56 protein-coding genes, 1 tRNA gene, 1 pseudogene and 1 riboswitch (2 of these 59 only partly in view) are annotated in these 55508 nt (G+C 57.4%); of the genes and pseudogenes, 21 read left to right on the top strand and 37 right to left on the bottom strand.

What is annotated here, in order from left to right; all coding sequences use genetic code 11:
• Positions 1-847, bottom strand: partial view of an ATP-binding protein gene (locus tag PFAS1_RS16175; RefSeq protein WP_076029789.1) — the beginning only. Its footprint begins 941 nt before the window's first position; only the first 847 of its 1788 coding nucleotides appear in the window; it begins with the start codon at positions 845-847; its stop codon lies beyond the left edge, outside the window.
• An 852-nt stretch (positions 848-1699) separates the two neighbouring features.
• Between PFAS1_RS16175 and PFAS1_RS16180 the strand changes: the two genes are divergently transcribed.
• Entirely contained in the window at positions 1700-2926 is a 1227-nt protein-coding gene (locus tag PFAS1_RS16180; protein WP_076031544.1) for a hypothetical protein, read from the top strand.
• 97 nt (positions 2927-3023) lie between these two features.
• On the opposite strand, the gene PFAS1_RS16185 is transcribed toward PFAS1_RS16180, so the two are convergent.
• From PFAS1_RS16185 to PFAS1_RS16270, 18 genes are all read right to left on the bottom strand, one after another.
• Positions 3024-3959: a replication protein RepA gene (locus PFAS1_RS16185; RefSeq protein WP_076029790.1), complete on the bottom strand. Its 936-nt coding sequence runs from the start codon at positions 3957-3959 to the stop codon at positions 3024-3026.
• A gap of 7 nt (positions 3960-3966) precedes the next feature.
• Positions 3967-4188: an AlpA family phage regulatory protein gene (locus PFAS1_RS16190; RefSeq protein ID WP_076029791.1), complete on the bottom strand. Its 222-nt coding sequence runs from the start codon at positions 4186-4188 to the stop codon at positions 3967-3969.
• 619 nt (positions 4189-4807) lie between these two features.
• Positions 4808-5131 carry a hypothetical protein gene (locus PFAS1_RS16195; protein ID WP_156886724.1) on the bottom strand — a complete coding sequence of 108 codons (324 nt, stop codon included), beginning with the start codon at positions 5129-5131 and terminating at the stop codon, positions 4808-4810.
• A 494-nt stretch (positions 5132-5625) separates the two neighbouring features.
• The gene (locus PFAS1_RS16200) at positions 5626-6135 is read right to left on the bottom strand and encodes a GNAT family N-acetyltransferase (RefSeq protein WP_076028324.1); all 510 of its coding nucleotides are present in this window, start codon (positions 6133-6135) and stop codon (positions 5626-5628) included.
• Positions 6136-6354: 219 nt separating this feature from the next.
• The gene (gene tnpC / locus PFAS1_RS16205) at positions 6355-7932 is read right to left on the bottom strand and encodes an IS66 family transposase (RefSeq protein ID WP_076028325.1); all 1578 of its coding nucleotides are present in this window, start codon (positions 7930-7932) and stop codon (positions 6355-6357) included.
• A 61-nt stretch (positions 7933-7993) separates the two neighbouring features.
• Positions 7994-8329: an IS66 family insertion sequence element accessory protein TnpB gene (gene tnpB / locus PFAS1_RS29930; RefSeq protein ID WP_076028326.1), complete on the bottom strand. Its 336-nt coding sequence runs from the start codon at positions 8327-8329 to the stop codon at positions 7994-7996.
• The gene (gene tnpA, locus PFAS1_RS16215; protein WP_076028327.1) at positions 8326-8658 is read right to left on the bottom strand and encodes an IS66-like element accessory protein TnpA; all 333 of its coding nucleotides are present in this window, start codon (positions 8656-8658) and stop codon (positions 8326-8328) included. Before tnpA ends, tnpB begins: the two co-directional genes overlap by 4 nt.
• 11 nt (positions 8659-8669) lie before the next feature.
• A complete protein-coding gene (locus PFAS1_RS29530) occupies positions 8670-9461 on the bottom strand; it encodes a hypothetical protein (protein ID WP_156886725.1) in 792 nt (263 codons plus the stop codon).
• A 669-nt stretch (positions 9462-10130) separates the two neighbouring features.
• Positions 10131-10889: a hypothetical protein gene (locus tag PFAS1_RS16225; RefSeq protein ID WP_076029793.1), complete on the bottom strand. Its 759-nt coding sequence runs from the start codon at positions 10887-10889 to the stop codon at positions 10131-10133.
• Positions 10882-12102 carry a tyrosine-type recombinase/integrase gene (locus PFAS1_RS16230; protein ID WP_076029794.1) on the bottom strand — a complete coding sequence of 407 codons (1221 nt, stop codon included), beginning with the start codon at positions 12100-12102 and terminating at the stop codon, positions 10882-10884. Before PFAS1_RS16230 ends, PFAS1_RS16225 begins: the two co-directional genes overlap by 8 nt.
• Before the next feature lie 198 nt (positions 12103-12300).
• Positions 12301-13401, bottom strand: coding sequence for a redox-regulated ATPase YchF (gene ychF, locus PFAS1_RS16235; protein WP_008011955.1), 1101 nt, complete (start codon positions 13399-13401; stop codon positions 12301-12303).
• Between the two features lie 22 nt (positions 13402-13423).
• The gene (gene pth, locus PFAS1_RS16240; protein ID WP_008153430.1) at positions 13424-14008 is read right to left on the bottom strand and encodes an aminoacyl-tRNA hydrolase; all 585 of its coding nucleotides are present in this window, start codon (positions 14006-14008) and stop codon (positions 13424-13426) included.
• 169 nt (positions 14009-14177) lie between these two features.
• Positions 14178-14780: a 50S ribosomal protein L25/general stress protein Ctc gene (locus PFAS1_RS16245; RefSeq protein ID WP_076029795.1), complete on the bottom strand. Its 603-nt coding sequence runs from the start codon at positions 14778-14780 to the stop codon at positions 14178-14180.
• A 141-nt stretch (positions 14781-14921) separates the two neighbouring features.
• Positions 14922-15863, bottom strand: a complete 942-nt coding sequence (locus tag PFAS1_RS16250; protein WP_003208392.1) for a ribose-phosphate pyrophosphokinase — start codon at positions 15861-15863, stop codon at positions 14922-14924.
• A gap of 45 nt (positions 15864-15908) precedes the next feature.
• Positions 15909-15983, bottom strand: a tRNA-Gln gene (locus PFAS1_RS16255).
• A gap of 37 nt (positions 15984-16020) precedes the next feature.
• Positions 16021-16872 (bottom strand): 4-(cytidine 5'-diphospho)-2-C-methyl-D-erythritol kinase, encoded by an 852-nt coding sequence (gene ispE / locus PFAS1_RS16260; protein ID WP_076029796.1) that lies wholly within the window; start codon positions 16870-16872, stop codon positions 16021-16023.
• Between the two features lie 2 nt (positions 16873-16874).
• Positions 16875-17492, bottom strand: a complete 618-nt coding sequence (lolB, locus tag PFAS1_RS16265) for a lipoprotein insertase outer membrane protein LolB (RefSeq protein ID WP_074880254.1) — start codon at positions 17490-17492, stop codon at positions 16875-16877.
• Positions 17493-17496: 4 nt separating this feature from the next.
• On the bottom strand, positions 17497-19221 hold the full coding sequence (locus PFAS1_RS16270) for a tetratricopeptide repeat protein (protein ID WP_074880251.1): 1725 nt from the start codon (positions 19219-19221) through the stop codon (positions 17497-17499).
• A gap of 182 nt (positions 19222-19403) precedes the next feature.
• Here PFAS1_RS16270 and hemA point away from each other — a divergent pair, with 182 nt between their 5' ends.
• The 6 genes from hemA (at position 19404) to PFAS1_RS16300 (ending at position 24767) form a co-directional block, all read left to right on the top strand.
• Complete coding sequence (gene hemA / locus PFAS1_RS16275) at positions 19404-20693, top strand: glutamyl-tRNA reductase (protein ID WP_076029797.1); 1290 nt, start codon at positions 19404-19406, stop codon at positions 20691-20693.
• Positions 20690-21772, top strand: coding sequence for a peptide chain release factor 1 (prfA, locus tag PFAS1_RS16280; protein ID WP_046048306.1), 1083 nt, complete (start codon positions 20690-20692; stop codon positions 21770-21772). The genes hemA and prfA overlap by 4 nt, the downstream gene beginning before the upstream one ends.
• Positions 21773-22603: a peptide chain release factor N(5)-glutamine methyltransferase gene (prmC, locus tag PFAS1_RS16285; RefSeq protein WP_076029798.1), complete on the top strand. Its 831-nt coding sequence runs from the start codon at positions 21773-21775 to the stop codon at positions 22601-22603.
• Complete coding sequence (locus PFAS1_RS16290) at positions 22597-23352, top strand: molybdopterin-synthase adenylyltransferase MoeB (RefSeq protein WP_076029799.1); 756 nt, start codon at positions 22597-22599, stop codon at positions 23350-23352. Before prmC ends, PFAS1_RS16290 begins: the two co-directional genes overlap by 7 nt.
• Positions 23345-24136 (top strand): glutamate racemase, encoded by a 792-nt coding sequence (gene murI / locus PFAS1_RS16295; protein ID WP_076029800.1) that lies wholly within the window; start codon positions 23345-23347, stop codon positions 24134-24136. The genes PFAS1_RS16290 and murI overlap by 8 nt, the downstream gene beginning before the upstream one ends.
• Before the next feature lie 112 nt (positions 24137-24248).
• Positions 24249-24767 carry an acyloxyacyl hydrolase gene (locus tag PFAS1_RS16300; protein ID WP_074880232.1) on the top strand — a complete coding sequence of 173 codons (519 nt, stop codon included), beginning with the start codon at positions 24249-24251 and terminating at the stop codon, positions 24765-24767.
• A gap of 129 nt (positions 24768-24896) precedes the next feature.
• Here PFAS1_RS16300 and PFAS1_RS16305 read toward each other — a convergent pair whose 3' ends face one another.
• From PFAS1_RS16305 to PFAS1_RS16330, 6 genes are all read right to left on the bottom strand, one after another.
• Positions 24897-25202, bottom strand: coding sequence for a YkgJ family cysteine cluster protein (locus PFAS1_RS16305; protein WP_074880229.1), 306 nt, complete (start codon positions 25200-25202; stop codon positions 24897-24899).
• A gap of 112 nt (positions 25203-25314) precedes the next feature.
• On the bottom strand, positions 25315-26094 hold the full coding sequence (locus PFAS1_RS16310; protein ID WP_076029801.1) for an SDR family NAD(P)-dependent oxidoreductase: 780 nt from the start codon (positions 26092-26094) through the stop codon (positions 25315-25317).
• Between the two features lie 25 nt (positions 26095-26119).
• Positions 26120-27553 (bottom strand): deoxyribodipyrimidine photo-lyase, encoded by a 1434-nt coding sequence (phrB, locus tag PFAS1_RS16315; RefSeq protein ID WP_083671776.1) that lies wholly within the window; start codon positions 27551-27553, stop codon positions 26120-26122.
• A 35-nt stretch (positions 27554-27588) separates the two neighbouring features.
• On the bottom strand, positions 27589-28530 hold the full coding sequence (locus PFAS1_RS16320) for a MerR family transcriptional regulator (protein ID WP_076029803.1): 942 nt from the start codon (positions 28528-28530) through the stop codon (positions 27589-27591).
• 10 nt (positions 28531-28540) lie between these two features.
• Positions 28541-29497: a YbgA family protein gene (locus PFAS1_RS16325; protein WP_076029804.1), complete on the bottom strand. Its 957-nt coding sequence runs from the start codon at positions 29495-29497 to the stop codon at positions 28541-28543.
• A gap of 261 nt (positions 29498-29758) precedes the next feature.
• On the bottom strand, positions 29759-30745 hold the full coding sequence (locus PFAS1_RS16330) for an NAD(P)/FAD-dependent oxidoreductase (RefSeq protein WP_076029805.1): 987 nt from the start codon (positions 30743-30745) through the stop codon (positions 29759-29761).
• A gap of 196 nt (positions 30746-30941) precedes the next feature.
• Here PFAS1_RS16330 and PFAS1_RS16335 point away from each other — a divergent pair, with 196 nt between their 5' ends.
• Together PFAS1_RS16335 and hemH are read left to right on the top strand one after the other, a co-directional pair.
• A complete protein-coding gene (locus tag PFAS1_RS16335) occupies positions 30942-31844 on the top strand; it encodes a TIGR01777 family oxidoreductase (RefSeq protein ID WP_074880210.1) in 903 nt (300 codons plus the stop codon).
• A 13-nt stretch (positions 31845-31857) separates the two neighbouring features.
• Positions 31858-32883 carry a ferrochelatase gene (gene hemH / locus PFAS1_RS16340; protein WP_076029806.1) on the top strand — a complete coding sequence of 342 codons (1026 nt, stop codon included), beginning with the start codon at positions 31858-31860 and terminating at the stop codon, positions 32881-32883.
• A gap of 73 nt (positions 32884-32956) precedes the next feature.
• Here the strand turns inward: hemH and PFAS1_RS16345 are convergent, their stop codons facing one another.
• Positions 32957-34231, bottom strand: a complete 1275-nt coding sequence (locus PFAS1_RS16345; protein WP_076029807.1) for a uracil-xanthine permease family protein — start codon at positions 34229-34231, stop codon at positions 32957-32959.
• A 2-nt stretch (positions 34232-34233) separates the two neighbouring features.
• The gene (upp, locus tag PFAS1_RS16350) at positions 34234-34872 is read right to left on the bottom strand and encodes a uracil phosphoribosyltransferase (protein WP_008025893.1); all 639 of its coding nucleotides are present in this window, start codon (positions 34870-34872) and stop codon (positions 34234-34236) included.
• Positions 34873-35035: 163 nt separating this feature from the next.
• Between upp and PFAS1_RS16355 the strand changes: the two genes are divergently transcribed.
• Positions 35036-35593 (top strand): hypoxanthine-guanine phosphoribosyltransferase, encoded by a 558-nt coding sequence (locus tag PFAS1_RS16355; protein WP_074880200.1) that lies wholly within the window; start codon positions 35036-35038, stop codon positions 35591-35593.
• Between the two features lie 39 nt (positions 35594-35632).
• Here the strand turns inward: PFAS1_RS16355 and dauA are convergent, their stop codons facing one another.
• On the bottom strand, positions 35633-37354 hold the full coding sequence (gene dauA, locus PFAS1_RS16360) for a C4-dicarboxylic acid transporter DauA (RefSeq protein WP_076029808.1): 1722 nt from the start codon (positions 37352-37354) through the stop codon (positions 35633-35635).
• 151 nt (positions 37355-37505) lie between these two features.
• On the opposite strand from dauA, the pseudogene PFAS1_RS16365 reads away from it, so the two are divergent.
• Both PFAS1_RS16365 and PFAS1_RS16370 read left to right on the top strand, forming a co-directional pair.
• Positions 37506-37990, top strand: a pseudogene (locus tag PFAS1_RS16365) (hypothetical protein).
• A gap of 63 nt (positions 37991-38053) precedes the next feature.
• Complete coding sequence (locus PFAS1_RS16370; protein WP_076029809.1) at positions 38054-38341, top strand: PA4642 family protein; 288 nt, start codon at positions 38054-38056, stop codon at positions 38339-38341.
• 203 nt (positions 38342-38544) lie between these two features.
• Here the strand turns inward: PFAS1_RS16370 and mqo are convergent, their stop codons facing one another.
• Together mqo and PFAS1_RS16380 are read right to left on the bottom strand one after the other, a co-directional pair.
• Positions 38545-40053, bottom strand: a complete 1509-nt coding sequence (mqo, locus tag PFAS1_RS16375) for a malate dehydrogenase (quinone) (protein ID WP_076029810.1) — start codon at positions 40051-40053, stop codon at positions 38545-38547.
• Between the two features lie 740 nt (positions 40054-40793).
• Entirely contained in the window at positions 40794-41027 is a 234-nt protein-coding gene (locus PFAS1_RS16380) for a hypothetical protein (protein ID WP_074880185.1), read from the bottom strand.
• A gap of 205 nt (positions 41028-41232) precedes the next feature.
• On the opposite strand from PFAS1_RS16380, the gene PFAS1_RS16385 reads away from it, so the two are divergent.
• Positions 41233-41817, top strand: coding sequence for a YajG family lipoprotein (locus PFAS1_RS16385; protein WP_074880182.1), 585 nt, complete (start codon positions 41233-41235; stop codon positions 41815-41817).
• Between the two features lie 174 nt (positions 41818-41991).
• On the opposite strand, the gene PFAS1_RS16390 is transcribed toward PFAS1_RS16385, so the two are convergent.
• Entirely contained in the window at positions 41992-42198 is a 207-nt protein-coding gene (locus tag PFAS1_RS16390) for a hypothetical protein (protein WP_074880179.1), read from the bottom strand.
• 190 nt (positions 42199-42388) lie between these two features.
• Between PFAS1_RS16390 and PFAS1_RS16395 the strand changes: the two genes are divergently transcribed.
• Positions 42389-42673 carry a hypothetical protein gene (locus PFAS1_RS16395; protein ID WP_074880177.1) on the top strand — a complete coding sequence of 95 codons (285 nt, stop codon included), beginning with the start codon at positions 42389-42391 and terminating at the stop codon, positions 42671-42673.
• A gap of 218 nt (positions 42674-42891) precedes the next feature.
• Here the strand turns inward: PFAS1_RS16395 and PFAS1_RS16400 are convergent, their stop codons facing one another.
• A complete protein-coding gene (locus PFAS1_RS16400) occupies positions 42892-44055 on the bottom strand; it encodes a 1-acyl-sn-glycerol-3-phosphate acyltransferase (RefSeq protein WP_198044917.1) in 1164 nt (387 codons plus the stop codon).
• Between the two features lie 142 nt (positions 44056-44197).
• Between PFAS1_RS16400 and PFAS1_RS16405 the strand changes: the two genes are divergently transcribed.
• Genes PFAS1_RS16405 through PFAS1_RS16415 form a run of 3 tightly spaced genes read left to right on the top strand, consistent with a single transcriptional unit; the run spans position 44198 to position 45312 of the window.
• Positions 44198-44380 carry a CPXCG motif-containing cysteine-rich protein gene (locus PFAS1_RS16405; RefSeq protein WP_008153387.1) on the top strand — a complete coding sequence of 61 codons (183 nt, stop codon included), beginning with the start codon at positions 44198-44200 and terminating at the stop codon, positions 44378-44380.
• 12 nt (positions 44381-44392) lie between these two features.
• On the top strand, positions 44393-44653 hold the full coding sequence (locus PFAS1_RS16410) for a putative signal transducing protein (RefSeq protein WP_076029812.1): 261 nt from the start codon (positions 44393-44395) through the stop codon (positions 44651-44653).
• 35 nt (positions 44654-44688) lie between these two features.
• A complete protein-coding gene (locus tag PFAS1_RS16415; RefSeq protein ID WP_076029813.1) occupies positions 44689-45312 on the top strand; it encodes an SOS response-associated peptidase in 624 nt (207 codons plus the stop codon).
• Between the two features lie 122 nt (positions 45313-45434).
• Here the strand turns inward: PFAS1_RS16415 and PFAS1_RS16420 are convergent, their stop codons facing one another.
• Positions 45435-46382, bottom strand: a complete 948-nt coding sequence (locus PFAS1_RS16420; RefSeq protein WP_074871984.1) for an IS110 family RNA-guided transposase — start codon at positions 46380-46382, stop codon at positions 45435-45437.
• A 396-nt stretch (positions 46383-46778) separates the two neighbouring features.
• On the opposite strand from PFAS1_RS16420, the gene PFAS1_RS16425 reads away from it, so the two are divergent.
• A complete protein-coding gene (locus PFAS1_RS16425) occupies positions 46779-47597 on the top strand; it encodes a M48 family metallopeptidase (RefSeq protein ID WP_076029814.1) in 819 nt (272 codons plus the stop codon).
• Between the two features lie 127 nt (positions 47598-47724).
• Here the strand turns inward: PFAS1_RS16425 and PFAS1_RS16430 are convergent, their stop codons facing one another.
• The 3 genes from PFAS1_RS16430 to PFAS1_RS16440 all read right to left on the bottom strand — a co-directional run bounded on the left by PFAS1_RS16430 (position 47725) and on the right by PFAS1_RS16440 (position 50559).
• Complete coding sequence (locus tag PFAS1_RS16430; protein ID WP_074880165.1) at positions 47725-48309, bottom strand: TMEM165/GDT1 family protein; 585 nt, start codon at positions 48307-48309, stop codon at positions 47725-47727.
• 88 nt (positions 48310-48397) lie between these two features.
• Positions 48398-48522, bottom strand: a riboswitch (yybP-ykoY riboswitch).
• 40 nt (positions 48523-48562) lie between these two features.
• Positions 48563-49561 carry a class I SAM-dependent methyltransferase gene (locus tag PFAS1_RS16435; RefSeq protein WP_074880163.1) on the bottom strand — a complete coding sequence of 333 codons (999 nt, stop codon included), beginning with the start codon at positions 49559-49561 and terminating at the stop codon, positions 48563-48565.
• A 32-nt stretch (positions 49562-49593) separates the two neighbouring features.
• Positions 49594-50559 (bottom strand): 2-hydroxyacid dehydrogenase, encoded by a 966-nt coding sequence (locus tag PFAS1_RS16440; protein ID WP_076029815.1) that lies wholly within the window; start codon positions 50557-50559, stop codon positions 49594-49596.
• Between the two features lie 92 nt (positions 50560-50651).
• Here PFAS1_RS16440 and PFAS1_RS16445 point away from each other — a divergent pair, with 92 nt between their 5' ends.
• The gene (locus tag PFAS1_RS16445; protein WP_076029816.1) at positions 50652-51281 is read left to right on the top strand and encodes a LysE family translocator; all 630 of its coding nucleotides are present in this window, start codon (positions 50652-50654) and stop codon (positions 51279-51281) included.
• A gap of 7 nt (positions 51282-51288) precedes the next feature.
• Here the strand turns inward: PFAS1_RS16445 and PFAS1_RS16450 are convergent, their stop codons facing one another.
• A complete protein-coding gene (locus PFAS1_RS16450) occupies positions 51289-52182 on the bottom strand; it encodes a glycosyltransferase family 2 protein (RefSeq protein ID WP_074880154.1) in 894 nt (297 codons plus the stop codon).
• A gap of 351 nt (positions 52183-52533) precedes the next feature.
• Here PFAS1_RS16450 and PFAS1_RS16455 point away from each other — a divergent pair, with 351 nt between their 5' ends.
• Together PFAS1_RS16455 and PFAS1_RS16465 are read left to right on the top strand one after the other, a co-directional pair.
• The gene (locus PFAS1_RS16455; RefSeq protein WP_076029817.1) at positions 52534-54216 is read left to right on the top strand and encodes a fatty acid--CoA ligase; all 1683 of its coding nucleotides are present in this window, start codon (positions 52534-52536) and stop codon (positions 54214-54216) included.
• A 335-nt stretch (positions 54217-54551) separates the two neighbouring features.
• Positions 54552-55508, top strand: partial view of a DUF1302 domain-containing protein gene (locus PFAS1_RS16465; RefSeq protein ID WP_076029818.1) — the 5' end (the start) only. It continues 981 nt past the right edge of the window; 957 of the gene's 1938 nt are visible here — the first part of the coding sequence; it begins with the start codon at positions 54552-54554; its stop codon lies off the right edge, out of view.

Here is a 55508-nt window from a genome sequence, read left to right on the forward strand (position 1 = left end):
ATATTCCCTCCCACTTGGGGTCAGCTTTGAATTCAGGAGTTAACGATAGAGCCAGTTCAGGGTCGAGATCACTAAGGTGGCTGAGCGTGTTGTTGGCAACTGCTAGTGCTCTGTCTCTTACCTGATCTTTAACAGCTTCGAGCTGAGGTGCAATATCCTCAAGCGCCTGAGATATTGCTACTTTCATGGGGTCTTGAACTTCAGATTCTTCGTCAGTGCTAGGTCTGTCAGCTCTAAAAAGAGCGAAGTGAGGGAGGTGATTCTGGATTTTTTCTAATATTTCTTTCCCGTCTTCTTTGTTTAACGATACGTTTTGCTCTTTTAATTTGAGGTCGCCAGTTGCTATGTAAATTGCAGACCTCAGGCTGACATTGGATCTATTGTCTTCGGCTTGGATGTTCAGGGATTGCGCTAGGGATTTGAGTTCTTCATTTTTCTTAAGTAGAATTCCCTTCGCGTTTTTGGCTGACGGATGCAAGCATGTAGCTACAAAAGCCCCGGCACCTTTACCCTTGCTGAATACTCTCGATAGAGAAAGTGTGCCCTCTGCTGTCAGCAAGTACTCTCCTGCCAAGCTTGTAGTAGAAGTAGCATCTAATACAAGCTCGTCTGGCAGCTCGTCGAAGGTGCAGGTTATTGCAACATCTTCATTCTCGCCAGCATATACGCACTTGTCTCCAGGTTCATATTTGCATAACTTATGGCCGAAAAATATACCTAAGGCATCTAATATAGTTGTTTTTCCAACGTCGTTTCGACCAATTAGCGCGGTCATATCATTAAATGTTATTTCTTTTTGTTCTTGGTATGATCTGAAATTTTTGATTTTTAACGATTTTAATCTCATAACTATTCCATGTTTGTTGAGTAACTAATGATTGTAATAACGGGCTGGCCGGGCAGGTTTTGCTTAATGACGATAGCTAAAAGCCACTGATCTGTCGAAGGTACGAGCGTAGTCAGCACTTCAACGTAGGTAAGGGGGCGTGCTCAAGAGCAACAAGCATTTACGTACAAGATATTCGATTTTTTTTGGCCGTGAGGGGATCACTTTCAGTTAGCTCATCACCATCAGCGATTTGTAGGAGTCGCGACCTCGTTGTCACTGTGCGCACTGCGCAGCTGTCGCGACCCAGGTTACGCTCGGTTTAGTACGTATTCGGTAATGAGGGCGGAGCTCTGTGTCAGATCTTTCTGTCTCGTACTGCAGCTACTTGTTTTTTCTATCCGAAAAAAACTAAAAGAAAGTTACAAGAGGGGGAGGTGGGTGAGCTGAAGCCCTTGCAATCTAAGGGCTCCAGCGCCGTCGACGGAGATAGGGTGGGAGCGATTTCACGTCCTTCGGGACCGATATCACGCTCTGCCGGGATCGATTTCACGTTGTCCGTTGTGGATAAGTCCTGCTTTTCCCAGCAATTACTGGCTGCGGTCAGATACGTATTTTGGGAGCGATTTCACGCGCACGATTCTGGAGCGGGGGGCGTGTTTGGGCAGATCAACCAAAGTGCCTTTACAGACGCTCAAGTCTTGCATTCGTCCAAAAAAGTGAGCTACCGTCGTCGTTGCGCTAGTGCGGCGCATTGAAACCCGAGAGGGACGCACTGCTGTCCTGATGGCTCTGCATAGTTGAAATTCTTTTTCACTGCGAGCCGATTTTTACCACCGTAAGGTGCCCGTAGTGGGCGTCAAGGGGCGAAATATGGCGATTTCTTTGATTCGCAGTCTCACTGCTTCTGTCATTCGTAACGTATCGGCGTTAAAGCGCGATGCCAAACGTCTTCAAAAGCACTCCCAACTCGTATTTGGAACAGAGTACCCGCTCAAGGTTTGCCAGCATGCAGTGGCCGTTTCGCGCGGGTTCCGTTCGCTCGCTGATGTCGAAAACCTAGCTCACCGCCTTGGCATGGATAAAGAAGCGCCTTTCTGGACGATTCTTGGCCGCAACGATACGCACCAGGATGTACTAAATGCGCTGTATCGGTTGAACCTTGAATATACGGAGAACGGCCCCGTAGTGTTCACTGGCGGGCAGATACACTCGGTGCTTCCGGCTCTGGTTCTTTTTCTTGAGCAAATGAGCCTCAAAAAACTGCCAGGCCTAATCCTTGTGGAGACAGAGGCTCCCTCAATTCAGGACACGTTCATCTTCGATGGAATTAAGAAGCTTGGGGTTGAGGAGGTGCTTGAAGGGTTCCGTTCGTTAGACTTGCGCGACCGGAATCTTCCAGTATCGCTTAGCACCGAAGCCAGGTGGTGGGCCAAAGCGATCACCGATGTACTGCCGAAAGATCTACAGACCGCGCTGCAGCAGAGTGGGTGGGAAGCAGGGCTGGAAGTTAGCGCTTACGAGAACGCCAAATCGCGTAATCAGGTACATAACTCAAAAGATTTTGAGGTCATCCCGTTCTATTCGGTGAAAGAGGCTGCATTCCAACTCGCCTTAGGAAAATCATGGCCACTATGGATAAGCGAAGATGCTGCGCGGCAGACCTCTGCAATCGGTGCATGTCCGCCAGAACTTCATAAGGAATCAAAGGACATCGTACTTGACCTTATTAAGGCATTGGATAGTCGCAATTTCGGGCTCGGGGTGTCGAGCGAGCACGAAAGTCGGTGGCGCCCATACGTCGTTCTCTTCTCAAGAAACGATCCGGCCAGCGAGGTGCTTGCAGGCGTAGTCCGCTCGTACTTCTCTTGGCGACAGAGTCGAGACCAGCGCTCGCCCGTGCTTTACGTGTCCGACGGAGCTACACCCTATGCGCCTCGGTTCCTATGCTTCGGTGAGCATACCGCAGTGGTAAACGGCCTCGACTCTATTCCTGTGGGCGATGGTCCCGGGGAGTTTTTCGGATACAAAAATGCACTGAAGGTGGTGGGTACTCCGGATGGACTTCAGTACATGGGCAAGCGAGTCCCATTGGTGTAAGTGTCGTCCCGGTAGTCGGCGCAATGTGTCCATCTCATTGAGGTGGACACATTGATAGCTCCTGCAAGCGGATCGTCAGACGCCATCATCTGAACTGCTATTTCGTATGCGCTAGGGCTGCATTTTTATCCGGTGGTATATGTAGCTGGGCGGGAGTCAGTTTGACGTGCTCACGGTAGATCTCCACATGGGGGCGGGCCTCTGGGTAGAACAACAGGGCTTCGTCGAGACGCCTAATAAAAATTTTCTTGAAATCACGAGCGCCTTGCTTGTCCGTTGCGTAATTGGCACCAAATTGCCTACGCAAACTTGAGATCGGAATCTTGATTTCTGTTCTTTTAGATTTCCGTAACGTGTACATCCTGTAGACAAGCCAGACGTAGATATCCATAGCTAGCGGGGAATGTCTCAGGCTTTGCAACGCTTCCATTTTCAGCGGAACCGGGGCGCTCATGATTGCATCGAAGAAGTCTGTACTTAGTGTGAGAGTGCTCTCCCATTTCTCGCAGTCTAGTGCTCTAGCATCCCAAAAGAAAAACGCTTGCTTTGCTACAATCATATTTTCAATTGTGACTGCGCCGCTGTTGCTTCCAGTGACTGAAATCACCGATCTTACCAGCCTTAATGTCTGCTCTTTAAGTTTGCTGATGTATCGACCGTCGTTATGCAGTCCCAATTTTTTAAGGAAGGCCGACTGTGATTTACCCAGCCCTATCACGGGGCTTTGGGTTTTGACTGCTTCGGTACAAATCCAAGCCAGTAGCAATCTCGGTAAGCTTCCATACGGCACTCCGATATGTGGAGGTGCCGAAATCGACAACTTCAGCCATTCCGTACCGCGTTCAAAATAATGAATACCAGGATCGCTATGAGGAAACGTTGCTTGTACTAGAAAACGGGTCGTGAACGCTGTCGGGCCCGGTTTCGTTCTCTGAGTAGCTTCCATACGAGTTGCGTCATTCATCATGCGGAGCAAGCGGGGGTTAAGCTCCCAAGATATTTCATCCAGAGCATTGTCTTTGGCGAGGCTCATTGTTACCTCAGCGCACAGCTTGCGTTAGTCGTAGCTCACATTTACGGCTTAACCACGCTGACACCTCCGCCTCAATCCAACCGACGGCTCTCCTACCTAGTGGTACTGGTCTTGGAAAGCTTCCGTTGTTTATCAGGAAGTAGATCCCTGACTTAGTCAGACCGGTACGCTTTTCAACCTGTGGCCTACGGAGAATTACAATCGCGTTTGGATCGTTGCTCTGTTCCATGCTCAACCTCACTGAACTGCTATGAACTGTCGGATGACCATAAGCAGGTGGGTTGTTTTGAGAGAGAACGAGTTACCTAGGTTTCTTGTTTCTTGGAGAGGGTCGCACTGAGGGCGCGACCAGCCATGAGGACGCCATCGAGGTGACAGCTCAGCACCTTGGATTTATTGGCCCCGCGATCTTGTCCCTACCTGACCCTACAAACTTGGGAATGGCCTGTCGCCATGCTCGCAGGCAACCGATCTAGGCCCGAAATCTCTTGTGAACGCTTGTAGAACCTTATTGACGCTTGTGGAATCGTTATTTATGGTTGTCCTCAGTGACTGTATCTAGTGGAACCCGCAGGTTAGGTCTCTCAACCAGACCCGCAAAAGAAAACCGCCCCTCAGGCGGTTTTTTTTGCCTCGATTTGGAGTGGCTAGGCGAGCACAAGTACAGTAAGCGTCTAGCCAAGTCACCTACTTGATCCCAGCCGTAAGGGCGATGTTGTCCACCTAAAAAATAGGCGACATCATCGGCCTTAATGCTGGGATTTAGAAGATGTGTTCTCTTGTCCCTTACAATAGGCCTAGTTCGTCGTAAGCCATGAACCCCGTGGTGCCCATGCGAGCCATAGAACTCAATCACCTCGACGGAAAGCTTCCTCGGCTGGTAACAGGGGAATCTTCACAGGTCTGGACATGTCGACGCTAAAACTCTTGAGCTTGAGATTACGGCTGTTTGCTTTGGACACCTCGGGGTAGCTCTTTTGAGTCCAGGCATTCCACGCAGCCACGCCCATCGCCATTTGCAGCGAGTAATCGAGGGAGTTGAATCCGGGGATAAAGGGTTCGTCAGACTTGAGGTTGCGGTAATACAGCGCTACCGCCGCCTCGTTCACCCTGCATCCGGCCAATCGCTCGTAGGTTTCATTATTCACGTCGGAAAGTTTAACTGCTTTCAAGCAACTGTCTTGAGGACTTGGGTTGAAGCCCGGCCCGGGCTCTCCCCGAGTGTCCATGGCACGGCTATGACAGCTCATACAGCTGGAAAGCGGGCTGTCGACCGGCCCATTCATACGGCCTAAATAGCCCATCTGATCGTCTGGGGCACGGTTCGCGAAAATTGCCTTGGCTTCTGGGTTGATCCAGCTCTCCTCAGGGCGCTTGCCTGCCTGGTAGTCGGCGTAAGTTAGGTTTGGGGAATTTCCCCATTCTAGACCCACGGGAATCAGGTTATCCCAGTAACTGGCGGCGTTTCGATCGCCGTTGAATACGAATGTACCGAATACCCAGCCGCTGTGGGTGGCATCACCCTGTTCCTTTGTAAGCGTCCAGCGAAGTCACCTTCCTAACGCCTGCGCAGCGGGCATGAGTGCCTAGCTACATAAATGCGTCATCTGTCGACCGAAGGCGACTGGACTACCAATCGCCAAGGGTCGATTTTTCGCAGATGCAGCTAGCGAAGCGCACGACACTCAAGATCCTTGAGGTCGGTCAGATCTACCAACTGCTTGCGCATAGGCACGCATGCCAATTGGAGCCCGGAGGGGGAGTTGTAAACAGCTTGGGCGCTTCCGGTGAAGCCACAGCGCTGATAAAAATTTTCAGCATTCAGCGTGGCTTCAAGGTGGATCTCAGCAAGTCCCGCCTTTCGTGCTAAATGCTCAAGATGAGTGACCATCTTTTTACCTATGCCTTGGCCCATGAACTTGGGTAACACGAAGATTGCCTCCAGTTCCCCGCTCTGGAGATTTATCAGCCCTGTAGCCACAGGAAGTCCATTGACGCACGCCAAGTGATAATCTTCTTCCACCCAGGATCTGTATTTATCCGTGAGTGGAACGCAAGTCCAAGCCACCACTTGAGCATTCGTGTAAACGGTGCTGCATTGGTTCTGAATTGCCTGAAAGCGGATATCGAATGCTGCCTCAGCATCACAACGCTCGGCTCGACGAATCTGCAACATCTTCACTCTCCTGAGATAGGCCATTCTGAACGGAGAATGAAAAAGCCCCGTCCATTCCTGGCGGGGCTTTAGTCAATGCACCTAGTACCTACGCGCGCATCACCTTATGGCCCGCCAAAGGCGGTCATCAAGGTGTGCATCATGTTCAGTCGGTAGGTAATAGTCATTGATTTATAGTCGGGGGATTTATCTCGACTGTCAATATTGGCGCCTATAAACCTATGCATGCTGTCGAGCAGGCGTCCACCGGTGTGGCAGCAACTCTGTAATTTCACTCGCCCGATGCGTCGGCAGTCGCATCAGCACATCTTTGAGATAGGCATACGGATCATGCCCATTCATGCGTGCCGACTGGATCAGGCTCATGATGGCCGCCGCCCGTTTGCCGCTTCGTAGCGACCCTGCGAAGAGCCAGTTCTTGCGTCCAAGAGCCCATGGCCGAATCTGATTCTCGGCCCAATTGTTGTCAATGGGTACGGCCCCGTCATCGAGGTAGCGCGATAGCGCTGCCCAGCGTTTCAGGCTGTAATCCAGTGCTTTGCTGATAGCCGAACCTTCGGGCACAAGATCACGCTGGGCGATCATCCAGGCATGCAGCATATCCATCACCGGCACCGCCTTTTCTTGCCGTATTCGACGGCGTAAATCCGGTTTCTGGTATCGGACTTCACTTTCGATTTCGTAAAGCAACTGGATGTAGCGCAGCGCCTGTTCGGCGAGCATGCTCTTGTTGGTGGCATGCAATTCGAAGAACTTGCGCCGTGCATGGGCCATGCAGCCGATCTCGGTCACGCCGAGTTCAAAGCTGGCCTTGTAACCGCCAAAATCATCACACACCAGCTTGCCCTTCCAGTCTTGCAGGAAGTTGCGAGCATGCTCACCGGCGCGGCTGGGGCTGAAGTCGTAGACGACAGCTGCTGTTTCGCAGAATTGGCTGGTGGCGTAGGCCCAGACATAAGAACGGTGGGTTTTCTTCGAGCCTGGCGCGAGCATCTGCACCGGTGTTTCATCCGCGTGGACGACCTCCTGGCCGAGCACTACGTCGCGCAGCGCATCGAACAGAGGCTGCAACTGCACGCCAGTAACGCCAACCCATTGAGCCAACGTTGAACGTGGAATCGCCAAGCCAGCTCGACCAAAGATCGACTCCTGCCGGTAAAGCGGCAGATGGTCAGCAAACTTCGCGATCATGACGTGAGCAAGTAGCCCAGCAGTCGGGATGCCCTTGTCGATGACCTGCGCCGGAACCGGCGCCTGGATCAGCGTTTCGCAGTCATCGCAGACCCACTTGCCACGAACATGACGCTCGACGATGAATACGCCGGGCGTGTAGTCGAGTTTCTCGCTGACGTCCTCACCGATGCGCTTGAGTGCGCAGCCACATGGGCAGTGAGTATTGCCCGGTTCGTGATGGATCAATGTGCGTGGAAACTCTGCCGGCAACGCAGTGCGCTTAGGCTTCCGCTTTTGCTCGGTCGGCGACGGAGCGGCTTGCAAGGCTTGAAGCTCTGCTTCAATCGCCGCGATATCGGTATCGATCAGGTCATCGAGCAAGCTGGCCTGCTGCGGATTCAGCTGCTCGCTGCGCTTGGCAAACTTCAAACGCTTGAGTTGTGCGATCTCGTGGGTCAGCTTCTCGATCACCGTTTGGTCACGGTTGATCTTCTGGCCCATCGTATCAACCGTCTTACCCAGCGTGTCGACTTGATGATCGAGAGTCTCGACACGCTGCATCAACTGCGCCGCCAACGCGCGCAGTTGTTCAGGATTCAGGTGGTCGAGATAGGGGAAAATCATGGTGCCGATTTTGCCAGAGCAGACAATTCGCGGCGATAGAGCGATAGGCTAATGGCAGCCGTTAAAGCAGTGTGATCGCGCTGCCGGAACCCGCGCGCTGCCATGGCAGGCCCAATACCAGGGCATGTAGTTGCTCGGTATCCAACTCCATTTCAGAGCCATGGCGAATGCCTGGCCAGTGGAACTTACCTTGGTTCAACCGGCGAGCAGCCAGCCAGATACCGAAGCCGTCATGCACCAGAACTTTCATACGAGTGGCGCGGCGGTTGGCGAACAGATAAGCACAGTGCGGTTTCGCCGCACCGAACACCGCGATCACTCTGGCCAGCGCAGTCTCGGTGCCTGCGCGCATGTCCATCGGCTCGGTGGCAAGCCAAATGGAGTCAATGCGGATCATCGCAGCAGGTCTCGAAGAAAGTTTGCGCAGGCAGCAGCACTTTCGGTCGGCCAATTCACTTTGACGGCGCCGCGCGGGTGTGGAATTTCGAGACAGATCATGGCTGAGGTGACATCCAGTCGTGACGCCGACGACGGCAATGTCATCGGAATAAAGGCAGGTTGCACGACAACACTATTTTGCGATTGCAGCCGAATCCACTTATGGACGAGATTCGCGTTGAGGCTATGGCTCAGTGCGACATTGGCAATTGAAGCGCCAGGCTGGGCACACTCTTGAATGACCTGGGTCTTGAAGGACTTGGAGTAGGAACGGCGTTGTGGCTGCATGAAATACCCGCTTAAAAGGCTGGAACTGGTGCCCACTTAAATTTAAGTGCACACCATGTCCTGGCTTCGAGGGGCTGGGTAGATGACTTGGCCGGACGCATACGTTCCTTTACCGCAATATCCATTTGTAGAAGGCGTACTTTTTTCGGTTGGCCGTTGCCATCGATATCGGATTGCCACTCCAGGTTGTTACCCTTGAGGTATGGAGCTTCACTGTCGGTTGCGTCTGTGAACAATAGCTTGGCTGTGACAGTGCCTATTGGGAACGTTGCATTGGTGGTCATAGGGCGCTCTAGGTTTTTCCACACCTTTCCAAAGGTGCTGGCGCCTAGCTCGTTGTAGAAACCCACCGCCCAATTGTTGGCTCGCCGGGTCTGGTTAGGGCCTAGCTCATGCAACCGGCTGCCCCTCTCCATGGTTAGACCATGGATGGGTTCGCGCTTATCGTGCATCCAGGGGGCATGGTACCAGCGCCGCACGGAGTTCTTCTGTAACTCCCAATCGACTTCTGTATTACCTTCGACTACATAACTCAAGACTGCTGCCATGTACTTCTGAGAGTCGGTCTTGTAGTTGATACTGCTCCAGTTAAATGTAGGATTTGAGGCTGGCGGGTTGGTGGGGTATTGATTGCTGATGGTAAAGCAGGGGAAACCCGAGATACACGAGGCCCTGGCAGAGGTGTTGAATTGCTTGATTGCTGCCTCTGTGTAGCCGTCCTCTTTAGACAGCGCATAGGCGTTGATGCAATAGACGGCGGGCACCGCGATGACGGTGTAAAGCAGAAAAGACCTAATTAACATAGTACTCTCCTTGGTTATTGACCATTGCGATCACGTTTCCACTACAAAAGACTATTCAGCTCTATTCCTTCCGGTATCGACCACCATAATGGGTGGAGCATCACGTGCCAGTATTTACGCCCAAGCTCGAATGAACAGTAGCTGAAAATTTTTTTGCGGGCGGGGTATATGTTCCACAGACCAAGTTGGCCTATGCGGATCTTATGCATATGCTGACGGCGTTGAGGAGTAAGCGTGCGCTCAACTCACCTTGCGTAATTCAGGCCAGCACCAAGTACATTCTCATTCGCACAAGCTGAATGCTTAGCGTATGATTTTTTTCCGAATTCTGTAGTCACCCCTACAAGCGCTACACGCTTTTGTGAGGACAAAGAAAAAGGGCTACTGGTGACAGTAGCCCTTGAATTTGAAGCATGAAATATTTTTGCACACTCTCATGCGGGGGTGTGGAGGTCTCACCCTACGCCGATGTTCAGCCATCGCCGGGGTTCCTACGCCAGTTATAGCCGCTGGAGGCAACTGGTTTCGCGCTCAAGCACGATCCTATATAAGGTGACACTTGTGTCAACCAAATCTGATGAATGGCCGAGATTTTCCGGGGCTTCCGGTAACCCTCTACAGTCTCAACCTGATAGACCGAATGCTATGCGTACGATTTTGCCGTTTTCTCTATCGTCCCCTAGGCATGCCAGCATTGTGTGAATACGGATCGCGTTCCTGATCTCGTTTCTCCAGCCTTTGGAAGAGTTGAAAGAACTCAGTTTTAAAAACTGTCGATTCTGGGCTATCCGGCAAGGTCAAAAGCTCGTAAGCAGCTTCCCACGCATTCAGGGATGTCCTGATCGTCACCAGCGATGTGGTATGTCTAGACAGAGCTCGTTCAGCATCACTCGCGTTGTCGCAGCGCTGAGAGGTGGATTCGGCGAGATATCGTGCAACCACGGTTGTTGACCAGCGACGAATGACCTCGCGTAGTAAATGAAAGGTCATGGATCTGCCATCGTATGGCAGCGCCCGCATCAAGGGGCGAGGCGGCTCAGTTTCGAGCAGAGAGATTTCAACCTCTCCCTCATCCAGTTGTGGCAGGGGAGGGGGCTGTATCGCGAACGGATCTTCAGTCCTCTGTTCGCTGACGCTGTTTTTGCATCCGTGTCTGCCGTACCACGTCCGCCAGGCTTTTCGTTCTTCGGCATCACGGCGTGGGTGGGCAACGTATGCTCGCCATTGGGCTCCTAATTGGTTTGTGCCGAGAAGCATGTGCTCCAAGTCATACTGGGAACGACCAGCCATGGAGTTTTCAATGTAGCGGAGGATCTCTGCCACCAATTGCCCAGGCACTATTCTGTCGCATCGCGAGCGGCCCTGATCTCGATAGATTTTCAGGTAACGCAGGCCGTTCTGCAAAATCGCATCTTTGTCCTTATCCATTCGAGCTCATCCCTTCGCTCCGGGCCGACTCCAGATATTCAGCCCACGTCTGCATAATTTCCTTCCTTTCGTTCAGCAAGAGTGCCTTGTTGTAGGTAGCCCTTACCTTATTGTTTTCCACGTGGGCCAACTGACGCTCAATCGCATCCGGCCTACAGCCATGCTCGTTTGCCCAAGTCGAGAAAGTAGTACGCCAGCAATGTGGAGTGGTTCTCTCGCCTAGGTTCATATCCCTCATGGCGTAAGTGAGCCGATTGGGAGTAGTGAAACCTTCACCGCTGCGGTGGGGGAAGAGATAACGGCCACTACCGGAAATCAGTTGTAGCTCCGCCAGTACGGCAAGGGCACCGGTCGATAGAGGTGAAACGTGATCGCGGCGAGCCTTCATTTTCGCTGCTGGACGCCGCCACAGGTTCGCAGTGAAGTCGAACTCGTCCCACTCTGCGTCTGCTGCTTCGCCGGGACGACACGCTGTAAGCGCGATAAGACGAAGGCACAATGCAGTCTCTGGGTAACCCCTGTAGGATCGCAGCGCTTGATAAAACTGCTTGATCTGGCTAGTCGTCATGACAGCCTTGCTTTGGCAGGTTGGTATCCGGAGGAAGCCTTCCAAGCTGGGTACTGGATTGAGATCTGCCAACCCACGCACTACCGCGTATTTGAAAATTGCAGATAGGTCGCCTTTCACATGAATAGCCGCCCATGCCCCGGAGCTTTTACAAGCTTCCAGTACGGGGCGAATTTCTTTTGCCGTAATTTCTGCAATTGCGAACGCATCGAGCTTGGGGCTGAGATGCCGCCTGATCCGTGACTCTTTGCAGCGGAAGGAGCCCGGTGTGTAGCTCGACTTAACATGGTCAAGGTAAGCAGCTGAAACCTTTGCAAAGGAGCTTTCCATGGCCTTTTTACGCTCGGCAGCAGCGTCAATATTGCGCTTTTTGCCGTCTTTTCTGTGTTGGGCTGGGTTGATTCCAAGCTTCGTCAGTTTGCGAGCTGCGTCACGTTCTGAGCGCGCCTCGGCAAGACCAATCTCTGGGTAAGAGCCGATAGCAAAAACATTTTCCTTGCCATCGAGTCGAAATTTCCATCGCCATAGCTTGCTACCGCTTGGCTGCACCAAAAGAAAAAGCCCGCCGCCATCCCCAAGCTTGTAAGGGGCGGCAGCGGGCTTTGCAGTGCGTACTTTAGCGTCTGTGATTAGGTCTTTAGGCATTTGGGTATCCGTGAGAGATGAAGAAAATACCCCCATCCAGAAATCGTGATACCCCTGATGCTACCCCGCTTTTCTCTAGAACACTATCACCCTTGCTGAACCGCACTGAGCTCTAGATATTTGGCAACCCCCTGTAAAAACAAGGGCTTCAGGCCAGTTTCAGGTTCAGTCCGGTTCACTCAGGTTCAGTAGAAGCCTTTAGACGTTGAAGCGGAAGTGCATCACGTCGCCGTCTTTAACGATGTAGTCCTTGCCTTCCAGACGCCATTTACCGGCTTCTTTGGTGCCAGCTTCGCCCTTGTACTGGATGAAGTCGTCATAGGCGATGACTTCGGCGCGGATGAAGCCTTTTTCGAAGTCGGTGTGGATCACGCCAGCGGCTTGTGGTGCGGTAGCACCGACGCGGACGGTCCAGGCGCGGACTTCTTCGACACCGGCGGTGAAGTAAGTCTGCAGGTGCAGCATTTCGTAGCCGGCGCGGATCACGCGGTTCAGGCCAGGCTCTTCGAGGCCCAGGGCTTCGAGGAACATGTCTTTCTCTTCGCCGTCTTCCAGCTCGGCGATTTCGGCTTCGATCTTGTTGCAGACCGGAACCACCATGGCGCCTTCTTCTTCGGCGATGGCTTTGACGATGTCCAGCAGCGGGTTGTTCTCGAAACCGTCTTCAGCGACGTTGGCGATGTACATGACCGGCTTGGTGGTCAGCAGGTGGAAACCACGAATCACCGCTTTGTCGTCGGCGCCCATGTTCTTCATCAGCGTACGAGCAGGTTTGCCGAGGGTGAAGTGAGCGATCAATTGCTCCAGCAGGCCTTTCTGGACCACGGCGTCCTTGTCGCCACCCTTGGCGTTGCGGGCGACTTTCTGCAGTTGCTTTTCGCAGCTGTCGAGGTCGGCAAAGATCAGTTCCAGGTCGATGATTTCGATGTCGCGTTTCGGGTCGACGCTGTTGGAGACGTGAATCACGTTCTCGTCTTCGAAGCAGCGGACTACGTGGGCGATGGCATCGGTTTCACGGATGTTGGCCAGGAACTTGTTGCCCAGGCCTTCACCTTTCGAGGCGCCGGCAACCAGGCCAGCGATGTCGACGAATTCCATGGTGGTCGGCAGGATGCGCTTTGGATTGACGATGGCCGCCAGGGCTTCCAGACGTGGATCCGGCATCGGCACGATACCGGTGTTCGGCTCGATGGTGCAGAAGGGGAAGTTCTCGGCCGCGATCCCGGATTTGGTCAGGGCGTTGAATAGGGTGGACTTGCCGACGTTAGGCAGGCCGACGATGCCGCAATTGAATCCCATGGTGTTTTCCCCGAGGAGTGAGTCAGGCCTTCTGGCTGTGCAGGTTTTTCATCGCGCGGTTCCATTCCCCGGCGAGGATATCCGGCAGCACGCCGAGGGCAAAGTCGATGCTGGCATCGAGTTTTTCCTGTTCGGCGCGTGGCGCACGACCCAGGACGAAATTTGAAACCATACTGGCAACGCCCGGGTGGCCAATGCCAAGCCGCAAGCGGTGAAAGGTATTCTGATTGCCCAGTTGCGCGATGATGTCGCGCAACCCGTTGTGACCGCCATGGCCGCCGCCCTGTTTGAGCTTGGCAACGCCAGGTGGCAGGTCGAGTTCGTCATGCGCCACCAGGATTTCTTCAGGCGTAATGCGGAAGAAGCCGGCAAGTGCCGCGACGGCCTGGCCGCTGCGGTTCATGTAGGTGGTGGGAATCAGCAGACGAACATCCTGACCCTGATGCGAATAGCGTCCGGTCAGGCCGAAATATTTGCGATCCGCCACAAGGTTTACGCCTTGTGCGTTCGCGATGCGCTCAACAAAAAGGGCCCCTGCGTTATGCCGGGTCTGTTCGTATTCAGCACCTGGATTTCCCAGGCCAACGATCAGTTTGATGGCAGTCACGATAGGGGCCCTTCCTTGGAGTGGTGGATAACATCGCCGCGACAGGTGTGTGCGGCGAAAGTGGACGACAAGTGCTCATTTACCATTATGTAAACTCCGCGTTCTCGCCCGCTTTCTCGCTACGCTTTAGTCCGCGATGTTTCCGGTCACTCCGGCGAACAGAGTGAAATTACTCTGCTGCGCCTTCTTCAGTAGCTTCTGGAGCAACACGTGGAGCGTGAACGTTGGCAACAGCCTTGTCATCGCCGTGTGCCAGAGCAACAAACTCAACGCCTTTAGGGGCTTTGAGGTCAGACAGGTGAATGATCGAACCGATTTCGGCGTTAGCCAGGTCGACTTCGATGAATTCAGGCAGGTCTTTTGGCAGGCAGGTCACTTCGATTTCAGCAACAACGTGCGAAACTTCGCCGCCTTTCTTGATCGGAGCTTCTTCGCCAACGAAGTGTACAGGCACGATAGCGGTCAGTTTCTGGCCAGCTACAACGCGTACGAAGTCAGCGTGCAGTACGTGGCCTTTGGCCGGGTGACGCTGCAGGGCTTTGATGATTACGTTTTGCTTGGTGCCGCCAACGTTCAGCTCGATGATGTGGCTGTAAGCCGCTTCGTTTTCGAGCAGTTTGGCAACTTCTTTAGCCAGCATGCTGATGGATTCAGGGGCTTTTTCGCCACCGTAAACTACAGCTGGTACCAGGCTTGCGAGACGACGCAGGCGGCGGCTCGCACCTTTCCCCAGGTCGGAACGCACTTCAGCATTCAGAGTAAATTCGTTCATGTTGTATCTCCAAAATAACCACATTCGCCCCAGCGTTTGCGACCAGCGCTAAAGGCGATATGGGCAAAAAAGCCCCGCCCCGACAGGAATGCCGGGGCGGGGCGCTTTTCGTCAACGAGATATTCGAGAAGGGCAGGGCCCTTAACGGAACATCGCGCTGATCGATTCTTCGTTGCTGATGCGGCGAACCGCTTCGGCAACTACCGGCGCGATATCCAGTTGACGGATACGCGAGCAGGCTTGAGCAGCAGCGGACAACGGGATGGTGTTAGTCACCACCAGTTCGTCCAGCATTGAATTTTCGATGTTTTCGATCGCCCGACCGGACAGCACAGGGTGTGTGCAGTAGGCGAAAACCTTGGCGGCGCCATGCTCTTTCAGGGCCTTGGCCGCGTGGCACAGAGTGCCGGCGGTATCGACCATGTCATCGACCAGAATACAGGTGCGCCCTTCGACATCACCGATGATATGCATCACTTCAGAGTGATTGGCTTTCTCACGGCGTTTGTCGATGATCCCGAGATCCACGCCCAGGGATTTGGCAACAGCACGTGCACGCACGACGCCGCCAATGTCCGGGGACACGATCATCAGGTTTTCGAAGCGCTGATCTTCAATGTCATCCACCAGTACCGGGGAGCCGTAGATGTTATCTACCGGAATATCGAAGAAACCCTGGATTTGGTCAGCATGCAGATCAACCGTGAGAACACGGTCGATGCCGACTACGGTAAGCATGTCAGCAACGACTTTCGCGCTGATAGCCACACGAGCGGAACGCGGACGGCGATCCTGACGGGCATAACCAAAGTAAGGAATAACAGCAGTGATACGAGTAGCCGAGGAGCGGCGGAAGGCATCAGCCATCACTACCAGTTCCATCAGGTTATCGTTAGTCGGAGCGCAAGTCGGCTGAATAATGAAAACATCTTTACCGCGGACGTTTTCATTGATCTCGGCAGTAATTTCGCCGTCGGAGAACTTACCGACAGAGATGTCACCGAGAGGGATATGCAGCTGACGTACAACACGCCGAGCCAGATCGGGGTTAGCGTTCCCCGTAAAGACCATCATCTTGGACACGCGCAGTACCTAGAGGCTGAGGGTAACCTGGATGAGTATGGAAAATGGCAGGGGCGGCTGGATTCGAACCAACGCATGGCAGGATCAAAACCTGCTGCCTTACCGCTTGGCGACGCCCCTGTATCTGTTGCAACGAGTACCCAGTACTCGATTCCTTTTAGAGCAGACTTTGCAGCTTGCGATGCAACATCGAAACGTTGCTTCCCTTTGCTACAAACCCTGTAAGGGTCTCTGTAAGAAGGGCCGAGACTTTATCAGCTTCAGCTTTGTTTGGGAAGCCCCCAAACACACAACTTCCAGTTCCGGTGAGTTTTGCTTCGGTAAATTTACCTAACAAATTCAATGCGTTACGTACATCTGGGTAACGCCTTGCTACCACCGGTAAGCAGTCATTTCGACTGTTTCCCTTGGGAACGGGGCGCACTTTAATGGGAGAAGAGTTACGTGTCAACAACGGATCTGAAAAAATTTCTGCTGTACTTACAGAGACTTGCGGCACAAGCACGAGATACCACGGTTCTTCGGGGTCTACAGGGGTCAGTTTTTCCCCCACGCCTTCGGCAAAAGCCGCGTGCCCACGCACGAAAACCGGGACGTCGGCGCCAAGCGTCAGGCCTAGAGCGGCCAGTCGATCCTCATCCCAACCCAGTTGCCAGAGATGATTGAGACCGAGCAAGGTCGTCGCGGCATTTGAACTGCCGCCACCAATTCCACCGCCCATGGGCAGAATTTTTTCGATCCAGATGTCGATGCCGAGCGAACAACCGGATTGCTCCTGAAGTTTTTTTGCCGCTCGAACAATCAGATTGCTGTCGTGAGGGACGCCTTCGAATTCGGTGTGCAGTCGAATCACACCGTCATCACGAACGGCGAAGGTGATCTCATCGCCGTAATCGAGAAACTGAAAAATAGTCTGCAACTCGTGATAACCGTCTTCACGGCGACCGAGGATGTGCAGCATCAGATTGAGTTTGGCTGGAGAGGGTAGCGTCAAGCGCGCAGCGGTCATGTTCACTGCCCCAATTTGCGAGGTTGCCATTCCTTGATCACTAGCGTGACATCAAGGTCGGTGCCATGCAGTTTGATCCGCTCGGGCAGCCAAAAGCCGTTTTGCTCGGCATAACTGAGGTATTCGACTTGCCAGCCATCCTGCTCAAGGTTGGCCAGGCGGCTGTCGGTGTCCAGCGTCAGGCGGCTTTTGCTGTCCGGAGCCGGGAGCCCCCGAACCCACCAGGCCAGATTCGACACCGGTAACTTCCAACCCAGTTGTTCTTCGACCAACACTTCAGGCGTCGGCGCTTCATAGCGGCCCTGGTTGGCGACTTCCAGCGAGACCTTGCCGGGGCGGCCGGTCAGGCGTGCTGCGCCGCGACCCAGGGGGCCGGAGAGGCGAATGTCGTAGTAATCCTGTCGCTGCAGCCAGAACAACGTGCCGCTGCCCGAGTCTTTCGGAGCGCGGATGCCGATCTTGCCGTTGATCTGCCAGCCGTCGAGGCTGGTCAGTTGCTGTTTGTACACGCGCCATTGGGCCGTGTTGCCTTTGCCCTGGACTGATTCGCGGGCACCGAAGCCCGCGCAACCGGCGAGCAGGGCGATGAAACTGAAAACGATGAGGTGGCGCAAAAACATAATGTTAAAGAGTCTCTGATCCGGTCAGGCGCTTGATGGTGCTGCGCAGGATGGGGCTGTCGGGTTGTTCCTTGAGGAACTTGCTCCAGATTTGCTTGGCTTCCCGTTGCTTGCCATTGGCCCACAGGACTTCGCCCAGGTGCGCGGCGACTTCCTGATCGGGGAAGCGCTCCAGCGCCTGGCGCAGCAGGCGTTCGGCTTCGTCGAGGTTGCCCATGCGAAAGTTCACCCAGCCGAGGCTGTCGAGTACCGCCGGGTCTTCCGGATTGATCTTGTGCGCTTGTTCGATCAAGGCCTTGGCTTCGACGTAGCGCGTCGTACGGTCCGACAGGGTGTAACCGAGGGCGTTCAACGCCATCGCGTTGTCGGGGTCGCGCTTGATGATCAGCCGCAGATCACTTTCCATCTGCGCCAGGTCATTGCGTTTTTCCGCTTGCATGGCGCGGGTGTACAGCAGGTTCAAATCGTCCGGGTATTGCTGCAAGGCTTGCTTCAATACATTCCAGGCCTTGTCGGGCTGTTTATTGGCAGACAAGGTTTCGGCTTCGATCAAGTACAACTGAATCGCGTAATCGGGTTGCTCATCGCGCTCCGCAGCCAGACGGCTTTGGGCTTCGGCGGTCTTGCCGTTATTCATCAGGATATCGGCCTGACGCAATTGCGCCGGCAGGTAATCGTTGCCAGGGCCGACCTGGGCGTACTCGATCAGCGCGCCTTGAGGGTCATTGCGCTCTTCAGCGATACGACCGAGGTTCAAGTGCGCCGAATCGACGTGGCTTTCCCGGGCAATCAGGTCTTCCAGATAGCCCTTGGCCTCATCCCAGGCCTTGGCTTCCAGGCAAACCAGCGCCAGGGAATAACGCAGCTCGTCGTCTTCGGGGTACTGCTGAACCAGGCTGGAGAACTCGGCTTTGGCGTCGTCCATGCGGTCCTGTTCAACCAGCATGCGCGCGTAAGTCAGGCGCAGGCGTTTGTCGTCCGGGTATTTCTTGATGCTTTTTTGCAGCAGCGGCAAGGCTTCATCGCCACGACTGAGGGCCTGCAGCAGGCGTGCGCGCAGCAAAATCGGTGCTATTTCGCCTTCGTCCGGAGGATTGTCTTCCAACAGGCTCAGCGCACCCTTGGCATCACCGTCCTGTTGCAGCAGCAAGGCTTTGCCGAAAATCAGCTGACTGTTGTTCGGATGGCGCTGCAATAAACGGTCAAAACTTTTCATCAAGCCATTGCGCGTGTCCTGGTCGGTATCGGCCGCAGACAGGGCGAGGAAGTCGAAATGCGTGTCGCCCTTGCCTTGCAGGACTTTCTCCATATAGACCATGGAGTCGTCATAACGCCCGGCACGAGCCAGTTGCACGGCAGCGGCCCGTTGCGCCTCAAGGTCTTGCGGCGCGTTTTTCGCCCAGATCAGCGCGGTGTCCAGGGCGGCCTGATCGGCGCCCAGATACTCGGCAATACGGAATGCCCGCTCGGAGATGCCCGGATCCTGAGTATTGATCGCCTGGGTCACGTAGTTGTCCAGGGCAATGTCGAAACGATTGCGCTGGCCAGCCAGTTCGGCGCTCAACAGGCTGAAGACGGTTTCTTCACTGAATGAGCTGTAAACCTTGGGCTTTTCAGGGGCCGGAGTGCTGTCTTCGACCGGCGGCGTACCGTCCGACGAAACGGGTGCCAAGGCCTGGCAGCCGCTGAGGAAGACAAAAGCGAGGAGCAACGCGGAAGATCTATTCATATAGGAAGAGGACGACTAACCTGCGGTCGGATCATCATGACACAAGCCTTCGGCCAAACATAACCGAGACTCAATCGGCGCCTTTATAGAGGCAGGTCATTGGGACAATAGTCAGCGGTAGTTGTTCTGGCTCTGTCGAAGTAGGACAATTGCCGGCTTCACGTCACTATCAGCGACCTTGAATGGCCTTCCTTGCACTCGGTATTAACCACAAGACTGCTTCAGTAGACGTCCGCGAGCGCGTGGCCTTTACCCCTGAGCAACTGGTGGAGGCCTTGCAGCAGCTCTGCCGACTCACCGACAGCCGCGAAGCCGCGATCCTCTCCACCTGCAATCGCAGTGAACTCTATATAGAACAGGATCACCTTTCGGCGGACGTCATCCTGCGCTGGCTGGCCGATTATCATCATTTGAGCCTCGAAGAGCTGCGTGCGAGCGCTTATGTGCACGAAGATGATGCGGCAGTTCGTCACATGATGCGGGTGGCTTCCGGGCTCGATTCGCTGGTGTTGGGCGAACCGCAGATTCTCGGTCAGATGAAATCGGCCTACGCCGTGGCTCGCGAGGCTGGCACCATCGGTCCGTTGCTCGGGCGGTTGTTCCAGGCCACGTTCAATGCGGCCAAACAGGTGCGCACCGACACCGCCATTGGCGAGAACCCGGTGTCGGTGGCGTTTGCCGCGGTCAGTCTGGCGAAACAGATTTTCAGCGACCTGCAACGCAGCCAGGCCTTGCTGATCGGCGCCGGCGAGACCATCACCCTGGTCGCCCGCCATCTGCACGAATTGGGTGTAAAGCGCATCGTCGTCGCCAACCGCACCCTGGAGCGCGCGAGCATTCTGGCCGAGCAGTTCGGCGCCCACGCGGTGTTGCTATCGGACATCCCGGCGGAACTGGTGCGCAGCGACATCGTTATCAGCTCCACCGCCAGCCAGTTGCCGATCCTGGGCAAGGGCGCGGTGGAAAGCGCCTTGAAACTGCGCAAGCACAAGCCGATCTTCATGGTAGACATCGCCGTCCCCCGGGATATCGAGCCTGAAGTCGGCGAACTGGACGATGTTTACCTCTATAGCGTCGACGATCTGCACGAAGTGGTCGCCGAGAACCTCAAGAGTCGCCAGGGCGCAGCCCAGGCGGCGGAAGAGATGGTTTCTATCGGCGCCGAAGATTTCATGGTTCGCCTGCGTGAACTGGCGGCGGTGGATGTGCTCAAGGCCTATCGCCAACAAAGCGAGCGCCTGCGCGACGAAGAATTGCAGAAGGCCCAGCGCATGCTGGCCAACGGCAGCAGCGCCGAAGACGTGCTGGTGCAACTGGCGCGGGGCCTGACCAACAAACTCTTGCACGCACCGAGCGTGCAGTTGAAAAAGCTCTCTGCCGAAGGCCGCCTCGATGCGCTGGCCATGGCCCAGGAACTCTTTGCCCTGAATGAGGGCTCATCGGATAGCTTTTCGGATAAAAAAACGCAATGAAAGCGTCACTGCTCAATAAGCTGGACATCCTCCAGGACCGTTTCGAGGAATTGACCGCCTTGCTTGGCGACGGCGAAGTCATTTCCGATCAGAACAAATTCCGCACCTATTCCAAGGAATACGCGGAAGTCGAACCGATTGTCGAAACCTATAAACAGTTGCTCAAGGTACAAAGCGATCTCGAGGGTGCTCAGGCGCTGCTCAAGGACAGCGACCCGGACATGCGCGAAATGGCCGTGGAAGAAGTCCGCGAAGCCAAAGAGCAACTGATCGATATCGAAGCCAGCCTGCAACGCATGCTGCTGCCCAAGGATCCGAACGATGGCCGCAACGTGTTCCTCGAAATCCGCGCCGGCACCGGCGGTGACGAGGCGGCGATTTTCTCCGGCGACCTGTTCCGCATGTATTCGCGTTACGCCGAACGACGCGGCTGGCGGGTGGAGATCCTCTCGGAGAACATCGGTGAACACGGCGGCTTTAAAGAAGTCATCGCTCGCGTCGAAGGCGACAACGTCTACGGCAAGCTGAAATTCGAATCCGGTGCCCACCGCGTACAACGGGTTCCGGCTACCGAATCCCAGGGCCGCATCCACACCTCGGCCTGCACCGTAGCGGTGTTGCCCGAGCCGGACGAGCAAGAGGCGATCGAGATCAACCCCTCGGATTTGCGTATCGATACCTACAAATCCTCCGGTGCCGGTGGTCAGCACGTTAACAAGACGGACTCGGCGATCCGCATCACGCACTTGCCGTCCGGTATCGTCGTCGAGTGCCAGGAAGAACGTTCCCAGCACAAGAACCGCGCCCGGGCGATGTCCTGGCTGTCGGCCAAGCTCAACGATCAGCAAACCAGCGCCGCCGCGAACGCTATCGCCAGCGAGCGTAAGTTGCTGGTCGGTTCGGGTGATCGCTCGGAGCGGATCCGCACGTACAACTTTGCCCAGGGGCGGGTCACCGACCACCGGGTCAACCTGACGCTGTATTCCCTCGACGAAATCCTTGCGGGTGGCGTCGATGCGGTGATCGAGCCGTTGCTGGCCGAATACCAGGCCGACCAATTGGCAGCGATAGGTGAGTAAATGACGATCATTGCCAGTTTGTTACGCGCCGCCGACCTGCCAGATTCGCCGACCGCGCGCCTGGATGCCGAATTGTTGCTGGCCGCGGCGTTGGGTAAGTCCCGCAGTTTTCTGCACACCTGGCCCGAGCGCATCGTTCCGAGCGAAGCGGCGCTTAAATTTGCTGAGTATTTGCAGCGCCGCCGTGGCGGTGAGCCAGTGGCCTACATCCTCGGCCAGCAAGGTTTCTGGAAGCTTGATCTGGAAGTGGCGCCGCATACGCTGATCCCGCGCCCGGACACCGAGCTGTTGGTGGAGACTGCGCTGGAACTGCTGCCGGCCACACCAGCCAAGGTCCTCGACCTCGGCACCGGCAGCGGCGCCATTGCGTTGGCCCTGGCCAGCGAGCGTCCGGCCTGGAAGGTGACCGCCGTGGATCGCGTACTCGAAGCCGTGGCCCTGGCCGAGCGCAATCGCCAGCGCCTGCACCTGAACAACGCCACCGTGCTGAGCAGTCATTGGTTCAGTGCGCTGGAAGGTCAGCGCTTTCAGCTGATCATCAGCAACCCGCCTTATATTGCCTCCGCCGATCCGCATCTGGTGGAAGGCGATGTGCGTTTCGAACCGGCCAGTGCCTTGGTGGCTGGCGCCGATGGGCTCGATGATCTGCGCCTGATTGTCGCCCAGGCGCCGGATTATCTGGAAGCGGGCGGTTGGCTGATGCTTGAACACGGTTACGATCAAGCCACTGCGGTACGCGATTTGCTGCTGACCCGCGGCTTTGAAGAAGTCCACAGCCGCACCGATCTGGGCGGTCACGAACGTATCAGTCTGGGGCGCCTGCCGTGCTGAATGATCAGGAATTGTTGCGCTACAGTCGGCAGATTCTGTTGCAACACGTCGACATCGACGGCCAGTTGCGACTGAAAGAAAGCCGCGTGTTGATCGTCGGTCTTGGCGGCCTCGGCTCGCCGGTTGCGCTGTATCTGGCCGCCGCCGGCGTCGGTGAATTGCACCTGGCGGACTTCGACACCGTCGACCTGACCAACCTGCAACGCCAGATCGTCCACGACACCGACAGTGTCGGCCTGAGCAAGGTCGATTCGGCGATCCGCCGACTGAGCGCGATCAATCCCGAGATTCAGTTGATCGCCCATCGTACCGCGCTGGACGAAGACTCCCTGGCCGCCGCCGTGGCTGCGGTGGATCTGGTGCTGGACTGTTCCGACAATTTTTCCACCCGCGAAGCGGTCAACGCTGCGTGTGTCGCCGCCGGTAAACCTCTGGTCAGCGGCGCAGCGATTCGGCTCGAAGGGCAGCTGTCGGTGTTTGACCCGCGCCGTCCGGAAAGCCCGTGCTACCACTGTTTATATGGTCACGGCAGTGAAGCCGAACTGACCTGCAGCGAAGCCGGCGTCGTAGGGCCATTGGTTGGCCTGGTGGGCAGCCTCCAGGCGCTGGAAGCGATGAAATTGCTGGTGGGTTTCGGCGAGCCGCTGGTGGGGCGCCTGTTGCTGATCGATGCCTTGGGCTCGCGCTTTCGCGAATTGCGGGTCAAGCGTGATCCGGGCTGCAGCGTCTGTGGTTTGAAGCATGCGTGAAGCGCCGATTGGCGTGTTCGACTCCGGTGTCGGCGGGCTTTCGGTGCTGGCCGAGATTCAGCGTTTGCTGCCCAACGAATCACTGTTGTACGTCGCCGATTGCGGGAATATTCCCTACGGCGAGAAAACCCCGGAGTTTATCCGTCATCGCTGCAGCGTGATGGCCGGGTTTTTTCAGCAGCAGGGCGCCAAGGCCTTGGTGCTGGCTTGCAACACGGCGACGGTCGCTGGCGTTGCCGACTTGCGCCGCGATTATCCCGAGTGGCCCATCGTCGGCATGGAGCCGGCGGTCAAACCGGCCGCTGCCGCCACCCGCAGCGGTGTGGTCGGCGTGCTCGCCACTACTGGCACCTTGCAGAGTGCCAAGTTCGCTGCGTTGCTCGACCGATTCGCCACCGATGTGCGCGTCATCACCCAGCCGTGTCCCGGCCTGGTGGAGCTGATTGAAAACGGCGATCTGCACAGCGAGGCGTTGCGCCAGTTGCTGGCCAGGTATGTGGAACCATTGCTCGGCGCTGGGTGCGACACGATAATTCTGGGCTGCACGCATTATCCCTTCCTAAAGCCGTTGCTTAAGCAGATGATCCCCGATGACATCAGTTTGATTGATACCGGCGCCGCTGTAGCGCGGCAACTTCAGCGATTGTTGGCAGAGCGGGAATTGCTCGCCCAAGAACCTGCGCGTGCTGCGCAGTTCTGGACAAGTGCCGATCCGGAGCATTTCAGAAATATCTTGCCGATACTGTGGAATACCACTGGTGTTGTGCGAAGCTTCAATGAGTAAACAAAACTCGGGGCAAGCGAATAATTGGGGTGAACTTCTGATTAATCGTCGACTTCTATAGCGTTAAGCAACAAAAAAACCATACGAAATCGTTCGGAAAAGGATGTTTCTAATGAAGCGACTATTCTGCTTGGCCGCGATTGCGGCCGCACTAATGGGGCACAGTTTTACCGCACAGGCGGCAGGCGTGGAGTTCGCGGTCGGCCAGACTGACGAATCGACCATGACCTATCGGCTGGGCATGCAATTCGATTGGGACAAGAGCTGGTTGCAGAGTGATATCGGTCGTTTGACTGGTTACTGGAGCGGTGCCTACACCTATTGGGATGGCGACAAGACCTCCAGCAACCACAGCCTGTCGTTCTCGCCGGTGCTTGTTTACGAGTTTGCCGGGCAGACCGTCAAACCCTACCTGGAGTTGGGCGTTGGCGTCGCGGTATTCGCCAATACCGAAGTCGAAAACAACCAACTGGGCAGTGCCTTTCAGTTTGAAGACCGGTTCGGTTTTGGACTGCGCTTTACGGGCGGGCATGAAGTCGGGATTCGTGCGACGCATTATTCCAATGCCGGAATCAGCAGCCCGAACGATGGTGTAGAAAGTTACGCACTTCACTACACCATGCCGCTGTAAGACTCACTCGGTCAAATGTGGGAGCGGGCTTGCTCGCGAATGCGGACTGTCAGTTGACATCATCGTTGACTGACACACCGCCTTCGCGAGCAAGCCCGCTCCCACATTGGATCTTCATTGGTCTGACTTTCAGCGATACGCCGTGGTAATCCCTTGGCGTTCTTCGATGCATTCCGGTGCGCCCATCTCGAACTCCCGACAGATCAACGGGCGTTTTTCGTAGATGGTGCACATCATCGTGTTGCGATCCAGCGCGGCGCACCAGCCGTCATCCAGGCGCAGCATGACTTCCCCGCCCCAGTCATCGGTATCGATAAAGCGTTCGGGCACGCCCGTGTCCGTGATCAGCATGACTTCGAGCTGACAGCAGCAGGCTGCGCAGGTCGAGCATGTGACCGCAGGCTCGGCGATTTGCGTATGGGGAATGGTTTTCATGGCGCCCAGTGTAAGGCAGTGGGCCGCAGCCGTGTGAAAGGCCTGACGGACAGGGTGATCTCATGGCTGTGATTCAACAGCCAGGAGCGATCAGCCTTGAGAGGCGGTTGATTTACGGCTGGTCCTTGATCGGCGGGTTGCTGCGCACCATGCGTTTGCCGATTGCCAGGTTTGCTCGGTGGGGTGATTTCGATAATGGCCAGAGGTCGGCCATGAACAACGCGGGAAAGGCTATCTCCAGCGGCCGATCCTTCAGTTCGGCGAAGATGTGGCGTGCGGCCTTGTCCACCGGCCAGCCGAGTGGCGTGGGACTGTTTTGCGCTGTCAGGGGTGTTTCGACAAACCCGGGGCTGACCACGGTGACTTCGATGCCGTCCGGAGCAAGATCAATGCGCGACGATTCAAACAGATAACGCAACCCGGGCTTTGAGGTGCCATGAGCCTCGGACCGTGGCAGCGGCAGGTAGGTGACCGAGCTGGCGACGCCCACCAGATATGGCGCGGTGCCGGCGCGCAAGAGCGGCAGGGCAGCCTGGATGCAAAAGCTGCTGGCAAGCAGATTGGTGCGCACCACGTGCTCGACGATCGACGCATCGAACTGCTGAACGTCGACGTATTCGCAAGTGCCGGCATTGAGGATCACCGTGTCCAGGGCTCCCCACTCCTCGGCAATCTGCTCGCCGATTTCTCGCACGGTCTGGCTGTTGGTCAGGTCACCGGCCACTACCAGCACTTGCCCCGGATAACGCTGGGACAAGACTTTGAGTGGCGCCACAGAACGAGAGCTCACCGCGAGGTGAGCACCGGTTTTCAATATTTCTTCGGCCAGCGAGGCACCAATGCCGTTGCCGGCACCTGTCAGCCAGTAGCGCCTTGGAGGTGTAAAACTCATCCCATTCTCCTTTTCAGTCAGGTAGTCACCCGGCAGATTGTCGTGATGGCAGGTTCTTGAACGCGGCCAGTGCCCGTTGGCGAGAGCTGCTCAGATTAACGATCGGCGACGGATAATCCGCCACACCGAACAGGCCGCCGAGGTTCGCCGGGTTGTGCACATCCTTCTTGTTCAGCCCGGCCAGTTCCGGCAGCCAGTACTTGATGAACAGCCCCTCGCTGTCGAATTTCTCCGACTGGCTAAGCGGGTTGAAAATCCGGAAGTACGGCGCCGAATCGGTGCCAGTGGACGAACTCCACTGCCAGCCACCGTTGTTCGCCGCCAGGTCGCCATCGATCAGATGACGCATGAAAAAACGTTCGCCTTCACGCCAGTCGATCAGCAGGTTCTTGGTCAGGAACATCGCCACTACCATGCGCAGGCGGTTATGCATCCAGCCGGTTTCAAGCAGTTGGCGCATAGCCGCGTCGATAATCGGCAGACCGGTGCGGGCCTCTTGCCAGGCCAGGAGTTCATCCGGGGCATCGCGCCAGGCGAGGGATTCGGTTTCCGGGCGGAAGGCGCGATGACGCGAGACCCGTGGGTAGCCCACCAGGATGTGTTTGTAGAACTCGCGCCACAGCAATTCGTTGATCCAGGTAACGGCGCCGACCTTGCCACTTTCGAACTCGCCCTGATTGCTTTGCAGCGCGGCGTGTAAACATTGACGGGGTGAAATCACCCCGGCGGTGAGATAGGCCGACAGCTGACTGGTGCCGGGTTTGGCCGGGAAATCGCGTTCGTTTTTGTAGTCGTCGATCTGAGCGTCGGCGAAGGTGACGAGGCGGCGGTGGGCTTCGGCTTCCCCGGCAGGCCAAAGACTGCGCAGGCTGTCGCTGGGCGTTGCGAAGCCTTCAACGTTCGACGGGATCTTGTCGCTGTCGATCGCCAGCGGCGCCTGCACGGCGGGTGCTGGGACCCGCTGCGGTAACGACCAGCGCAGGCGGTCATAACACGCCTTGCGGAACTGGCTGAACACCTGAAAGTAAGTGCCCGTTTTGGTCAGTACGGTGCCCGGTTTCAACAGCAATTGATCGAGGTAGCTGTAAAAGTCGATGGCGTGGGCATTCAGTGTTTCGGCCACGGCTGCGTCACGACGGCTTTCATGAATGCCGTACTCCTCGTTGACGTGCACCGCGTCGACTTTCAACTGCTGGCAAAGATCGAGCATCACCTTGGGTGCTTCATCCCAGCGAGATGCCTTGCGGATCAACAAGGGAATGTTCAGCTCATCCAGGGCGCTGCGTAACTCGCTCAGGTTGCGCAGCCAGAAATCCACTTTGCACGGCGCATCATCGTGTTCCAGCCATTGCTCCGGGCTCAGCAGATACACCGCCACAGTCGGGCCGCGGGCTGCAGCGGCCGAAAGGGCGGTGTTGTCATTGAGGCGCAAGTCGCTGCGCAACCAGATCAATTGCACAGGGGTATCCGCACGATTCATTAAAAAATTCGCCATTAAATGAGCCCACGTTGAATCAGGCCCTGATGCGCTGCTAGCGGATCTTCAGCCAGGAACAAATCAGTGATCTTGTACGTTCGTGCGGACAACTCGGTGTGGTGGATGCATACCGTTGGTCCGGCAATCAATTTTGGGCAACTGACCCCGTTCAAAAGTTTCGGCAGCTGCGAAAGATTCAGGGCTTTGCTGGAATACAGCAGTACGCCGCGGGCTTGCAGATGATCGACCGCCAGTGCGAGTTCGCCGGCAGGAAGTGGCCAGTCGAACACTTCCACCGGGCAATCGGCGCTGCTGATCAGCCAGGCGGTCAGCCACAGGTGGGGTTCCAGTGGCAGGTCCGAGTGATTGATCAACAACAGTGGCGCGGTGCGTAACTGCCGGTTGTTATGGTAGATGCGTGCGCCAAATTTGCTGCGTAACCAGGAGTAAAAAAACACTCGTTCCATCTGTGCGCCGAACTGGCCTTGCCAGCGTTGTTCCAGTTCAGCCAGCAAGGGCATCAGCAGTTGTGCGCACAAGGTCCGTGGTGGATACAGCGCCATGGCCTGATTGACGGTGTCATCGACGGTGCGTTCATTCAGTTGAGTGACCGCTTGCAGCAGCGTCTGGCGCAGCACTTGCCAATCGTTTTCGACGGATTGGGTTAAGGCCTGTGGGGTGTCGAGCAGTTGTTTGACCTGGCTGACAGCCACGCCGCGATTGAGCCAGGTGAGGATCGTCAGGATGCGTTGAACGTGGTCGGCAGAAAACAGCCGATGCCCCTTGGGCGTGCGTTGCGGAACGATCAGGCCGTAACGCCGTTCCCAGGCCCGCAGGGTGACGGCGTTGACGCCAGTCTGCCGCGCGACCTCACGGATCGGCAGCCAGCCTTCGTCGAGGGCTTTCCTGAAGTCGGCACCGAGGTCTTCGCTGGCGCTGGTGTCGAGTGGGCTTTTCATTGGATTGTCATTAGATCGCGTTTCGCAGGCTGAGATTTTCCGGGTGCGGTTGCAGGTAAACCTGTTGCGCAATGTACGGATCCGGGTGTTGACGGAAGAAGTGTTTGAGCAGCGTCAACGGCACCACCAGCGGCACGATGCCGTGGCGGTACTGGCCGATAACGTGTTGCATTTCCTGTTTGTCTTCAGGGCTGATGGCCTGTTTGAGATAGCCACTGATGTGTTGCAGGACGTTGGTGTGGGTGCGGCGTGTGGCGCATTTTTTCAAGGCCGCCATCAGCTCGCTGAAGTAGCGCGGGCCGAGTTCGTTCGGATCGGTCTGGCCCATGTTGCCCAGCAGATTCCCCAGGGTTTTGTACTGCACCGGATTGTGGGCCATCAGCAGGTATTTGTAGCGCGAGTGAAAGTCCGTGAGGCCACGGCGAGTCAAACCTTCGCGCAGCAACTGCTGCCAGGCACTGTAGGCAAACACGCGGGTGAGGAAGTTTTCTCGCAGCACCGGGTCGTTGAGTCGGCCGTCTTCTTCCACCGGTAGATTCGGATGCCGCGCGCAGAACGTCTGGGCATAGATACCTCGGCCACCACCGTCCACTGGCGCACCGTTGGCGTGGTAGATCTTGACCCGATCCAAACCGCATGACGGGGATTTCTGCATGAAGATGTAGCCGCTGATGTCGCCCAGTTCCGCGGCCATTTTCTGACCGTACTCGGCGAGGGGCCGGGTGACATTGAGCTCCGGGTTGACCGAGCCGACAGCCTCGGGATGTTCGGGATTGCCCACCAGGCGTATCGGCTCCCGAGGAATGCCGAGGCCGATGGCGACTTCGGGGCAAACCGGGACGAAATCGAAATAGTCCGTGAGGGTGCGACTGCACAACTGCGAGGCCTTGTGCCCGCCGTTGTAACGTACTTCTGCGCCCATCAGGCAGGCGCTGATGGCAATCTTCGGTTTCACGGCGTGGGGCATCGGAGCACCTCGAATCTAAACCTGTACAGACTGTTCAGTCTGTACAACATAACTTCATCATAGATTCAAAGGTGTACAAGTCAAATTAATTGTACAAGTTTTTTGTGAGGATCAACGCCGCGTCTGCACCGCCTGCAACCCGGCATTTGACACTGTGCCTTCGTCGTCGCGACAGCTCGATGATCAGAAGATGTTTTTCGCGGTTTTGCGGGTGGGCTGCTGTCTATTTCGACAGCAGCAATTGACTCTGATCGATGCGGTTCACTGCAGATGCGCATGCAAGCGGCGGGCGGCTTCCTGGCCGCTGAGCCAGGCGCCTTCGACACGGCCGGACAAGCACCAGTCGCCACACACATAGAGTCCCAGGTCGGCATCGGCCAAGGCCCCCCATTCATGACTGCTGGCGGGCCGGGCGTAAAGCCAGCGGTGCGCGAGGCTGAAGGTCGGGGCGGGCATGGAGTCGTGCAGCAGCTCGGCAAATGCGCCGTGCAATTGCTCGATCACCGCTTCCTTGGGCAGGTCGATATGCTGCCGACTCCACGCGCTGGTGGCGTGCAAAACCCAGGTGTCGAGGGTGATGTCACGTCCGGGTTTGCTGCGATTGCGAGCCAGCCAGTCGAGCGGGCTGTCCTGTACGAAGCAGCCTTCCATGGGCGTATCCAACGGTATCTCGAACGCCAGTGCGACAGCCCAGGTCGGGTCCATTTTCACCCCGGCGGCGGCACCGGCGAGTTTCGGCGCGGAGGCCAGCAGTGCAGTCGCCTGAGGCGCCGGCGTGGCGATGATCACATGGCTGAACGGGCCGTGGGTGAAGCCTTCGGCGTCCTGCAGATGCCAGTGTTCCTCGCCGCGATAGACCTCGGTAATGCGGCAGGCGAAATGCACTTCCAGGTCGCCGAGCAGCCCACGGGTGATGGCGCTCATGCGCGGCGTGCCGACCCAGCGAGTCTGTTCGTCCGGCGACAGGTTGAGCTGGCCACCATGGTAGGTGTAGAGCTGCGGTAACCATTCGGCGACCCAGCCTTTTCCTTGCCAGCGCTGGACTTCAGTGACGAAGCGACGGTCGCGGGCAGTGAAATATTGCGCGCCCATGTCCAGAGCACCCGCATCGCTGCGCTTGCTCGACATGCGTCCGCCACTGCCGCGGCTTTTATCGAAAAGTTGAACGACATGCCCGACCTCTGTAAGGGCCTGGGCGGCGGAGAGTCCGGCGATGCCGGTGCCGATGATTGCGATAGGTACAGTCATAGGGGCCTCGTTTGCCTTTCTGTACAGACTACGCTGTGGATGAAACCTGTACAATATTGTTTTTTGGTATAACTTTTAGCGTTCTTGTTCTGACAGCTTGGCCTATTGTTAAACACAGAGCCTGCCCGATACCAAAGATCCCTGCATATAAAAATAGACTAGTGATCAAGGTAAAACGCCACGCGAGGAAGAAGTCATGCACATATTGCTGACCGGCGGTACTGGTTTGATAGGACGTCAGCTCTGCCGACACTGGCTGAGTCAGGGACATCGTTTGACTGTCTTGAGCCGCACACCTGAAAAAGTCGCGCAGATTTGCGGTGCGCAGGTGCGGGGAATCGCACTGTTCGAGGACCTTGGACAGGAAACGGTTGATGCCATTATCAACCTCGCGGGCGCACCGATTGCCGACCGACCATGGACCTCCAAACGCAAGGCGCTGCTCTGGAGCAGCCGGATCACGCTGACCGAAACCATGCTGGCCTGGCTCGAAAGCCGCGCGCAGAAACCGCAGGTATTGATTTCGGGCTCTGCTATTGGCTGGTATGGCGACGGCGGGGAGCGCGAATTGACCGAGCAATCTCCGCCGGTCATCGATGATTTCGCCAGCCAGTTGTGCATCGCCTGGGAGGAAACAGCCCAGCGCGCCGAGGCGTTGGGCATTCGTGTGATCCTCATCCGCACGGGGTTGGTGTTGTCGGCCGAGGGCGGCTTTTTGTCGCGGCTGTTGCTGCCGTTCAAAATGGGGCTGGGCGGGCCTCTGGGCAGTGGCCGGCAGTGGATGCCATGGATCCATATCAACGATCAAATCGCCCTGATTGATTTTCTTCTGCATCAGGAAGACACCAGTGGTCCTTATAATGCCTGCGCGCCCAAGCCGGTGCGCAACCGCGAATTCGCCAAGACGTTAGGCAGTGTCCTGCACCGTCCAACGTTCATGCCCATGCCGGCCCTGGCGTTGAAGGTGTGTCTGGGCGAGTTGTCGTCGCTGTTGCTGGGTGGCCAGAAGGCTGTACCGGCTCGCTTGCTGGAAGCGGGTTTCACTTTCCAGTTCACTGATTTGCGCGCGGCTCTGGACGACCTTTCCAGCCGCCTTTGAAATAGGACGTTGCATGACCGATCACGCATTGCTTCTGGTCAATCTGGGCTCGCCGGCTTCCACCTCGGTGGCGGATGTGCGCAGTTACCTCAATCAATTTCTGATGGACCCGTATGTGATCGACCTGCCATGGCCGGTGCGACGTTTGCTGGTGTCGCTGATCCTGTTCAAGCGCCCGGAGCAGTCGGCCCACGCCTACGCCTCGATCTGGTGGGAAGAGGGCTCGCCGTTGGTGGTGCTCAGCCGTCGCCTGCAACAGACCATGACTGCCCAGTGGACCCACGGTCCGGTGGAATTGGCGATGCGTTACGGTGAGCCGTCGATTGAATCGATGTTGGTGCGCCTGGCGGCCCAGGGTCACAAGCGGGTCACGCTCGCACCGCTCTATCCACAGTTTGCCGACAGCACGGTGACCACGGTGATCGAGGAGGCCAAGCGAGTGGTTCGCGAGAAGCAGCTGGATGTGCAGTTTTCGATTCTCCAGCCGTTTTACGATCAACCGGAATACCTCGATGCGCTGGTGGCCAGCGCCAAGCCGCATTTGCAGCAGGATTACGATCACCTGCTGTTGAGTTTCCACGGTTTGCCAGAGCGGCACCTTACCAAGATCGACCCTACCGGTCACCATTGCTTCAAAAGCGACAATTGCTGCCAGAACGCTTCGCCAGAAGTCTTGGCGACCTGCTACCGCGCCCAATGCCTGCGCACGGCCTCCGAGTTTGCCAAGCGGCTGGGGCTGCCGGACGGCAAGTGGTCGGTGTCGTTCCAGTCGCGTCTGGGGCGGGCCAAGTGGATCGAACCCTACACCGAAGCGCGCCTTGATGAGTTGGCTGGAATGGGCGTGAAGAAAGTGCTGGTGATGTGCCCGGCATTTGTCGCCGATTGCATCGAGACGCTGGAAGAGATCGGGGATCGCGGCAAGGAGCTGTTCCGCGAGGCGGGGGGAGAGGAGTTGGTGCTGGTGCCGTGTCTTAACGACGATCCGCAGTGGGCGCGGGCGTTGAGTGCCTTGTGCGAGCGAGCGCCGCTGGCGCTTTAAACTGTGGCGAGGGGGCTTGCCCCCGTTTGAGTACTGATCGTTCCCACGCTCTGCGTGGGAACGATCAGTTCGCTCAAAGCAGCGATTCATTCGCCTTCTTGTGCTTCCAGCTGTCATTGCCCGGCAGCAACAGGTTCAGCGCAATCGCCGTCACCGCGCACAGTGCGATGCCTTTGAGGCCGAAGTCGTCCGGCCCTGTGCCGGTGCCGACCAGTACGCCGCCAATCCCGAACACCAGGGTCACCGAGACAATCACCAGGTTGCGCGCTTCGCCCAGGTCAATCTTGTGGCGAATCAGCGTGTTCATGCCCACCGCCGCGATCGAACCGAACAACAGGCACAGAATCCCGCCCATCACCGGCACCGGAATGCTTTGCAGCAGCGCGCCGAACTTGCCGACGAACGCCAGGCTGATGGCGAATATCGCCGCCCAGGTCATGATCTTCGGGTTGTAGTTCTTGGTCAGCATCACCGCGCCCGTCACTTCGGCATAGGTGGTGTTGGGCGGGCCGCCAAACAGGCCGGCTGCGGTGGTGGCAATGCCATCGCCGAGCAGGGTGCGGTGCAGGCCGGGTTTCTTCAGGTAATCGCGACCGGTCACGCTACCGACAGCGATCACGCCGCCGATGTGCTCGATGGCCGGAGCCAGGGCCACTGGAACGATGAACAGAATCGCCTGCCAGTTGAACTCCGGCGCGGTGAAGTGCGGGATTGCAAACCACGGTGCAGCAGCAATTTTTGCGGTATCAACGACGCCGAAATAAAACGCCATCGCAAAACCCACCAGCACACCCGAGATGATCGGCACCAGGCGGAAGATGCCTTTACCGAACACCGCGACGATCAGGGTGGTCAGCAGCGCGGGCATCGAGATCAGCATCGCCGTCTGATAATGGATCAGCTCGGTGCCGTCGCCAGCCTTGCCCATCGCCATGTTGGCGGCGATCGGTGCCATGGCCAGGCCGATGGAAATGATCACCGGGCCAATCACCACCGGTGGCAGCAGACGGTCAATGAAACCGGTGCCTTTGATCTTCACCGCAAGGCCGAGGAAGGTGTAGACGAAACCGGCCGCCATCACGCCGCCCATGGTCGCCGCGAGACCGAACTGGCCCTTGGCGAGAATGATCGGGGTGATGAAGGCAAAGCTCGACGCCAGGAACACCGGCACCTGACGCCCGGTGACGATCTGGAACAGAATCGTCCCCAGGCCTGCGGTGAACAGCGCCACGTTCGGGTCGAGGCCGGTAATCAGCGGCATCAACACCAGGGCGCCGAAGGCCACGAACAGCATCTGCGCACCCGACAGCACCGTGCGCCAGAGCGGATCGTTGAACTCTTGCTGCATGCTCAAGCGTCCTTCTGCTTGGTACCGAAGATCTTGTCACCGGCATCGCCCAGGCCTGGGATGATGTAACCATGCTCGTTCAGTTTTTCGTCAATGGATGCGGTGTAGATGGTCACGTCCGGGTGAGCCTTCTCTACGGCGGCAATGCCTTCAGGAGCCGCCACCAGCACCATCGCGCGGATATCCCGGCAACCGGCCTTTTTCAGCAGGTCGATGGTCGCGACCATGGAACTGCCGGTGGCGAGCATCGGGTCGATGATCATCGCCAGGCGTTCGTTGATTTCCGGGACCAGTTTTTCCAGGTAGGTATGAGCCTGCAGCGTTTGTTCGTTGCGTGCCACGCCCACGGCGCTGACTTTGGCGCCCGGGATCAGGCTCAGCACGCCTTCGAGCATGCCGATGCCAGCGCGCAGGATCGGCACGACGGTAATTTTCTTGCCGGCGATTTTCTCGACCGACACCGTGCCGCACCAGCCTTCGATGTCGTAGCTTTCCAGCGGCAGGTCTTTGGTGGCTTCATAGGTCAGCAGGGCACCGACTTCCTGAGCGAGCTCACGGAAATTCTTCGTGCTGATGTCGGCGCGGCGCATAAGGCCAAGTTTATGGCGGATCAGCGGATGGCGGATCTCGAGGATGGGCATGGGAAAGGCTCCGGCGGCGGGCAAAAAAACCGGCCTAGATTAATCTATCCGAGGGTGTTGTCCTATAGACATTCAGAACGTTAGTCCACAAACGCTTGATCTGGCCTCGCTTGATGCGTACCTTTGCCCGCTTTTCCTGAACCGCCACCCCCCGGAGAACGCCATGCCCGCAGATCTCGAGCATATCCGTCAAATCATGCGAGAGGCTGACTGCCTGTACACCGAAGCTGAAGTCGAGGCGGCCATCGCCCGTGTCGGTGCACAAATCAACGACCAGTTGGCTGAAAGCAATCCTGTGGTGTTCTGCGTGATGAACGGCGGGCTGATTTTCTCCGGCAAACTGCTGACCTATCTGAACTTCCCGCTGGAAGCGTCCTACCTGCACGCGACCCGTTATCGTAACGAAACCAGCGGCGGTGATCTGTTCTGGAAAGCCAAGCCGGAAGTCTCGTTCCTCGACCGTGACGTGCTGATCATCGACGACATCCTCGATGAAGGTCATACCCTGGGCGCGATCATCGACTACTGCAAACACGCCGGCGCCCGCGCTGTGCACACCGCCGTACTGATCGACAAGGACCACGACCGCAAGGCTCGCCCGGACCTGAAAGCCGATTTCGTCGGCCTGCCATGCATCGACCGTTACATCTTCGGTTATGGCATGGACTACAAAGGCTACTGGCGTAACGCCAACGGGATTTTTGCCGTTAAAGGCATGTGAATGGGGTGACTGTCCGCGCAGTTTGCTTGAACTGCGCGCTCAGTCCTGTCCGGCGAGCCAGCGTCCGCTTTTGCGTCGAGCCTGTTCCAGATTATTCACATAGGCCAACTGGCGCTGCTCCCGATGAATCCCCGCGCGCCTGAGTTTCAGGCGTACCCGTGGAGCGGTTCCTACCAGAATCAGGCCGATGTCGTCGGTGCGGTAATCCCTCAGGATATTGTCGAAGGCAGCCAGTGCCGTCATGTCCAGCATGGGCACGGCGCTCATCTCGACGATCACCACTTTGACCTCCGGACTGAATTTGCGCAGCACGCCCAGGGCTTTTTCGGCGGCACCGAAAAACAGCGGCCCGCGTATCGCATAACAACGAACATGCTCCGGCATATCCCGTAAGGCTTGATGGAACTCGCGAGGCAGTTCGGCGGTGTCCGTGAGGTCGCTCATGCGTTTGATGAACAGACCGGCGGCCAGCAGCAGGCCGACGGCGACAGCCATCACCATGTCGAACAACACCGTCAGGCTCAGGCAGGTCAGCAAGACCAGCACATCGCTGCGGGGCGCGATGCGCAAGGTATGCAGCACGTGCCGGGCCTCGCTCATGTTCCACGCCACCATCACCAGCAACGCGGCCAGAGCAGCCATCGGCAGATAGCTGAAAAGCGGTGCGAGGACGAGTATCGCCAGCAGCACCACAGCACTGTGAATAATGGCCGCCAATGGCGAAAACGCTCCGCTGCGCACGTTGGTGGCACTGCGGGCGATCGCCGCCGTGGCGGTAATGCCGCCGAACAGCGGTGCGATCAGGTTGCCCAGGCCCTGGCCCAGCAGTTCTGCATTCGGATCGTGTTTGCTGCCGGTCATGCCATCCGCCACCACCGCACACAGCAAGGATTCGATGGCCCCGAGCATGGCAATGGCGAACGCCGGTGCCAGTAGCTGACGAATCAGATCGTAAGACAGGTGCAAAGGCTGGCCGTCCGGGCCGGGAAGATTCCACGGCCAATCGAAGCTCGGTAGAAGCGGCGGAATCCCGGGATGGCTGACGCCTTCAACCATATAGCTGAAACGCTCGCCCAATGTCGCCACCGCTAACCCGCCGTGCTCCAGCGCCAACCCCAGGAGCGCGCCGATGGTCAGCGCCACCAGATGCCCGGGGATCCTCGGCACCCACCGTGGCCAGATAATCAGAACTGCCAGGCAGGTGATGCCGATGATCGCGTCCCCCAACCGGGCGCTGGGCAAGGCCAGAATCAGTACACCCAACTGTTCGATGTAGTGCTCTGCCTGGCCGGGAGTGTTCAGGCCCAGAAAATCCTTCAATTGCAGGGTTGCGATGACAATGCCGATCCCGGCGGTAAAGCCCAGGGTGACCGGATAGGGAATGTACTGGATCAACCGCCCGGCTCGGATCAGCCCCAAGGCAATGAGAATGACGCCGGCCAGCATGGTGCACAGCAGCAAACCGCCAAGGCCATATTGTTGGGTGATGGGTAACAGAATGACCACGAAGGCAGCGGTCGGCCCACTGACATTGAAACGTGAACCTCCTGTCAGGGCGATCAGGGGCGCTGCGATCAGCACCGTATACAACCCATGCTGAGGCGGTACACCCACGGCAATCGCCAGCGCCATGGCCAGCGGGATGGCGATAATCCCTACCGTTACCCCGGCGCTGATGTCGCCGCGTAAGCGTCTGAAGGAGTAACCAGCGCGCCAGGTCTGACGCCAGGCGGCGAACAACGGGGGAACGGAGAACGACATGAGCACTCCACGGTAGATGGCGCACCGTTGAACGACGGCTGAAAGCTCTTTCAGTATGGCCAGTGTCACCCTGCGAAGTATTGACCCATATCGCCAATTCGCGCGGTTGATCCTCATGCTAGAGTGCTCGGCTTCGCCTTGGGAGCCTGTCATGAGCCTTTTGATCCGTAGCTGCGCCGCCCTGTTGCTTACCCTCAGCCTGCCTCTGGCGGCCGCCCCGGCGCCGATGCACACGCAGTTCCTGCCCCCGATGACCTGACCCTGCGTGACGCGGAGCCTGAGCAGCAACAGTTGTTGCAGGTTACCGAGTACTCGGTAGTGGTTGGCAGTCAACGCCAGTCCAACCAACAGCCGATCCCGGTCACGTCGCCGTTGCTGATCCGCCTCAAGGGCAAATCCTTGAACAAGGGTGCGACCATCAGCCAGGTGCTGGTCAATTTCGATGGCGAAAGCAAAAGCCTGAAAAAGCCGATCTACGACGACAAGAGCAAAACCCTGACGCTGTATTACCCGATGGCGCAGTACCGAGTGGTGATCGACTTGTTGCGCAATGACACGGTGTATTGCCAGTTCCTCAGCTACGCCAATGGTCATGTCTGGGCCGATCTGCACACGGGCGCTGTTCGTCCGCGTTGAGCCCGGTGGCAAGGGAGGGGTAAACTGCCCGCCCCGTGAAATGTCTGCGAGCTGGAGTCGGCAATGCGTAAAGATAAGAAGCAAGTGATTGGTGACGAGATCGGCGATGAGCAGATCAAGCTGTTCCTCGATTTCGAACCGGTCGACGCCACGTCGCCGTCGCTGCACAAACTGATCAAGGCCTATCGCGGCCTGCGCATCGATGACTTCGAGCGTTTTCTGACGTTCTTCGTCGAAGCCGGTCTGGATCTGAACGGCAAGGATGAGCACGGCAATGACTTCGTCGCCCTGATCAAGGATCAGCGTAATGCGGCCGAGTACATCGAGCTGATCAACAAAGCTCGCGGTTAATTATTGCCTGACTGGGGTAGTGTTTGTGCTTGCCCCTTCGCGAGCAAGCCCGCTCCCACATTAGACCGCGATCAAAATGTGGGAGCGGGCTTGCTCGCGAAGGCGGTGTAAGTAACACCGAAGATCTTAGAGCCATCAGTTTCGCCGCCCATAAAAAAACGCCCCGCTCTCAAAGAGAACGGGGCGTTTTTTATGGAGCCGAATCAAGCGTAGCTTTCGGTCTCGTTGCTGGCTTCAACCAGTTCCAGCGCGACGTTGTTCTGCACATTGAGCTTGCGATACAGCGCAGCGTCGGTTTCCAGGACTTTTTCCCGAGCCGGGAAGATTTCCGCCAGTTTGGCAGCCCACTCACCGGAAGCCTTGTTCGGGAAGCATTTCTCGATCAGTTCCAGCATGATCGAAACGGTCACCGACGCACCCGGCGAAGCGCCGAGCAGGGCAGCAAGGCTACCGTCCTTGGCCGCGACCAGTTCGGTACCGAACTGCAGAACGCCGCCCTTTTTCGGGTCTTTCTTGATGATCTGTACCCGTTGGCCGGCCACTTCCAGGCGCCAGTCTTCGGCTTTCGCTTCAGGGTAGAAGCGACGCAGGGAATCCAGGCGCTGCTCCATCGACTGCATCACTTCGCTGACCAGGTACTTGGTCAGGTCCATGTTGTTTTTCGCCACGGCCAGCATCGGGCCGATGTTGCCGGCGCGAACCGACATCGGCAGGTCCATGAAGGAACCGTGCTTGAGGAACTTGGTGGTGAAACCGGCGTAAGGTCCGAACAGCAGGGACTTCTTGCCATCGACTACGCGGGTGTCCAGATGCGGCACGGACATTGGAGGCGAACCCACCGCTGCCTGGCTGTAAACCTTGGCCTGGTGGTGTTTGACCACTTCCGGGTTGTCGCACCGCAGCCACTGGCCGCTGATCGGGAAGCCGCCGAAGCCTTTGCTTTCTTCGATGCCCGACGCTTGCAGCAGCGGCAGTGCAGCGCCACCGGCGCCGAGGAAGACGAATTTCGCATCGACCTCACGGGTATTGCCGCTGTTGACGTCCTTGATGCTGACAGTCCAGCCGCCGTTGTTGCGCTTCAGGCCGGTCACACGCTTGCAGTACTTGACCTGGGCATCGGGGGCGCTGGTCAGGTGCTTGAGCAGTTGATTGGTCAGCGCGCCGAAGTTGACGTCGGTGCCGTTCATGACGCGGGTGGCGGCGACGACTTCGTCGGCCGGCCGGCCTGGCATCATCAGCGGCATCCACTCGGCCATGGTGGCCTTGTCTTCGGTGTATTCCATGTCCGAGAAGGCGTGGTGCTTGCTCAGCGTCTTGAAACGTTCCTTGAGGAAGGAAACGCCATCGTCGCCCTGCACGAAGCTCAGGTGCGGCACCGGGCTGATGAACGTCTTGCACGAGCCGAAGGTGCTTTTCCTGGTCAGGTAGGACCAGAATTGCTTCGACACCTCGAACTGGGTGTTGATGTGCACGGCTTTCTTGATGTCGACGGTGCCGTCGGCGGCCTGCGGCGTGTAGTTGAGCTCACACAGCCCGGCGTGACCGGTACCGGCGTTGTTCCACGGGTTCGAACTCTCCGCAGCACCGGAATCCATCAGCTCGACGACTTCCAGCTTGATCGCGGGGTCGAGCTCTTTGAGCAGTACAGCGAGGGTGGCACTCATGATGCCGGCCCCAACCAGTACTACGTCGACTGCTTCGTTATGCGCCATTTAACGCGTCTCCAAAATCTGCAGCACCAAATTGTCGGCATGGCTGCCAGGTGTTCAGGGGCGTGTCAGTGAGGCCCCAAGTAACCATGGCAGTATCGCCATGTCCGAATCTTCGCAATTTTTTGCAACTTCGACGGACGCTACCGGCCGGGTCTAAAAGAGTCACATGAACTCACTTCAACACGCGGCTGGCAATTCGACTTATGGTCGATACATCCGTTTGTGCAACCAAATCCGTAGAGGACAGGCTTCAGGATCCGGTGTTCGAGGCGTACTCGGTCCTGTGTCGTTGGGCTGTTTCAGACGCTAATGGTGCATGTTCAGACGCAAAACTATTCATTTGCTCGCCACACTCTTGTGAAGTTGTGAAAACCCGTTTTTTTCACGCTCTTTTGAAGACGTGAACCTCAAAAAAGGGCTGCCCCAGCCTGGCACCGTGCCCGGATGGATTGCCGCCATGGGATACATGACAGGCAAAACGGGCAAACAGCTCAGTGACCGAGCGTAATGACAGCTCTGCAGATTCGCGAAAAGTGGGGTTTTTGCTCAAGGAACAGCAAGCGCGCCAGCTTCACTCGATCTGTGTGGGCGGCTCTCTGTAGGGCGGTGCGGGGTGTCAATACAAGCGCATTGACGATGCTGCGAGGCCCGATCAGGAGACGTCCTTATAATCGGGGGGAGATTGTAGCGAAGAAACGCAGGGAAATGGTCGTGTTAAATGACTTTTATTAGGTGTTCGGTCAGGTGGTCAACAGTTGCTGAGCCCGCGCACGAGGCTGGCGCTGGCTGACACGGGCGCTAGGGGGCAGGGGGTGATGTAACCAGTTGAGACGGATTTCTTCGATTTCGACCCAGCCATCACCCATCGGCTGGAGGCTGCACTGTTTGAATGCCTGGCAAAGGCCGTTGCGGTCGAGCAGGGCGAAGCAGCGATGCAGAGGGCGTGGAGTGAACAGCGAGATGAGATAGCGCATGGCGAAGTACCTTGTGGGGTGACTGCTCTGAAGATTGCCAGCGTGCCGTGACGAGCAAGTGTATGGGCGGTGACATATCTGTGACAGGAACCGCAGTCTGGAGGGTTTGTCAGAGATTTCAGTATTCACTGTGAGGTGCTAGTTACCCACAGTGGCCCACCGCTATACTGCGGGCCTGTTTGTGCCTGATTCTGGAGAGAAGAGCATGTTGCAACGCCTGTTGTTCGGTTTGATCACTGTGACCAGTTTGACTCTGGTCGGCTGCGCCCACAGCCCGCAACAACTGAATCCGGAACCCAAGCTGACCACTCAGCTGGCACCGGTCGGCCGTGGCCAGCCGGTGGTGGTGCGTGTGGTGGACGGTCGTCCGTCGCCGACCTTGGGCACCCGTGGTGGCCTGTACCCCGAGACCAGCGCGATCACCGTGCAGGGCGCGCAGATTCTGCCGAAGTTGCAGGCTCAGGCCGAAGCGGCCGTGCGGTTGTTGGGCTTCACCCCAACTTCCAATGCGCTGAATGCTCCGCAGTTGACCGTGACCCTGTCGGAGCTGAAGTATCAGTCGCCTAAAGAAGGCATGTATGTGACTGAAGCCACCATTGGCGCGACATTCCGTTCCGATGTGCAGAATGCCAACCGTCGCTACAGCGGTCGTTATGGTGCGTCCCTGGATCAGCGTTTTGGTATGGCGCCGAATCAGGAAACCAACACCAAGCTGGTCAGTGATGTGTTGAGCGATGCGTTGACGCGTCTGTTCAAGGATCCGACGATTGGTCAGATTCTCGCCGAATAAACGTTCGCTGGATTCAAAAAAGCCCGGTGCCAGCAATGGTTCCGGGCTTTTTCATGCGTGCTGATTTGGTGGAACTGCACCCATACCCTGTGGGAGCGGGCTTGCAGCCAACATATGTGTTGAATGTTGGTCAGTCTTCGCGAGCAAGCCCGCTCCCACAAGGGATCTGCGGTGTCAGGCGGCCTGCGAATAAAAGTCCAGAACACTCACGCCCGTCAGCAAATCCGTCTCCGGCAAATCCGCATGCTGATGCCCGCCCAATGCGCAATACACCAGCCAGTGGCAGTCCTGGACGTTGAAGGCGAGGCTGCCGACGAGGTTTTGTTGTTCGTCGCTTTGGGCGATGAGGTAGAGGCGATCCTGGTTTTCGGCGTGCAACATGACGGTTTCCGTGTCGGTTTCGAAGGGCGCCAGACTGGATGATCCAGATGAAGGTGCCGTGACACAGGACAGGAATTGATCGAATGGTTCGTTATTTGTCGGAAAGCAAGGGCAGGAGGTGAGGCTTTCGGTAGAATTCGCGCCGCGGTCGCCGGTTCGGCGTCTGCCACCTGTTTTGCTGAGGTCCGTGATGTCGTTGCATTTGATTTCGCTGTTTACCAACCATCCCGCCAAGTTGATCAACCTGTTCGCCTTGTTGTTGGCCTTTCCGGGCAGCTGGTTGCTGCATGCCACTCGGCGCCGCGAACAGCGCGCGCGGGCCATTCTCCAGGCGCAAAGCCAGAGCCGTCGTATCGATGAGCCGACGTTGATGCCGGACAGTGCGACCTCGCGCATGAACCGGTTTTTCTATCGTTTCGGTTTTGCCTGCCTGGGGTTGGCGCTGCTGGTGTCGTGGATCAGCACGCGCTTCTGAAGCGCTGACACCAACCTTGTGGCGAGGGTACTTCTGTGGCGAGGGGATTTATCCCCGTCCGGCTGCGCAGCAGTCGTGAATCGGTACCCCTGGCCTGTCTGAAAAATATAATCGCAGGTTTTGGGGCCGCTTCGCAGCCGAACGGGGACAAGTCCCCTCGCCACAGGTGATGTGGTGACAGTCAAATACAGCGCCGTTGTCGTATCCAGCCAAAAATCCTACAGCGGCAAACCTGCTTTCACACGGTACTGATTGCGCACCGGCGTCGCGTATTGCAGGACCAAGAACGGACGATGCTCCTCAGGGCACGCGTCCAGACGCTGTTGCCATTGCTCCTGCGCCTTGGCCAGTTCGTCGGCCGCAAACACTTCAGAGGCTTTCGGCACCTGCAACTGCGGGTCGGCGTCTTTCCACTGGGCGTAGGCCAGGTAGTGCACCGGGAACAATCGGTAGCCGCCGAGGATCTGTCGGTCCATCTCGATCGCCAATTGCTTGGTGTCGTCGAACAGTTCGGTGATCGGCGAGGCGAAGTTCACATGCACCCGGCCCTTGTAGCCGGTGATGCCCTTGGCGATGCTGACATCGTCCTCGCCCGGCACTTTGGTGTAGCTGCCGGTGGTGGCGCGGATGAACAGCTCGCGAGCCTTGGCTTGATCGCACGGATCGTACTCATAGCTGATCGACACCGGGGTGAGGTTCAACGACTGAATGACTTCGCCGAACGGCTCGTCCTTGCGGCTCATGTGGAACATCTTGAGGATGGCCGACTCGGTACGGTCATCGCCGTCCTTGGCCCGGCCTTCGGCCTGGGCGATCCAGATCGAGGCGCAATCGTTGCGGATCGAGTGGTTGATGTAGGCCGACAGCAACTGATACGCCGCCATCTTCTCGCGTCGACCGGTGATCGAACGGTGCACGATAAAACTCTTGTTCAGGCGCATCAGATCGCTGACGAAGGGCTTTTGCAGCAGGTTGTCGCCGATCGCGATGCGCGGTGTCGGCAGGCCGGCGTGGTACACGGCGTAGTTGACGAAGGCCGGGTCCATCACGATGTCGCGGTGGTTGGCGATGAACAGGTAGGCGCTGCCGGACTTGAACTGCTCGACGCCGGTGTACGTCACCCCGTCCGTGGCTCGCTCGATGGTGTGGTCGACATACATCTCGACTTTATCCTGCAACGTGGCCACCGACGTAACGTCGGCGAACTCACGGCGCAGCCGATGAGCTATAAGAGGTTTGAGCATCCAGCCGAAAGCACCGGCAAAACGCGGGAAGCGGAAGTGGATGAGGATATCTAGAAACGCCTTGTCGCCGAGCAGCCGGTCCAGCACCGCAGGGACTTCGCTGTCATTGTAAGGTCGGATGGCATCGAATTCGCCCATCATGCTCTCTTGTTAGAAACGGCTAGGGTAAGTAAAGGTTTTGATCGAAAACCAACGGGGTACGGTCTGAAAAGTTAGCCAGACAAAAATAGCCCTGCAAATAGACCGGCGATTATACGCACAAGTCACCTGGGAGACCGCGATGCTGGAAACCGAGCGCTACGAATGTCCGTATTGTGGTGAAGAGGCTGAGGCCGTTCTGGATTTGTCGGGTGGCGATCAGACCTATATCGAAGACTGTCCGGTGTGTTGTCGCCCCATCACGTTTGTCCTGCAGACTGACGGTCAGGAATGGTTGCTCGAAGTTCACAGCGAAAACGAATGAAAGGGGCGCCCCATGCAGCGAATCTACGAGCCGGAAAACCTCATGGAAGGAGAGTTGCTGCAAAGCATGTTGGCCAGCGAGGGCATCGAAGCGCATCTGATGGGGCGTGATTTGCTCGGTGGCAGCGGTGAATTGCCGACCTTTGGCCTGCTCGGCCTGTCGGTCGATAACGACGAGGCGGAGTACGCCCGGGAGCTGATCACTGCGTACAATGCCGCGCTGCCACTGCCCGGCGATGAACCGGACAGTTTTCCCGGCACGCTGGTCTGTTAGGCTGACGTTCGTTTTATCAAGAGTCGTGTTGCCCCATGTGTGGACGTTATGCCCTGTTTCGCTGGAACCCCGCCTTCGCGGCCCTGCCTGGCTTTCCCGCCGATCAGCAGGCCCAGTGGAATATTTCTCCCAACGATTCAGTGTTGATGCTGCGCGCCGATGTTGACGGTCAGCGTGAGTTGGCCCGCGCGCGTTGGGGATTGACGCCGCCGTGGCTGACCGATTTGTCTCGCACGCCAGCCCATGCCCGCGCCGAAACCGTTGCCGAACAACCGATGTTTCGCCAGGCCCTGCGCGAACGCCGTTGCCTGCTGCCGGCGAATGGTTTTTACGAATGGCGCGGCACCACACGCAAGCGTCCGTATTGGCTGACACCGGGTGAGGGTTCGACGCTGTTCTTTGCGGCGATTTGGGAAGCGTATCCGGTGCAGGAGCAGGTTTGGCTGAGTACGGCCGTGATCACGCAACCGGCGGCGAGTCAGCGCCGGCCGTTGATACTCGATGCGGCGGGGCAGGAAGCATGGCTCAATCCCGAGACTCCGTTGCATGCCTTGCAAGCGTTGCTCGCCAGTGAACCCGCGGCGTTGCGCGAGCGGGTGTTGGCGAATCTGGTGAATGATCCGAAGCTGAATGGGCCGGAGTGTTTGACCCCGGGCTAAATGCGCGTTCGTGTTGGCCTCATCGCGAGCAGGCTCGCTCCCACATTTGATCTGCAGTGCTCACAAAAAATGTGTTCACAGGAGCATCCCCTGTGGGAGATTCTATGGTTGAGGGAAAGCCCTCAACTGGCTTTTGGCTGATATTCGCTTTGCCCTTTCAGCAAGGCGAATACCACCCGAGCAAGCTTGCGAGCCAGCATCACCAGCGCCTGAGTGGTGCTGAAACCCCGCGTTCTTTGTTCTTCGTAATACCCTTTCCAGGCTTTCGTACGGCTAGCCGACATCGCTGCATTGTGCAGAAGTCGGCGGGCCTCGGGGTCGCCGCGCTTGGTCAAACTGCGGCGAGCGTCCTTCTGTCCTGATTTCGCCACCCGTAAATCCATGCCCAGGAAGGCGATAAATGCATCCGCGTTTCTAAAATCTCCTCGCTGAAATGCAGTTATCAAGCGGGCCCCAGTCAAAAATCCAATACCCTCAACTTTCAGGCAGCGCTTCAATTGACCGAGCAAACCGGCTTCTTTGAGCTGATCGTTGATCGTCTTTTCGATCAGCGTCTCAAGCTGCTGCATGGACTTCACTTGCTCGGCAAAAGCCGCCTTGAGCAGCGGCTCATTCGACCAGCTCTGCACCAGGCCGACCCTGGCCTGGACCAAGGCTGCGCGACGGCGGAAAAGGCTCAGGAGCTGGCGGTACAGCGGTGAGGGCGGGGTCCAAGGACGCAACTCCTCGGCTTCGTTCTTCAAGTAACGAGCCAGCAGCTTGGCATCCAGTGCGTCGGTTTTGGCGCGGATCTTCACGCCTTCGCGATAATGTTTGAGTTCATAGCCTCCCACCATGTAAATCGTGCAACCGGCCTCATAGGCCAGATCAGCGAAGTCCAGGTGGTAAATGTTGGTCGCCTCAATGGCAATAGCCACCGTCCCCGACAACGCCTTCAGCCACTGCTTGATGGATGTTTTGGTGTTGGGAATCTCTTCAAGCAAATCCCCATCAGACTGATAAATCACCAGTTCATTCTTGGCGACATCCACACCTACGATCGGCTTTGTGACAGAAACCGGCATTGCCATTGGATTTCCTCCGGGATATGGTTTTAAGCACTTGAAGGGCTCACCCAGAGGCGCAGGCTTGTTCCTATCGTCGGTCTAGCCAGATGCATTCTTTATCGGCGCTTGGGTGAAAGGAGGAGGGGCGAAATCTCCCACGGTCTGTACTGCGTCAACAGTCAGAATCGAGCCTTGTCCCTCCTCCTCCCTTCAAGTCCTACCATACAAGCGAGCCTGCTCGCGATAAGGTCCGCAGGACCTTCCGGCGATTGTTAAACCATGAACTAATTGATCGTTATGTGAGTTTTTTTCTACGGCCATGAGAGCTTTGTCTGAAATGTGCGTCTACACCTCTGTTGTATCTGGCGTCGATGCAAATCCACGCCTAGGATACGCGGCATGTTTTCAGGGAGTTTTTTGATGAACAAGACATTGGTTGTGTGTGCACTGAGCGCAGGTTTGCTGCTCGCCGGTTGTCAGTCGGTCAACACCACCAGCGGTGGCGCGGTGGGCGTTGAGCGCAAACAGTACATGTTCAGCATGCTGTCGACCGACGACGTCAACCAGATGTACGCCCAGTCTTATCAAAAGACTGTAGGTGAGGCGAACACCAAAGGCGTGCTGGACAAGACCAGTAACGATGCCAGGCGCGTCCAGGCGATCTCCACTCGCCTGATTGCCCAGGCGCCAGTGTTCCGTCCGGATTCGGCCCAGTGGCAATGGGAAGTGAACCTGATCAAGAGCGATGAGCTGAATGCCTCCTGCGGGCCTGGCGGCAAGATCATTTTCTACTCCGGGCTGATCGACACCCTGCAACTCACCGATGACGAAATCGCCGCCATCATCGGCCATGAAATCGCTCACGCCTTGCGTGAACATGGTCGTGAAGCGATGTCCAAGGCTTACGGTATCGAAATGGCCAAGCAGGGCGCCGGGGCATTGTTCGGTCTGGGCGAGGGCAGCCTGGCTCTGGCGGACACCGTGGCCCAATACGGCATGACCTTGCCCAACAGTCGCGGCAATGAAAACGAGGCGGACCTGATTGGCCTCGAATTGGCCGCCCGCGCCGGTTACAACCCGAACGCCGCGATCACCCTATGGAACAAGATGAGCAAAGCCTCCAATGGTGCGCCTCCAGAGTTCTTGAGCACTCACCCGGCGTCGGCCAGTCGGATTGCTGCCTTGCAAGCGGCGATTCCGAAAGTCATGCCGCTGTACGAGAAAGCCAGGAAGTCCTGATCATGATCGTTCCCACGCTCTGCGTGGGAATGCATCCTGTGACGCTCTGCGTCACGACGTTAAAGCGGACGCGGAGCGTCCAAGGCGGCATTCCCACGCGGAGCGAGGGAACGATCAATGTCCCGAGTTACACCCACCCACTGCTCTGCATCGCCTTGTACACCGCGACAATGGCGAGGATGAAGAATGCCGACGCCGCCAGGCGACGGATCAGGGTCAAGGGCAGTTTGTCCGCGGCAAAGTTACCGGCCAAAACGACCGGCACGTTGGCAATCAACATCCCGACGGTAGTGCCGATGATCACCAGCCACAGTTCCGGGTATTGCGCCGCGAGCATCACCGTGGCGACTTGAGTCTTGTCGCCCATCTCGGCAAGGAAAAACGCGATCAGCGTGGTCAGGAACGGTCCGAACTTGCGGGCGGTGCTGGCTTCATCCTCATCCATCTTGTCCGGTACCAGGGTCCACAATGCGGTCGCGGTAAAGCTCGCGGCGAGGATCCAGTGCAACGTCGCATTCGAGAAGAAACTTCCGACCCAGGCGCCTACTGCGCCGGCTGCTGCGTGGTTGGCCAGGGTTGCCGCGACGATACCGGCGATGATTGGCCAGGGTTTGCGAAAGCGAGCGGCGAGAATGAGCGCGAGCAGTTGCGTCTTGTCGCCGATTTCGGCCAAGGCAACGATTGCGGTGGGAACGAGAAGTGAATCCAGCATCAGGGTTTTCCTAAGGGGCGGGTCGACACGGCTATGACACGTACAGCCTTCCCGCCCCGGGTAAGGTGTTCGTGTCATAGGTCTTGTCAAACCCTGCGATCCGTCTGATGCGGACGCTTGGGTCGCATACGCCATGGTCTGTTGACCAAGTATGTTGACGTATGCCGGACGAGCATGGCGCTCGTGGGAGACTACTCCCCTAGGACGGAGCGGATTCTGCCTAGGCAAAATCCGTTAGGCAAGCACTTATTTATCAGCCGCGTTTGGCCCGATAGATTCTGAAACCCTGTCCTTCGGCCTTGATTGCGCACACCCCCAGATGCTCCTCGATCAGCGGCTGGTACTTCAGGAAGCTGTTGGCTACCAAGCGCAGTTCGCCACCGTTTTTCAGGTGTTTGGCCGCTTTTCGCAACAAGTTCTCGGTGGCGAAGTAGTCGGTGTGAACCCCTACATGGAACGGAGGGTTGCTCAAAATCGCACTCAAGCCCATCGGTGCGGCGTCGATACCGTCACCGGTAATTACGTCAGCTTCCAGGCCGTTAGCAGCCAGTGTCAGACGACTGCTGGCGGCGGCAAACGCATCCACATCCAGCAAGGTGACCTGGTTGTGTGGGTAGCGACGTTTCACGGCTGCACCCAACACACCGGCACCGCAACCGAAGTCCAGCAAATGGCCGCTCGGCAACTTGTCCAGATGCTCCAGTAACAGTGCGCTGCCGCGATCCAGCCGACCGTGGCTGAACACGCCTGGCAGGCTGATGACTTTTAGCGGACCTTCGGCCAGCGGCAACTCATAAGTCTGGGCCAGGCTTTCCAGCGACTTGGCTTGCGGCGCCGTGGCCACCGTAACCAGCCACAACTGACAATGCCGCGCGCTGTCGAGTTTGCGCGGTTTGCCGAAGGGGTTCAGTTGCTTGGCCGCGCCTTCGATGCCGCTGCGTTTTTCACCCACCAAATACAGTTCACGACCGGCCAGCCGGGAGGCGAGGGCGTTGAGGATGTAGTCGGTCAAGTCCTTGGACTTGGGCAAAAACACCACGGCGGTGTCGAACGCGCGCTCCGGTACATTCACGCCGAAATGGCTACGCTCGGCAAAACGGGCGTCCAGCGCCGCTTGATCGCCGGCATGCCAGCACCAGCCATGAGCGTCGGGCAGACGGCCCAGCAAGTCATCGGCGGGCAAACCGGCCAGCAGCACCGAACCCTGGAACAACTCGGCCTGGCGAAGCAGTACTTCACTGCGCGGATCCATACTCTGCTCCTGTAAAAAAGTGCCGCAGTCTATCAACTGACGACCCGCAGTGCTTTACCGCTGAAGTATCCCTGCGCGTTTTCGGTCAACTGGCCCACGATCCGCTGACGTGCCTCGCAGCTGCCCCAGGCGTTGTGCGGGGTGACAATCAATCGCGGAATGTCGTGGGCCAGCAGCGGATTGCCGGCGGTTGGTGGCTCGACGCTCAACACGTCGGTGGCCGCGCCACCCAGGTGGCCTTTGCGCAAGGCATCGGCCAGGGCCTGTTCGTCAATCAGGCCGCCGCGCGCGGTGTTGACCACGAACGCACCGGGTTTCATCGAGGCCAGCTCACGGGCTCCGATGAAATGGCGGGTGTGTTCGTTGAGCGGGCAGTGCAGGGTCAGCGCGTCAATTTGCGGCAGCAGCTCATCCAGTGGCAAACGATCCGGTCGGGCAGGGCGCCCGGGAATCTGCCCGAGCAGTACACGCATGCCAAAGGCTTCGGCCAGTCGTGCGACCGCGCCGCCCAATTCGCCGTGACCAAGCAGGCCGAGGGTTTTGCCTTCCAGTTCGACAATCGGGTAATCCAGCAGGCAGAACTGTTTCGCCTGCTGCCAGCGACCTTCGCCGACAGCCTTTTGATAATCAGCCAAGCGCGTTGCCAGATTGAGCAGCAACATGATCGTGTGCTGCGCCACCGACGGCGTGCCGTAACCCTGACAGTTGCAGACAGTAATCCCGTGGGCGCGGGCGGCGACGAGGTCAACGTTGTTGGTGCCGGTGGCGGCGATCAGGATCAGCTTCAACTCGGGGCTGGCAGCGATGGCGGCGGCATCGATCGGGATTTTGTTGCTGATGACAACGGTGGCGCCCTTGAGGCGTTCGATCACTTGGTCCGGCGTGGTTTGGGCAAAAAGCTTGAAGTCGCTGAAACACTCTTGCAGCGGGCTGAGGTCGAGGTCACCCAAGTCCAGGGACGGGTGGTCGAGGAAAACGGCGCGGTGAGTGTTCGTCATCAACTGTACCTTTTGTGCAATGAACTGAAGGCGTAATCTGCCGAGCCTATCAGATGAAACAAACAGTTACGCTTGGCCAAAAGGATCCCCCCATGTACTGGACAGAGTTTTTGACCGTTGCCCTGATTCACTTGTTGGCCGTAGCCAGCCCCGGCCCGGACTTTGCCGTGGTGGTGCGTGAGAGCGTGACTCATGGTCGTCGCGCTGGCACCTGGACCGCGTTGGGTGTCGGCACCGCCATTTTCCTGCACGTCGGCTATTCGTTGCTCGGCATTGGCCTGATCGTGTCCCAGTCGATCGTGCTGTTTAATGCCTTGAAATGGGCGGCCGCCGCGTACCTGCTGTACATCGGCTTCAAGGCCTTGCGAGCACAGCCGGCCCAACCTGCGACTGATCATTTGCACAAGGAAGCGGGCGAGCGCACTGCTCGCGGCGCTTTCACTTCAGGTTTCGTGACCAACGGCCTGAACCCGAAAGCGACGCTGTTTTTCCTTTCGCTGTTCACCGTGGTGATCAATCCGCACACGCCGCTGACGGTGCAGGCGGGCTATGGCATCTACCTCGCGGTGGCCACCGCTGTGTGGTTCTGCCTGGTGGCCATGCTGTTCAGTCAGCAGCGCGTGCGCGCAGGTTTTGCCCGGATGGGCCACTGGTTCGATCGGACCATGGGCGCGGTACTGATCGCTATCGGGGTGAAACTCGCATTTACCGAAATGCACTGAGTAGCGGTTAGCGATGTAATACCAGCCGCTTGAAGCGTTTGAAGCTGGTTCTGTTGAGGTGTCGCCAGGGAATCGAGCGCAACAGCTGCCAGGCTTCTTTCTTGTCCTCGACCACGGCATATTTGAGGGCCTTGTTCACCAGTCTGGTGCGGGCGCTCTGATAGCCGGGATGGTTCACGTACGGCGCGATCGCCTCAAGGTCCGCCTGGAGCAGCGTCCGGTATTTTCTCGACAGGTTGTTGGCATGGCGGCGATAGCGGGACATGCAGATCGGCAACTCATGGATCTCATAACCCAGCCGGGCAATCCGCAACGTCATCTGAAAGTCCTGAACCCGCAGCTTCGGCGCGTAGAAGTCGGCACTTCGCATCGCTTTCATGCGATAGAGGGCAACAGGGGCGCCGACCACGACGGCACCTCTGAGGACCTGATCGAAGTTGTAGGTGTGTATCCGGTCGCGGTGTTGTTGCTTGATGGTGTTGCCATCACTGTCCATGTAGCTGACCAACGCACCTACGCAGCCGACGTTCGGGTGCTGGTCCAGGTATTCGGCGCGCATGCGCACTGACCCCGGCAGCATGATGTCGTCCAGGTCCGGGGTCGCCACATAGACGCCTTTGGCGTATCGCAAGCCGTGGTTGAGCGCCGCGCTCACGCCCTGGTTCGGTTGCGAATACAGCTGGAAGTCATAGGTTTGTTGCAATCGCTCGAGAATGGCGAGGCTGTCGTCGCTGGACCCGTCATTCACGATGATGACTTCGAAGTTCGGATAGTCCTGGGCGAAGATGCTCTTCAGGGCGTCTTCCACAAATTTTTGCATGTTGTAGCAGGACGCTACGATGGAAACCAGGGGCGCAGGTGTCGATGGGCAGTGCTCGGGGGCGTTCAGTTCAATGCTCATTATTTATGCAATACCGATGGCGTTTGACCAGGCAGGTCTAGTGAACAAGATCCTTCTCTTGAAGATGAGGTGAAGGCCGGGGTGACCAGGGGGAGGCAACCTGTTTGGCTGCCAACCGATCGGCTCATCATGTCCGTATGGTACGTAGGCTCACAGACAAGTGTTACGAGCATGCGTTGCAACGTTTTACAACGCAACTGCCGAATTCCCGACGAAACAGTCCAGACAGTGGCGCAAAGCTAGCATTTGCCCCTGTTCTGCAAATCATTCCTTTGGCTGATTTGGCTGGCGCCCAAGGGCACTAAAGTGCTTACTTTCAGCCACGACCGTGTAGTCAGAAAAGGGACTCTTATGTTGCAGACTCGCGTTATCCCTCCAGCCGAAGGCGCTTACCAGTATCCGCTGCTGATTAAACGGCTGCTGATGTCCGGCGCTCGTTATGAAAAAACCCGCGAGATCATTTACCGCGACCAGTTGCGCTACAGCTATCCGACCCTGATCGAACGGGTGGCCAGGCTGGCCAACGTGTTGACGGCAGCCGGCGTCAAGGCCGGGGATACCGTGGCGGTGATGGACTGGGACAGCCATCGTTATCTGGAATGCATGTTCGCCATCCCGATGATTGGCGCGGTGATCCACACCATCAACGTGCGCCTGTCACCGGAACAGATCCTCTACACCATGAACCACGCCGAGGACCGCTTTGTGCTGGTCAACAGTGAGTTCGTGGGGCTTTACAACGCGATTGCCGGGCACCTGACCACCGTCGAGAAAACCTTGCTATTGACTGACCTGCCGGAAAAAACCGCCGACTTGCCGAACCTGATCGGCGAGTACGAGCAGTTGCTGGCGGCCGCGAGCACGCAGTACGACTTCCAGGACTTCGACGAAAATTCGGTCGCGACCACGTTCTACACCACCGGCACCACCGGTAATCCCAAAGGTGTGTACTTCACCCATCGGCAACTGGTGCTGCACACCATGGGGGTGTCGACCATCATGGGCGCCATCGACAGCGTGCGGTTGCTGGGCACCAACGACGTTTACATGCCGATCACCCCGATGTTCCATGTGCACGCCTGGGGCCTGCCATATGTGGCGACCATGCTCGGGCTCAAGCAGGTCTATCCCGGTCGCTATGACCCTGAGTACCTGGTGGAGCTGTGGCGCAAGGAGAAGGTCACCTTTTCCCATTGCGTGCCGACCATCCTGCAAATGGTCCTCAATGCCAAAGCGGCGCAAGGCACGGATTTCGGCGGCTGGAAAATCGTCATCGGCGGCAGCGCGCTGAACCATGCCCTTTACGACGCGGCCAAGGCCAAGGGCATTCAATTGACCGCCGCGTATGGCATGTCGGAAACCGGGCCGTTGGTATCGTGTGCACACCTCAATGACGAGCTGATGGCCGGCACCGAAGACGAACGCACCACGTACAGGATAAAGGCCGGTGTACCAGGCCCATTGGTGGAAGCGGCGATCGTCGATACCGACGGCAACTTCCTGCCCGCCGATGGCGAGACCCAGGGCGAACTGGTGTTGCGTGCGCCGTGGCTCACCGAGGGCTATTTCAAGGAGCCGCAGAAAGGCGCAGAGCTCTGGGCCGGAGGCTGGTTGCACACCGGTGACGTGGCGACTCTGGACAGCATGGGTGTGATCGACATTCGCGACCGGATCAAGGACGTGATCAAGACCGGCGGAGAGTGGATCTCCTCCCTGGACCTTGAAGACTTGATCAGTCGCCACCCTGCGGTACGCGAAGTAGCAGTGGTGGGCATCGCCGATCCGCAGTGGGGCGAACGTCCGTTCGCCCTGCTGGTGGTCCGCGAAGGCCATGAGATTGGGGCCAAGGAACTGAAGGAACACCTCAAGCCGTTCGTGGAACAGGGGCACCTGAGCAAGTGGGCCATCCCAAGCCAGATCGCCCTTGTTACTGAAATTCCCAAGACCAGTGTCGGCAAACTCGACAAGAAGCGTATTCGTGTCGACATCACCGAATGGCAAGCTAACAACAGCACCTTCCTCTCGACGCTTTAAGCGTCACCTGGCGTGCCCAAAAGGGCACGCCAGCCCCACCAAGCAAGCGCTTGGCTTGTCAAATCTGAAATTTCAGCCATTCTTGCCGTGCCGACGGGTGTCGGCTTGGCAAAGGACTGTTCCAGAGTGGCTGGCAGCTGCAAATCACACTTTAGAGGGATCAAGCAGTACTACCTGCTGGCTATAGTCCGCTCAAGGATTTTTAAGAACGGGGCAAACGCACAAACCGGGGCGATGCAACTTTGGAATGACTTGGGGACACCTTGGCTCCCCGTCATCCAAGCGTTTTTAAAAGTGCTCACTGCCATAACAATAATGCACATGGAGTAGCGTCGATGACATCAGTAAACCAGTTCTGGCGCCGGGCAAAACTGCCCCTGGCGGTCAGTCTTGCCTCTTCGCTCGCCGGGCCAGCATTCGGCGTCAGTTTCAACGTTGGGGAAATCGAAGGTCAGTTCGACTCGTCCCTGTCGATCGGTTCCAGCTGGTCGACTCAAAGTCCCAACAAGAACCTCATCGGCGTCAACAACGGCGGCCGTGGCCTGTCCCAGACTTCGGACGACGGTCACCTGAACTTCAAGAGTGGCGAAACGTTCTCCAAGATCTTCAAGGGTATCCATGACCTTGAATTGAAATATGGCGACACCGGCGTTTTCGTCCGTGGCAAATACTGGTACGACTTTGAACTCAAGGACGAAAGCCGTCCGTTCAAGGACATCAGCGACAACAACCGCAAGGAAGGCGCCAAGTCCTCCGGCGGTCAGATCCTCGACGCTTTCGTCTACCACAACTACGCCGTTGCCGATCAGCCGGGCTCCGTGCGCCTGGGCAAGCAAGTAGTAAGTTGGGGTGAAAGTACCTTCATCGGCGGTGGTATCAACTCGATCAACCCGATCGACGTGTCCGCGTTCCGTCGTCCCGGTGCCGAGATCAAGGAAGGCCTGATCCCGGTCAACATGTTCTACGTCTCGCAGAGTCTCACCGAGAACCTCTCGACCGAAGCTTTCTACCAGCTCGAATGGGACCAGACCGTCACCGACAACTGCGGCACCTTCTTCTCGCAACCAGACGTGATTTCGGATGGCTGCGACAACAACCTGGCCGTACTGCGCACCCGGAACGGGCTCAACAGCGCATTGACGGCGGCGGGGCTGCCGGCTTCGTTGCGTAATGCCAGCATCAACACCCTGGCTGCCAGGGGCGTCACCTGGGGAGACCCTGATGAAGGCGTAATCGTTCGTCGCGGTCCGGATCGCGATGCCCGTGACAGCGGTCAATTCGGCGTGTCCTTC

The sequence above is a fragment of the Pseudomonas frederiksbergensis genome (assembly GCF_001952935.1).
Lineage (GTDB): Bacteria > Pseudomonadota > Gammaproteobacteria > Pseudomonadales > Pseudomonadaceae > Aquipseudomonas > Aquipseudomonas frederiksbergensis.

Excerpts from the sequence above, each read along its gene's own strand:
- PFAS1_RS16380 (WP_074880185.1), bottom strand. The coding sequence starts at position 41,027 with ATGCGCTATCTCATCTCGCTGTTCACTCCACGCCCTCTGCATCGCTGC.
- PFAS1_RS16335 (WP_074880210.1), top strand. The coding sequence starts at position 30,942 with ATGCACATATTGCTGACCGGCGGTACTGGTTTGATAGGACGTCAGCTC.
- prfA (WP_046048306.1), top strand. The coding sequence starts at position 20,690 with ATGAAAGCGTCACTGCTCAATAAGCTGGACATCCTCCAGGACCGTTTC.
- PFAS1_RS16450 (WP_074880154.1), bottom strand. The coding sequence starts at position 52,182 with ATGAGCATTGAACTGAACGCCCCCGAGCACTGCCCATCGACACCTGCG.
- PFAS1_RS16270 (WP_074880251.1), bottom strand. The coding sequence starts at position 19,221 with ATGAATAGATCTTCCGCGTTGCTCCTCGCTTTTGTCTTCCTCAGCGGC.
- dauA (WP_076029808.1), bottom strand. The coding sequence starts at position 37,354 with ATGTCGTTCTCCGTTCCCCCGTTGTTCGCCGCCTGGCGTCAGACCTGG.
- PFAS1_RS16225 (WP_076029793.1), bottom strand. The coding sequence starts at position 10,889 with ATGGATAAGGACAAAGATGCGATTTTGCAGAACGGCCTGCGTTACCTG.
- PFAS1_RS16185 (WP_076029790.1), bottom strand. The coding sequence starts at position 3,959 with ATGAGCCTCGCCAAAGACAATGCTCTGGATGAAATATCTTGGGAGCTT.
- PFAS1_RS16200 (WP_076028324.1), bottom strand. The coding sequence starts at position 6,135 with ATGTTGCAGATTCGTCGAGCCGAGCGTTGTGATGCTGAGGCAGCATTC.
- tnpC (WP_076028325.1), bottom strand. The coding sequence starts at position 7,932 with ATGATTTTCCCCTATCTCGACCACCTGAATCCTGAACAACTGCGCGCG.
- mqo (WP_076029810.1), bottom strand. The coding sequence starts at position 40,053 with ATGGCGCATAACGAAGCAGTCGACGTAGTACTGGTTGGGGCCGGCATC.
- PFAS1_RS16390 (WP_074880179.1), bottom strand. The coding sequence starts at position 42,198 with ATGTTGCACGCCGAAAACCAGGATCGCCTCTACCTCATCGCCCAAAGC.
- PFAS1_RS16330 (WP_076029805.1), bottom strand. The coding sequence starts at position 30,745 with ATGACTGTACCTATCGCAATCATCGGCACCGGCATCGCCGGACTCTCC.
- PFAS1_RS16345 (WP_076029807.1), bottom strand. The coding sequence starts at position 34,231 with ATGCAGCAAGAGTTCAACGATCCGCTCTGGCGCACGGTGCTGTCGGGT.
- PFAS1_RS16445 (WP_076029816.1), top strand. The coding sequence starts at position 50,652 with ATGTACTGGACAGAGTTTTTGACCGTTGCCCTGATTCACTTGTTGGCC.
- PFAS1_RS16325 (WP_076029804.1), bottom strand. The coding sequence starts at position 29,497 with ATGCCCCACGCCGTGAAACCGAAGATTGCCATCAGCGCCTGCCTGATG.
- PFAS1_RS16425 (WP_076029814.1), top strand. The coding sequence starts at position 46,779 with ATGAACAAGACATTGGTTGTGTGTGCACTGAGCGCAGGTTTGCTGCTC.
- PFAS1_RS16180 (WP_076031544.1), top strand. The coding sequence starts at position 1,700 with ATGGCGATTTCTTTGATTCGCAGTCTCACTGCTTCTGTCATTCGTAAC.
- lolB (WP_074880254.1), bottom strand. The coding sequence starts at position 17,492 with ATGTTTTTGCGCCACCTCATCGTTTTCAGTTTCATCGCCCTGCTCGCC.
- ispE (WP_076029796.1), bottom strand. The coding sequence starts at position 16,872 with ATGACCGCTGCGCGCTTGACGCTACCCTCTCCAGCCAAACTCAATCTG.
- PFAS1_RS16320 (WP_076029803.1), bottom strand. The coding sequence starts at position 28,530 with ATGAAAAGCCCACTCGACACCAGCGCCAGCGAAGACCTCGGTGCCGAC.
- PFAS1_RS16430 (WP_074880165.1), bottom strand. The coding sequence starts at position 48,309 with ATGCTGGATTCACTTCTCGTTCCCACCGCAATCGTTGCCTTGGCCGAA.
- PFAS1_RS16405 (WP_008153387.1), top strand. The coding sequence starts at position 44,198 with ATGCTGGAAACCGAGCGCTACGAATGTCCGTATTGTGGTGAAGAGGCT.
- PFAS1_RS16420 (WP_074871984.1), bottom strand. The coding sequence starts at position 46,382 with ATGGCAATGCCGGTTTCTGTCACAAAGCCGATCGTAGGTGTGGATGTC.
- tnpA (WP_076028327.1), bottom strand. The coding sequence starts at position 8,658 with ATGCAGCCACAACGCCGTTCCTACTCCAAGTCCTTCAAGACCCAGGTC.
- PFAS1_RS16355 (WP_074880200.1), top strand. The coding sequence starts at position 35,036 with ATGCCCGCAGATCTCGAGCATATCCGTCAAATCATGCGAGAGGCTGAC.
- PFAS1_RS16305 (WP_074880229.1), bottom strand. The coding sequence starts at position 25,202 with ATGAAAACCATTCCCCATACGCAAATCGCCGAGCCTGCGGTCACATGC.
- PFAS1_RS16415 (WP_076029813.1), top strand. The coding sequence starts at position 44,689 with ATGTGTGGACGTTATGCCCTGTTTCGCTGGAACCCCGCCTTCGCGGCC.
- upp (WP_008025893.1), bottom strand. The coding sequence starts at position 34,872 with ATGCCCATCCTCGAGATCCGCCATCCGCTGATCCGCCATAAACTTGGC.
- tnpB (WP_076028326.1), bottom strand. The coding sequence starts at position 8,329 with ATGATCCGCATTGACTCCATTTGGCTTGCCACCGAGCCGATGGACATG.
- PFAS1_RS29530 (WP_156886725.1), bottom strand. The coding sequence starts at position 9,461 with ATGTTAATTAGGTCTTTTCTGCTTTACACCGTCATCGCGGTGCCCGCC.
- PFAS1_RS16385 (WP_074880182.1), top strand. The coding sequence starts at position 41,233 with ATGTTGCAACGCCTGTTGTTCGGTTTGATCACTGTGACCAGTTTGACT.
- PFAS1_RS16395 (WP_074880177.1), top strand. The coding sequence starts at position 42,389 with ATGTCGTTGCATTTGATTTCGCTGTTTACCAACCATCCCGCCAAGTTG.
- ychF (WP_008011955.1), bottom strand. The coding sequence starts at position 13,401 with ATGGGATTCAATTGCGGCATCGTCGGCCTGCCTAACGTCGGCAAGTCC.
- prmC (WP_076029798.1), top strand. The coding sequence starts at position 21,773 with ATGACGATCATTGCCAGTTTGTTACGCGCCGCCGACCTGCCAGATTCG.
- hemA (WP_076029797.1), top strand. The coding sequence starts at position 19,404 with ATGGCCTTCCTTGCACTCGGTATTAACCACAAGACTGCTTCAGTAGAC.
- PFAS1_RS16300 (WP_074880232.1), top strand. The coding sequence starts at position 24,249 with ATGAAGCGACTATTCTGCTTGGCCGCGATTGCGGCCGCACTAATGGGG.
- PFAS1_RS16455 (WP_076029817.1), top strand. The coding sequence starts at position 52,534 with ATGTTGCAGACTCGCGTTATCCCTCCAGCCGAAGGCGCTTACCAGTAT.
- hemH (WP_076029806.1), top strand. The coding sequence starts at position 31,858 with ATGACCGATCACGCATTGCTTCTGGTCAATCTGGGCTCGCCGGCTTCC.
- PFAS1_RS16190 (WP_076029791.1), bottom strand. The coding sequence starts at position 4,188 with ATGGAACAGAGCAACGATCCAAACGCGATTGTAATTCTCCGTAGGCCA.
- PFAS1_RS16435 (WP_074880163.1), bottom strand. The coding sequence starts at position 49,561 with ATGGATCCGCGCAGTGAAGTACTGCTTCGCCAGGCCGAGTTGTTCCAG.
- murI (WP_076029800.1), top strand. The coding sequence starts at position 23,345 with ATGCGTGAAGCGCCGATTGGCGTGTTCGACTCCGGTGTCGGCGGGCTT.
- PFAS1_RS16370 (WP_076029809.1), top strand. The coding sequence starts at position 38,054 with ATGCGTAAAGATAAGAAGCAAGTGATTGGTGACGAGATCGGCGATGAG.
- PFAS1_RS16230 (WP_076029794.1), bottom strand. The coding sequence starts at position 12,102 with ATGCCTAAAGACCTAATCACAGACGCTAAAGTACGCACTGCAAAGCCC.
- PFAS1_RS16400 (WP_198044917.1), bottom strand. The coding sequence starts at position 44,055 with ATGGGCGAATTCGATGCCATCCGACCTTACAATGACAGCGAAGTCCCT.
- PFAS1_RS16440 (WP_076029815.1), bottom strand. The coding sequence starts at position 50,559 with ATGACGAACACTCACCGCGCCGTTTTCCTCGACCACCCGTCCCTGGAC.
- PFAS1_RS16310 (WP_076029801.1), bottom strand. The coding sequence starts at position 26,094 with ATGAGTTTTACACCTCCAAGGCGCTACTGGCTGACAGGTGCCGGCAAC.
- PFAS1_RS16245 (WP_076029795.1), bottom strand. The coding sequence starts at position 14,780 with ATGAACGAATTTACTCTGAATGCTGAAGTGCGTTCCGACCTGGGGAAA.
- PFAS1_RS16410 (WP_076029812.1), top strand. The coding sequence starts at position 44,393 with ATGCAGCGAATCTACGAGCCGGAAAACCTCATGGAAGGAGAGTTGCTG.